Here is a 55,238-nt window from a genome sequence, read left to right as displayed (position 1 = left end):
CGCAGGCCAAGGAGGCCCAGGCCACCGTGCAGGCGAAGGTCACCGAGGTGTTCGGCTCGTTCGACGCCGCCGACCTGAAGAAGCTGGGCGAGAACGCCCAGGACCTGGCGCTCCGCAGCGTGGGCGTGGCCGCCGAGTACGCGATCAAGGCCCGGGAGACGTACGAGAAGGTCGCCGAGCGCGGCGAGCAGACCGTACGGACGTGGCGCGGGGAGACGGCCGAGGAGATCATCGAGATCGCCACCGTCGTCGAGGCCGAGCCCAAGCCCAAGCCCAAGGCGGCACCCGCCGCCAAGCCCGCGGCGAAGCCCGCCGCAGCCAAGCCCGCCGCGACGAAGGCCGCGCCCGCCGAGGCCAAGCCCGCCGCGACGAAGGCCGCGCCCGCCGAGGCCAAGCCCGCCGCTCCGGCCAAGCCCGCCGCTCCGGTGAAGTCCGCCGAGGCCAAGGCCGCGCCCGCCAAGAAGACGCCGGCGCCGCGCAAGCCCGCGGCCAGGAAGACCCCGCCGCCCGCCGGCAAGTGACCCGCACGGGTCTTCCGGTACGTCGGAAGGGGTACGCGTGACCGGGGCGCGGGGCGGGCACCTTTACGGGTGGCCGGCTCGTTGTCCCGGTACCTTGGCCCTTCCGGCCGCAGGGCGATCATCCACTCACTAGGCGGTACACACCATGTTGCTCTCAGCGTTCGGCTCGCTCCTCCAGCTGCTGTATCTGGCGATGCTGGTGCTGGCCGTGGTCGCGTTCGTCTTCGCGGCGACCGCCCGTGAGGACGCTTACCGCGCCGCCGACAAGAAGAAGAAGTCCTTCTGGCTGATCATTCTCGGCATCGCCGTCGCCGTGAACCTGCTCATCCCGATGCTGTTCCTGCAGCTCGCGGGCGTGGTCGCGTCGATCGTGTTCATGGTCGACGTGCGCCCCGCGCTCAAGGCGGTCTCGGGCGGCGGCGGTGGCCGTAGCGGCGGCTCCAGCAGCGACGGCCCGTACGGTCCCTACAACGGCGGGCGCTGAGCCCCCGCCGCTCTCGCGGGCGGGGACGGCGGCCGGTCGACGGACGCGGGGTGGGAGCGCGGTGCGCTGCCGCCCCATCGTCGTATCCGCTCCGGATCGCGGCCCAGCAGCAGGACCGCCACGTCGTCGGTCAGCTCGCCGCCGTTCAGCTCCCGTACCTCGGCGACCGCCGCCTCCAGCAGCTCCTCGCCCGCCAGTCCCTGTTCCAGCCGGCTGTTGACCATCGCGACCATGCCGTCCTGGCCCAGCCGCTCGCTGCCGCCGGTGCCCACGCGCCCCTCGATGAGCCCGTCCGTGTACATCATCAGGCTCCAGGCGCCGCCCAGCTCGACCTGGCGGCGCGGCCACCGGGCCCTCGGCAGCAGCCCCAGGGCCGGGCCGCCGTCCTGGTACGGGAGCAGCCGGGCGGGCATACCGTGGCGGGCGAGCAGCGGCGCGGGGTGTCCGGCCAGGCAGAGTCCGGCCCGTCGCCCGTCGGGCGCGATGTCCACGGTGCAGAGCGTCGCGAAGATCTCCTCGCTCTGCCGCTCGTGCTCCAGCACCTGCTGGAGCGTGGAGAGCAGCTCGTCCCCGCACAGCCCGGCCAGGGTCAGCGCCCGCCAGGCGATCCGCAGCTCGACGCCGAGCGCCGCCTCGTCCGGGCCGTGTCCGCAGACGTCGCCGATCATCGCGTGCACCGTGCCGTCCGGGGTGCGGACGACGTCGTAGAAGTCGCCGCCGAGGAGGGCGCGGCTGCGGCCGGGGCGGTAGCGGGCGGCGAAGCTCAGGCCGGAGCCGTCCAGCAGCGGGGTGGGGAGCAGGCCGCGTTCCAGGCGGGCGTTCTCCTGGGCGCGCAGCCGGGACTCGGTCAGCTGGTGCTGGGCGGTGTCGGCGCGTTTGCGCTCCACGGCGTACCGGATGGCGCGGCTCAGGACGCGCGCGTCCAGCTCGCCCCGGAAGAGGTAGTCCTGCGCCCCGACCCGGACCGCCTCGGCCGCCAGCTCGGTGTCGTCCTGCGCGGTCAGCGCGAGGACCGCGTGCTGGGGCGCGATGCCGAGTACGTGGGTGAGGGCCGCCAGCTCGCCGGCCCGCTCGGAGACGGGCTCGGGCAGGGATCCGCTGTCGGCCGTGCCGGTGCCGGTGCCGGTGCCGGACGTCCCGGCGTCGGCGGTGGGCGTGCCGGGGCCGGCCCCGCCGCCCGTGAGGGGCAGCGCCAGGTCCAGCAGGATGCAGTCGACGTCGTCGGTGAGCAGCCGCGCGGCCTCGGTGAGGTTGCGGGCGGTGCGGATACGGACCCGGGTCCCGGCCGCCGCCGAGAGCTCGGGGACGGTGATGGTGGTGCCCGCCGGGTCGTCCTCGATCACCAGCAGGGTGAGGTCGCCGTGCGAGGTCTCCGCAGCGGGAACGGATCGCTGCTGCGGTACGGGTACGGGCATCGGTTCGAGTTTCCTTCCCTCCCCCCGAGGGCGCGGCGGGTCGACGATCGACGATCCGCCAGTCGGGGACGATAGCGGTCCGCGGTGGGGGAACGGAATGGCGCACGGGGACCGGCCCCCGTCATATGCGCCGTCATAAGCCGCGTCCCGACACGGATCCGGCGCGATGGGCCGCCATGACGGCGGGGAAGCGCGCATGACAAACATCACGCGCCGACGGGCGGCGGCGTGGCCCCGCTCACGTGGCCCCGCTCACAGGGTCCCGCTCATGGGCGCGGGAGGGCCGCGCCCATGCCCGCGCCGGTCCTACTTGTCCGGGCGGACCACGCCGAGGATCTTCATCGAGCCCGCGCCCGCCAGCGTGACGTTGCGGCCGGGGCGCGGCGAGTGGACGATCGTGCCGTCGCCGACGTACATCCCGACATGGCTGGCGTCGGCGTGGTAGATGATCAGGTCGCCGGGGCGCATGTCCTGGATGTCGATACGCGGCAGCAGCCGCCACTGTTCCTGCGAGGTGCGCGGGATCGGGCGCTTCGCCGCCAGCCACGCCTGCGAGGTCAGCCCCGAGCAGTCGTACGAACCGGGGCCCTCGGCTCCCCAGACGTACGGCTTGCCTATCTGCGCCGTCGCGAAGGCCACCGCCGCCGCTCCGCCCTCGCTCGCCTCGCCGCTGACGTCCTTGATGGCCCCGGAGGAGAGCCAGGCGGTCTGCGCCCTGTCCGCGGCGTCCCGCTCCAGCCGGCGGAGCCGGTCGCGCTCCTTCTCCTCCAACTGCGATTCGAGCTTCTCCGCCGCCTTGATCCGGGCGTTGATCTTCTTCTTGGCCTTGGCCTGCTTGACCCGGTTCGTCTCCAGCTTCTCCCAGTTCGCGCTGGCGTCCTGGGTGTACGTCTCCAGGTCCTCCTGCGTCTGGTTCAGATCGGCCAGGAGCGACTTGGAGGCGTGCTGGCTCTGGCGGACCTTGTTGAGCCCGTCCAGGAACAGCTTCGGGTCGTTGCTCAGGGCCAGCTGCGCGCCGGGCGGCAGGCCGCCGTTGCGGTACTGCTCGCGGGCCTGGGCCCCGGCCCGGTCCTTCAGGGCGGCGATGCGCGCCTGGCCGTCCACGATCGCCTTGGCCAGCTTCACGATCTCGCCGGACTGCTTCTTCGTCTGCTCCTCGGCGAGGTTGTACGCGTCCGTCGCCGCGCCCGCCTTCCGGTACAGCGTGTCGATCTGCTCGCGGACCTTCTCGAGGTCCGCGTTGGAGTAGCGGGGCGGCGAGCCGGCGGGGGAGGAGGACGGGGAGGGCGAGGGCTCCGGAACCGGGGCGGCCGTGGCCTGGCCCGTGGACGTCAGCAGGGCCAGCGCACAGACCAGCGTGATGGCGGCAGTGGCGCAGTGGCGTCGGTTCACGAGCTCCCCCTCCGGGTTGTTACTCCGGGCCCGCCTCCGGGAGGAGGCGACAAAGATGATGAAGGTGACGAAGGCGATGATGGCGATGAAGATGAAGGTGACGAATACAGCGAACGGGGCGAATACGGCGAATGCGAGAAAAGCAACAGAAGCCGGGTAGTGCACATCTGACTTACTGTCAGTAACTTTTCGGCAACGTCGCGATCGTGCCATGTCGTCCCGTAAAGCAACAGAGGCCGACGGCACCTGGCGCGTCACATACCGCCCCCGCACGGCCACTTCGTCATGATTCCCCCTCGGCTCCCCGGCCCGTACGGCGCTTCGACCTGCGCCATCTCCCCTCACTGGGACGAACGATGCCCCCGCGGCGTTCCCGGAGCGGAGGATTTCTGCCCTTCCGGGCAAGGGTTCAGCGACCGCCGGGCCGCAGCGCGTCCCACGGCACGGTGATCTCGCCCTGCCGCCACCGCCGTACCCCGTCCGTCACCGGCCAGTCGCCCGACACCGCCCGCACCGCCGCGATCCAGCGCTGCCGTGCGCCGAGCGAGGCGTACGGGGAGGCCGTCGCCCAGGCCCGGTCGAAGTCCCGCAGGAACGCGTGGACCGGCTCGCCCGGCACGTTGCGGTGGATCAGCGCCTTCGGCAGGCGTTCCGCGAGATCCGACGGGCGCTCCAGCGAGCCGAGCCGGGTCGCGAAGGTGACCGTGCGCGGACCCTCGGGCCCCAGCGCCACCCAGACGTGCCGGCGCCCGATCTCGTCGCAGGTCCCCTCCACCAGGAGCCCGTCCGGGGCGAGGCGGGAGCACAGCCGCCCCCAGACCTCGGCGACCTGGTCCTCGTCGTACTGGCGCAGCACGTTCGCCGCCCGGATCAGCAGCGGCCGGACGTCCAGCGGGACCTCGAAGCCGCCGTGCACGAAGGTGAGGCCCTCGCGGGCGTACGGCTGCGCGGCGGCGACCCGCTCCGGGTCGATCTCGATGCCCGCCACCACGGTGCGCGGCTCGGCGGTGCGCAGGCGGTCCAGCAGCTCGACCGCGGTCCAGGGGGCCGCCCCGTACCCGAGGTCGACGGCCACCGGCGTCCCGGCGCGGCGCAGGGCGGGGCCGTGCGCGTCGGCGATCCAGCGGTCCATGCGGCGCAGCCGGTTCGGGTTGGTGGTCCCGCGGGTGGCGGTGCCGATGGGGCGCTGGCGCATGGGTCGAGCGTATGCGACGGGAGGGGCCGGGCGGCTGCCCGGACCTTCCGCCGCCGCCGCGCGACGCGCCGCCCGGCAACGTAATGATTTGGCAAAACGGAAATGAAAGGCGGGATTCCACTGTTCTCGCCCTTCGGAGGACCACCGTGCCCTCCGGTCAGCATGTCCCGATCGAGGAGGACCGACGAGGTGAGCCAGTACGTCTCCCGGCTCGGCTCCACCCGCACGGCCGCGCGCCTCAGGTTCCCCGGAGGCTTCTCCGGAGCCTCCCGCAAGCCACGCCGCATCGCGATGCTCTCCGTGCACACGTCCCCGCTCCACCAGCCCGGCACGGGCGACGCGGGCGGGATGAACGTCTACATCGTCGAACTGGCCAAGCGCCTCGCCGCGATCAACATCGAGGTCGAGATCTTCACCAGGGCCACCACCGGCTCGCTGGCCCCCGCGGTCGAGCTGGCGCCCGGCGTCCTGGTCCGGCACGTCGACGCCGGGCCGTACGAAGGCCTCGCCAAGGAGGAGCTGCCCGCCCAGCTCTGCGCCTTCACGCACGGCGTGATGCAGGCCTGGGCCGGTCAGCGCCCCGGCTACTACGACCTCGTGCACTCCCACTACTGGCTCTCCGGCCAGGTCGGCTGGCTCGCCGCCCAGCGCTGGGGCGTCCCGCTCGTGCACGCCATGCACACCATGGCCAAGGTCAAGAACGCCGCGCTCGCCGAGGGCGACACCCCCGAGCCGGCCGCCCGGGTCATCGGCGAGACCCAGATCGTGAACGCCTCCGACCGGCTGATCGCCAACACCGCCGAGGAGGCCGACGAGCTCGTCCGCTTCTACGACGCCGATCCCGCCGCGGTCGCCGTGGTGCACCCCGGCGTCAACCTGGACCGCTTCCGCCCGGCCGACGGCCGGGCCGCCGCGCGGGCCAGGCTCGGTCTGCCGCAGGACGCGCTGATCCCGCTCTTCGCGGGCCGCATCCAGCCGCTGAAGGCCCCGGACGTGCTGCTGCGCGCCGTGGCGGTGCTGCTTGACCGGGACCCGTCCCTGCGGTCCCGGATGGTCGTGCCGGTGGTCGGCGGCCCGAGCGGCAGCGGACTCGCCAAGCCCGAGGGCCTGCAGAAGCTGGCCGCCCGCCTCGGCATCGCCGATGTCGTGCGGTTCCATCCGCCGGTGGGCCAGGACCGGCTCGCCGACTGGTTCCGGGCCGCGTCGGTGCTGGTCATGCCGTCGTACAGCGAGTCCTTCGGGCTGGTCGCCATAGAGGCGCAGGCGACCGGCACCCCGGTGGTCGCCGCGGCCGTGGGCGGACTGCCGGTGGCGGTGCGCGACGGGGTCGGCGGTTTCCTGGTGGAGGGGCACGATCCGGAGGCGTACGCCCGCGCGCTCGGGCGGTTCGCGGATGCGCCGGAGCTGGTCGAGCGGATGGGGGCGGCCGCCGCGGCGCACGCCCAGTCCTTCGGCTGGGACACGGCCGCCTCGGCGACCGCCGACGTGTACACGGCCGCGCTCTGCGACCACCGCCGCCGGGCCCGGGCGCACCACGGCTGAGGCCGCCGCGCGGCGGACGCCGCTGGTCCGTGCCGTGCGCGGCGCGCCCCTGTCGTACGCTCGCTGCATGGCTGACGTACCGGACGAAACTGCAGCGGCCCAGGTCATCGAGGCGACGCTGAACGATGCCGGGCTCGTATGGGAGAGCCCGGGGCGCGGCAACTACGTCGTGACGCTGCCCGGCACCCGCAAGCTGTCGACGACCTGTTCGCTGATCGTCGGCAAGCACTCGCTCTCCCTCAACGCGTTCGTCGTCCGGCACCCCGACGAGAACGACGCCGAGGTGCACCGCTGGCTGCTGGAGCGCAACCTCCGTCTGTTCGGGGTGAGTTACGCGATCGACTCGCTCGGCGACGTCTACCTGGTCGGCAAGCTGCCGCTGTCGGTGGTCACCGCCGACGAGCTGGACCGGCTGCTCGGCTCGGTGCTCGAAGCGGCCGACGGGGCGTTCAACACCCTCCTGGAGCTCGGTTTCGCGAGTTCGATCCGCAAGGAGTACGCGTGGCGGGTGTCGCGCGGCGAGTCCACCCGGAATCTGGACGCGTTCAGCCATCTGACCCGGCGCCCGTCCGACAGCTGACGCCCGTCGTCCCCGGACGCTCCTCGGATTCTCCCGGCGGCACAGGGGTCTTTCCCTGTGCCGCCGAGCCGTGCCATGCTCACCGCCAACGCACATATGAACGTCATTCACATACCTGAAAGGCGGTTCGGGGCATGGCGACGTATCAGGGGAGTGGGCGGGGGAACATCGGCAGACGCGCGATGCTGGGCGGCGCCGTGGCCGTGGCGGCGGGCGCGGTGACCGGCGGCGCCACGACCGCATGGGCCGGAGCGGCCCCGGCCGGAGCCCCCGGCGCGGCCGGAGCGCCGGCCACCGGCCCGGCCGCCGGAACGTCACCCGCCGGGCCCACGGCCGCGAGTGCCGGGACGGCCGGGGCGGCCGGGGCACCGGCGGCCCGCCCGGGCCGCGACGCCGCCCTCTGGAGGGAGTTCACCGCCACGCCCCTCGCCCACCCCCAGATCCCCTTCGTCGGCCGCGCCGGCTACCGCGCGGGATCCGCCCTCCCACGCCGCCCCTCCAGGGGCGAACGCCCCCGCGGCTTCGTCACCGACGTCGTACGCGACCACGGAGCCCGCCCCGACGGCTCGGCCGACGCCGCGCCCGCGATCAACCGCGCCATCGCCGCCGCCGGGGAGCGCGGCGGCGGCACCGTGACCATCCCGGCGGGGACGTACCGCATCGACGACATCATCCGCTTCGGCCACAGCGACGTCGTGGTGCGCGGCGCGGGCAGCGGCGCGACGACGCTGTACGCGACCCGGAGCCTCACCGAGCTGATCGGCGTCTACGGCAGCCGCTACGGCGGCGACAAGTCCAGCTGGTCCTGGGCCGGCGGCCTCATCTGGCTCTGCCCGAACGAGCGTTGGGCCTCGCTGACCGACGCGATCCGCGCCCGGGAGTGGCCCTTCGAGGGCTGGACCGGCAACCGCCGCGACGACTGGCGCACCCTCGCCACCCCGGCCCCCGCCCGCCGGGGCGACCGCACGATCACCGTCCCCGGCGCCGACGCCCGCCGGCTGAAGCGCGGCCGGCTCGTCCTGCTCCGCCTCGCCGACGACCCCGGACACACGCTGCTCCAGCACATGGCGGGCGACGGCAAGGGCGCGCGGGCGTACGCCTGGGCCGACAAGACCAAGCTGACCTCTTACGTCCCCTACGAATGGCCGGTCCGCATCACCGGCGTGCGGGGCCGCCGGATCACCCTGGAACGCCCGCTCCCGCTCGACCTGCGCCCCGAATGGGACCCCCGGCTGACCACGCTCGTCACCCCGCTCACCGGGTGCGGCGTCGAGGGCCTCACCCTGGAGGCGGCCGAGAAGCCGCAGGCCCCGCACCTGCTGGACCAGGGGTACAACGGCGTCGCGTTCCAGTGCGCGTACGACTGCTGGGCCGACGACGTCACCGTCCGGCACGTCGACAACGGCTTCGGCCTGATCGGCGCGTCCGCCTGCACCCTGCGCCGTACGAAGGTGGAGGGGCGTGGCTCGCACCACCCGTACTACTGCCGCGAGGGCTCGCACGACAACCTGATCGAGGACTTCGCCGTCATCGCGCGCACCACCCCCGCGCCCCCCGGCACCCAGCTCCACGGCATCAACGTCGAAGGCCTGTCCAGCTACAACGTCTGGTCGCGCGGCCGGATGGAGATGGGCACGTTCGACTCGCACCGGGGGATGCCGTTCGCATGCGTCCGCACCGACATCACGGTGAACAACAACGGCGTCCACGGCGGCGACGCGAGCGCGGGCCCCCTCTTCGGGGCGCGGTTCACGCACTGGAACATCCGGGTCGTCAACGAACGGGCCGGGCTGATGAGGATCGACGGCCTCGCCCCGTACAGCGCGACCGTCGGCATCAGCGAGGTGCGGGAGTTCGGCCAGATCGACGTCCCCGACTTCACCGGCGACCTGCACACCCGCCTGGAGGCGTACGGGAGCCCGGAGACGGTCCGGCCGGCCAATCTGTACGAGGCGCAGCGGGGCGTGCGCCTGCGCTGAGGTCCGTCAGCCGCCCTTCCGCACCGCGTCCAGGGCATCGACGAGGTGGGGCGCGACCAACTCCCAGGTCTCCCCGGCGGCTTCGGGCCCGACAGCGCGGGGCACGGTCTCGACCAGCATGATGAGGTAGAGGTAGCTCCGGTACAGCGCGTAGCGGGTCCGCAGCGAGTCCGTGAACTCCACCGCCCCGCCGGTGGATCGCGCGTACCCGTCGAGGAAGTCCCCGTCCCGCTCGATGTCCGCGAAGAGCGCGAGGGAGACGAAGTCGGCCACCGGGTCACCCCAGAACATCCGCTCCCCGTCGATGATCCCGCCGATGGTGCGCGCGCCGGGATCTCCCGTGACCAGCAGGTTTCCCGGCCAGAGGTCGAAGTGGACGAGGGCGGGCCGGGTGACGTCGTCCAGCACGTGGGCCGCGCCCGCCAGCACCGTACGGATGTGGCCGACGGGGTACGGCAGCCGGGCCCGATAGGTCTCGGCGTCGGCGAGCACGGCCTCGGTCATCGCGGTGAACGCGGCCCGCCAGGTGGCGGCGAGCGGCCCGAACGGCTCGGCGGGATAGCCGAATCCGGCGGGCCCGGTCACGGAGTGCAGGCGGCCGACGGCTTCGCCGAGTTCGGCGCGCAGCCGGGGCTCGTCGTCCGCGCCCGCCCCGCCGCCGGCCTCGTGCCAGGGGCGGCCGGGGCGGGCGGTCATGACCAGATACGCGCCGGTGGGCGAGGCCGGGTCCGGTTCGCTGCGGACGACGCGGGGCACCGTGACGCTGCCGGTCTGCGCGGCGGCGGTGTAGAAGGCGACCTCGTTGACGAGCAGGTCGCGTTCGTACCGCAGGGCGGCGGTGTGCGGCGGGGGCGTCTTGACCACCCAGTCGCGGCCGTCGGTGAGCGTGACGCGGGTGACGGTGTTGTACGTACCGCCGGTGGGGGTGGCGCGCGAGGCGATGTCGCGTTCGGCGACCCCGAGGGCGTCGAGGACACGGGTGAGAGGCGGGACGGGAACGTGGCCGGACATACGGGGTGACGCCTTTCGTACGGCAGGGGCAGAGGCAGGGGCAGAGGCAGGGGCAGGGGCTGAGGCAGGGGCTGAGGCAGGTGTGGGGGCAGGGGCAAGGGCTGAGGCGGGAGCGGGAGCGGGAGTGCGCGGCAGGGGGTTGTACGGCGGCACCGCACAGTGCGCACACAGGACGATCACAGCAGAATCACGATCACCGGAGGGCGCCGCTGGACCGGTCATCGCTCACAGGTTCGATCGTAAAGTGTGGATCACTGCGACGGCCCGTCCCAGACGGCGTCGAAGTGCCGTACGGGGGAGGGGTGGTTGCCCCCGATCCGGAGATTGCAGGAAGTAGAACCATGCGCGCCACTGCCGTACGCCGTACCGCCCTCGCCGCCTCCGCGGCCGCCCTCGCCCTGCTGGCCACCGCCTGCGGCGGCACCTCGGACGCCGACAAGAAGGACGACAAGGACGCGGCGGGCGGCGGCAGTTCGGCTCCCAAGACGCCGGCCAAGACGCTCACCGCCGCCGAGCTGGAGAAGGCCACCCTCGCCCAGGGCGACGTGAAGGGCCGCAAGGTCACCAAGGCCGGCCCGGCCGACGAGGTCCCGGCGGACGGGGTCACGGTCGACAAGGAGGCCTGCCTGCCGGTCGCCCACGCCATGTACGGCGTGGCGCAGAAGGGTTCGGTGGCCACCACGAAGCGCAAGGTGATCGACGAGCCGAAGGCCGGCAACAAGAAGTCGCTGGAGGACCTCGCGGACGGCGAGGCCGAGGACGCGTTCAAGGACGCCTTCGACCTGACGTCCACGTTCGTCGCGCTGAACTCCTACGAGGGGACGGCGGGCCCGGACGCCTTCGCCGCGCTGAAGAAGGCCGCCGCGGACTGCGCGGGCGGCTTCACCGCCACGGTCGCGGGCACGCCGACGAAGGTCGCCTCGATCGCCGAGGAGAAGGTCACCGGCGGCGACGAGGCCGCGGCCTGGACGGTCACCTCCGAGGACGACGGCGACAAGGCCCCGTTCAAGCTGGTGGCGCTGCGCAAGGAGGGCGCCGTGGCGACGTTCTTCTCCTTCAACCTGGCGGCGGCGGGCGGCGACGTGACGTTCGAGGTGCCGGCGGAGGTCGTGGCGGCGCAGGACGAGAAGCTCGCCTGACGTGGACCGATGCCGCACCGCGCCCCTGCCCTTGCCGCCCCTCGGGTGTGGTCAGGGCAGGGGTACGAGGCGGACGACGGTGACGGTCAGGACGGACCGGGAGACGTAGTAGAGGACGATGGCCCCGGCGACGGTCGCCTCACGCCGGTCCCGTTCGCTCTTGACGGCGGAGGAGGCGTGGCCGTACGGCTCCTCGCCGAGGGTGCGGGCCATCTCGTCCCGGAAGGACTCGCCCCCGCGCATCTTGGCCAGGGTGTCGTCGGCGGGCGGTGCGTAGGAGATGCGGAAGCTCAAGCGACGCTCCGCCTCTCGGCCTCGTCCTGCGCCAGCCGGTCCAGGATCTTCTCGGCCTCGGGATCGGGGACGGCCTCCAGCATCCAGTGCCGCATGACGGCCTGGATCTCGTGCACCCCGGCCTCGTTGATCGCGAGATCGAACTCCTCGCGTCTCTCGTCGGGCAGCGCGGCCCGGATGTCCGGGATGCTGTTGGGCACCTCGACCTCGGCACCGCCGACGAAGGTCTTCAGAGACTCACCCATGATCGCTCTCCTCGATCTCCTTGCCCTGGAAGCACACGGACGGCATGGGGCCACCGTAGTGCGTACGAGGGGCACTTCGGCCGGTCCGGCGGGGTCACGGAACGGGCACGGATCGAGGCGCGCCGCAGGTACGCCGCGGCCTGTCCGGGTGCGCCGGGGCACGCCGCGGCCCACCGGGACGCGCCGCGGTCATGGGCGGCGGGCTCGGCCCGCGCGGTCCGACGACAGCGCGGCACGGACCGCCACCGGGACCTCAGCCCCGCCCGAGCCTCTCCGCGACCCGGTCGCGCAGGATCGCGTACTCCTCCTGGAGCCGCCGCCACTCGCTGACGGGCGGCCTGACTATGACGTCACCGCCCACGACGACCTCCTCCGGCCCGAACTGCTCCCGGGTCAGGTCGATCTCGACGCCCGTGCCCAGGCGGTTCCACCAGTGGAAGTCGGTCCGCACCCCGTCGACATGGACCTCGCCCCGGATCAGCTCCCCGCCGAGCAGGTCGTTGAGCACCATGGCGGTCACCCCGCACTGGTCCCGAGCCGGATTGTCCGGAGTCCAGCGGTCCCGGTACTCCGGGGTGCAGGTCTCGGCGCTCCAACTGTCGCGGAGGGCCTGTTCGATGTCGGTGAGCAGGTAGGTCGCCATGATGACCATGGTGGCAGCCGGCACTGACAACGGGTCCTGGCCGACCGCGTACGTCAGCGGTCAGCGGTCAGCGGGCGGCAGCGGCCGAGCGGCGGTCGCGACGCCGCCTGAACAGCAGAAGGCCGAGGTGCAGCGCGGCAGCGGCGGCGGAGATCCCGGCCAACACCCGGACATAGGGCTCGTTTCCGGAACTCGCCGCCGCCCAGAACGCCACGACCCCGAGGAACGCCGTGTACCCGGCGGTGCCCCTGTACGACTGCTTCTCGGCCGCCACCCCGTGCTCCCGTCCTGTCGTCGAACTCCAGTGTCCCACTCGGGGGTCCGTGGCCCCCGGGGAGGCGGCCCGAGCACGCGGGCAGCGGGCCGGGCCGCACGAAATTGCGTCGACACAGCTCCCGGGCGCCCGGCAGAGTGGTCGCCCGTGACGAGCAGCGAACTGTGGAGCCGAGAGACCGCCGACCGCTACGACGCCGAGGAGGCCGAGAACTCCTCGGCCGCCGCCCTCGAACCGACCCTCGCCTTCCTCTCCCGACTCGCCGGTTCCGGAAGGGCGCTGGAGTTCGCCATCGGGACCGGGCGCGTGGGCGTGCCGCTCAGGGAGCGCGGCGTGCCGGTGGCGGGTATCGAACTGTCCGAACCGATGGCGGCGGTACTCCGCCGCAAGGTCGACGCGAACACCCTCCCGGTGACCATCGGGGACATGGCCACCACGGTCGTCCCCGGCGAGTTCACCCTGGTCTACCTCGTCTACAACACCATCTCGAACCTGCTCACCCAGGACGAGCAGGTCGAGTGCTTCCGCAACGCGGCCCGCCATCTGGCGCCCGGCGGCCGGTTCGTCATCGAACTGGGCGTGCCACCGCTGCGGTTCCTGCCGCCCGGTCAGGTCGCGGTGCCGTTCGACGTGTCCGACCGGCATCTCGGCTTCGACACCTTCGACCTGGTCGAACAGATCCTCGTCTCGCACCACTTCACCCGCGAAGGCGACGACGGCCGCTACCGCCGCGCCGACTCCCGGCACCGGTACGCCTGGCCGGCGGAGCTGGACCTGATGGCCCGCCTCGCCGGACTGGAACCGGAGAGCCGCGTCGCGGACTGGGACGGGTCACCCTTCACCGATGACTCCGCCAAGCACATCTCGGTGTGGCGCAAGCCGACGACCTGAGGCAGCGGGGCCGGGGCCTCTCGTCTAGCATGATGCGATTCAGACCTGGGGGTCTTGTGCGAAAGATATCGACCGCCGGAACAGCGGTCCTGGCGTCCTTGGTCATGGTCGCCCTGACCGGTTGCGCGGGCGGGGGCACATCGGAGGAACCCTCCGCCAATCAGCTGCTCGACGACGCGAACGCCGCGATGAGCGATCTGAGGTCGGTGACCATCGAGACGGCCACCAAGGTGACCGGGGGCGAGGACCGGTCCAGCCACCTGGTGACCGACCTCAAGGCCACCTGCGCGTACAGGACGACCACGGCCTCCGGCGCCCGGCTCGACCAGATCCGGATCGACGGGGCCGACTACATCCGCCCCAATCGGACCCATATGGAGGAGTCGGGCCGGAAGGTCGCGGGCAAGGGCGAGCAGAGGCTGTGGATCAAGGAGCTTTCCAGCGAGTCGAAGCCGGGCGGCGAACTTTCTGACTGCACCCACGAGTTCACCTCGTTCGGCAAAGCCACCAAGGGCGGGTCCTCCGAGATCGACGGAGTGCCTGCGGTCGTGCTGAAGGTGCCCGACAAGGAGAACAAGGGCGAGTTCGGCTTCCACGTGGCCACCGAGGGCAAGCCGTACATCCTCGAAGTCGTCTACAAGGACGCCACGTGGCACAACACGACGTCATTCAGCGCCTTCGACGAGCCGTTGGACGTCCGTCCCCCGGACAAGGGCGACGTCGTGGACGCGAGCGGCATCGGCTGACCGCCGGCACGAACGAGCCCCCCACTCGCGGACGAACCGCGAGCAGGGGGCCCGGTGAGCCGGGGGGCTACTTCTTCTTGCCCTGGTTCTTCACGGCCTCGATGGCGGCCTTCGCCGCGTCCGGGTCGAGGTACGTGCCGCCCGGCTTCAGCGGCTTGAAGTCGGCGTCGAGCTCGTAGGAGAGCGGGATGCCGGTCGGGATGTTGAGGCCCGAGATCTCCTCGTCCGAGATGCCGTCCAGGTGCTTCACCAGACCGCGGAGGCTGTTGCCGTGGGCGGCGACCAGGACCGTGCGGCCCGTGAGGAGGTCCGGGACGATGCTGTCGAACCAGTACGGGAGCATGCGGACGACGACGTCCTTCAGGCACTCCGTGTCCGGGCGCAGCTCCGGGGGGAGGGTCGCGTAGCGCGGGTCGTCGAACTGGCTGTACTCGGCGTCGCGGGCCAGCGGCGGCGGCGGGGTGTCGTACGAGCGGCGCCACAGCATGAACTGCTCCTCGCCGAACTCGGCGAGCGTCTGCGCCTTGTCCTTGCCCTGGAGCGCGCCGTAGTGGCGCTCGTTCAGGCGCCAGGAGCGGCGGACCGGGATCCAGAGGCGGTCGGCGGACTCCAGGGCCAGCTGGGCGGTCCGGATCGCGCGGCGCTGGAGGGAGGTGTGCAGGACGTCGGGGAGCAGACCGGCGTCCTTGAGCAGCTCACCGCCGCGGACTGCTTCCTTCTCGCCCTTTTCGGTGAGGTTGACGTCCACCCAACCGGTGAACAGGTTCTTCGCGTTCCATTCGCTCTCGCCGTGGCGGAGGAGGATCAGCTTGTACGGTGCGTCGGCCATGAGTCCGAGCGTAATCGAACCCGTGCGGGCTCCGCGCGCCCGCCCGTAACGCGGACAGGGCTCCGGCCAGGAGCGCCCGAAGGGCGGACGATTGACGGGGGGCGTCAATCCAGTGGCGGGTGGGGAGACGGGCTTCGTAATGTCTGGGACGTTGTCGGGGGTGTTACCCGAGGCCTCGTTCCGTACGTCCCGTGGGGGGAATCCATATGTCCGTCGCCGGTCTGCGCACAGCCGCCCGCGAGACCGTCTCCGGGATGCCCCGCGAGTTCTGGTGGTTGTGGACCAGCACGCTGGTCAACCGCCTCGGGGCGTTCGTCGCGACCTTCATGGCCCTGTATCTGACCCTGGACCGGGGCTACTCCGCCTCGTACGCCGGGCTCGTCGCCGCCCTCCACGGGCTCGGCGGGGTCATCTCGTCGCTCGGCGCCGGTGTGATGACCGACCGGCTCGGGCGGCGGCCCACCATGCTGATCGCCCAGGTCTCCACCGCGGTGTCGGTGGCGGTGCTCGGGTTCATGGTGCACCCTTTCGCCATCGCCGCCGTGGCGTTCTTCGTCGGCATGTCGAGCAACGCCTCCCGCCCCGCCGTCCAGGCGATGATGGCGGACATCGTGCCCCCGAAGGACCGGGTCCGGGCCTTCTCGCTCAACTACTGGGCCATCAACCTGGGCTTCGCGATCTCCTCCGCCGGGGCCGGGTTCATCGCCGAGTACAGCTACCGCGCCGGGTTCATCGGCGAGGCCCTGATGACCCTCGTGTGCGCCGTGCTCGTCTTCCTGAAGGTGCCGGAATCGCGGCCCGAGGAAGCGGCCGTGAAGCCCGTCGGCGGCAAGCGGCCCAAGGACGAGGTGCGGCTGACCACCGTCCTGCGCGACGGGCGCTTCATGGGGGTCGTGGGGCTGTCGTTCCTGGTGTCGCTGATCTTCCAGCAGGGGTACGTGGGACTGCCGGTGGCCATGGGTACGGACGGGCTCTCCAGCTCCGACTTCGGTACCGCCATCGCCGTCAACGGCGTGCTGATCGTGGTCCTCCAGATCCCCGTCACCCGCTTCATCCAGCACCGCGACCCGCGCCGGCTGCTGATCATCTCCTCGCTGCTCGCCGGGTACGGCTTCGGGCTCACGGCCTTCGCCGGGTCGGTCGCGGCGTACGCCCTGACGGTGTGCGTCTGGACCCTGGCCGAGATCGTGAACGCGCCCACGCAGACGGGCCTGGTCGTGCAGTTGTCGCCCGCCCGGGGCCGGGGCCGCTACCAGGGCATGTACACGATGTCCTGGTCGGTGGCCGCGCTGGTCGCGCCCCTGATGTCCGGCTTCGTGATCGACAACTACGGCGCCGCCTGGCTCTGGGCCGCCTGCGCCGTGATCGGCACGGTCGCCGGAGCCGGCTACTGGCTGCTGATGCGCAACCTGCCGCGCGAGGAGCACGCGGCGGCGGACGTCCTGCCCGAGCCCGCGCCCGTACCGGCCGAGGCCCGGCCGGACCAGGCCGAGCCGGAGGCCGCACCCGCCGAGGCGGTGGAGCGGGTCTGCTGAACCGGGCGACCGGTTACGCGCACGATGCCCGCCCGGAAGGGAATCCGGGCGGGCACCGTGCGTGCGTACGCGGCGCGGGTCAGCCGGAGCAGCCGCCGCACTGGCACGGGGCGCCGGACTGGCAGCCGCACCCGCAGCCCGAGCCGCAGCCGCAGGCGCCGAGCACGCCTCGGCGCACCACTTCGGTCGGTGTCTCCCGCTGGGGTTCGGTCGTGGGGGAATCGGCCATGGTTCCTCCTCAGGGCATACGGCTGGGCGGCGGACGCCGGTGCGCCGCCGCCGGGGACGTACGGCATGACCCACCGCTCACGGCCATGGCGCCGCCCCCGCCCCATTGCATGCCCATCCCCGCGGGCGCATCAACGGCGCACGCGGGCAGGAACATAAGTGCGACCCGCGTGCGCCGTTGATACTCCGGTACGTCGACGGCCGCCGAAGCGGTCGTTACGCGCCCTCGACCGAGGCCGCCGCCTGGATCTCGTCCGCGTGCTCGCCCGTCACCAGGTAGACCACGCGCTTGGCGACCGACACCGCGTGGTCGGCGAAGCGCTCGTAGTAGCGGCCCAGCAGCGTCACGTCGACGGCCGTCTCGATGCCGTGCTTCCAGCGGTCGTCCATCAGGTGCTGGAACAGCGTGCGGTGCAGCAGGTCCATCTCGTCGTCGTCCTGCTCCAGCTGGAGCGCCAGATCGACGTCCTTGGTGATGATGACCTCGGCCGCCTTGGCCATCAGGCGCTGGGCGAGCTGGCCCATCTCCAGAATGGTGGCGTGCAGGTCGTGCGGGACCGCCGACTGCGGGAAGCGCAGCCGGGCCAGCTTCGCCACGTGCTGGGCGAGGTCGCCCGAGCGCTCCAGGTCGGCGCTCATCCGCAGCGAGGTCACCACGATGCGCAGGTCGGTCGCCACCGGCTGCTGGCGGGCGAGGAGCGCGATGGCGCGGGCCTCCAGGTCGTGCTGGAGGTCGTCTACCTTCTGGTCGCCGGCGATCACGTTCTCCGCCAGCGTCAGGTCGGCGTCGAGCATGGACGTGGTCGCCCGCCCGATCGCCGAGCCGACCAGCCGGGCCATCTCGACCAGGCCCTCTCCGATCGAATCGAGTTCCTCGTGGTAAGCGTCGCGCATGGGAAGTCCCTCTCCAGTTCCAAACTGAGGCCGGGGTCTCGGACCGACCCCCACGGTTACACGGTGGGGCCGGAACGCGTCCGTATCCGTCCCCCTAAGTGAACCGGTACCTACCCCTCGGTGAACTCTGGGCGACGAGTGTTCGAGATGGCACTCGGACGGCTGGGAGGGAGTCGTCGCACCCGCATAACCTTGAAGCATGGACGTGAACGCGGCGGTCGCCGCAGCTGCAGCGATCGCCGGTCTCCTGACCGGTGTGATCGCCATGCTGGCGTTCCGCTGGAGCGAACGCGACCTGAAACGGCCCACGCGTACGTCTCTGCGGCCGGACGGCAACGCGGCCCTGCCCCCCGGAGTGGACACCGTCCTCTCCGTCCTCAGCTCCTCCGCCGTCGTCCTCGACGAGAGCGACAGCGTCGTGAAGGCCAGCTCCGCGGCGTACGCCCTGGGTCTGGTCAGAGGCGGCCGGCTGGCCGTCGAGCCCATGCTCAACATGGCCAGGGACACCCGGCGGGACGGAGAGATACGACAGGGCGAGCTGGATCTGCCCCGGCGCGGCACGGGCCGGGGGGACACCCTCGCGGTCTCCGCCCGGGTCGCCCCGCTGGGCTCGCGGCTGGTGCTGCTGCTGGTCGAGGACCTCACCGAGGCCCGCCGGATAGAAGCGGTACGGCGCGACTTCGTCGCCAACGTCAGCCACGAGCTGAAGACGCCGACCGGAGCGCTCTCCCTGCTCTCCGAGGCGGTCATGGACGCCTCCGACGACCCGGAGGCGGTGGAGCGGTTCGCCGGGCGGATGCAGATCGAGGCGACCCGGCTGACCAACCTCGTCCAGGAGCTCATCGACCTCTCCCGGGTGCAGAACGACGACCCGCTGGAGGACGCCGAGCCGGTCAAGGTGGAGACGCTGGTCGCCGAGGCGATCGACCGCTGCCGCCAGCAGGCCGGCTCGAAACAGATCACCATGGCCTCCGCGGGAGCCGAGGGCCTCACGGTCTGGGGCAACCGCGGTCAGCTCGTCGGCGCGCTCGGCAATCTCGTCGAGAACGCCGTCAACTACAGCCCCGCCCACACCCGCGTCGGCATCGCCGCACGGCGCCTGGCCTCGCCGGGCGGGGACCTCATCGAGATAGCCGTCACCGACCAGGGGATCGGCATCTCCGAGAAGGACCGCGAGCGGGTCTTCGAGCGGTTCTACCGCGTCGACCCGGCCCGCTCACGGGCCACCGGTGGCACCGGTCTCGGCCTCGCCATCGTCAAACACGTGGCCGCCTCGCACGGCGGGGAGGTCACCGTCTGGAGCTCCGAGGGACAGGGCTCCACCTTCACCCTCCGACTGCCCGAATCGGGCGTCGCGAGGGAGCGCACCACCGGCGGACCGCTTATCGTCAACGGCGACGACGAGGGGCCGTACGAGACCGACACCTTTGACCCCTTCCCTGCCCCGGAGGCTCTTCCGTGACCCGAGTGCTTGTCGTCGAGGATGAGGAATCCTTCAGCGACGCCCTGTCCTACATGCTGCGCAAGGAAGGTTTCGAGGTCGCCATCGCGGCGACCGGCCCCGACGGGCTGGACGAGTTCGAGCGCAACGGCGCCGACCTGGTCCTGCTCGACCTGATGCTGCCAGGCCTGCCCGGCACCGAGGTGTGCCGCCAGCTCCGCAGCCGTTCCAACGTCCCGGTGATCATGGTCACCGCCAAGGACAGCGAGATCGACAAGGTCGTCGGGCTGGAAATAGGAGCCGACGACTACGTCACCAAGCCCTTCTCCTCCCGCGAGCTCGTCGCCCGCATCCGTGCCGTCCTGCGTCGCCGCGGGGAGCCGGAGGAGGTCACCCCGGCCGCCCTGGAGGCGGGCCCGGTCCGGATGGACGTGGACCGGCACGTGGTCACCGTCTCCGGCGGCAAGGTCGACCTCCCGCTCAAGGAGTTCGACCTCCTGGAGATGCTCCTGCGCAACGCGGGCCGTGTGCTGACCCGGATGCAGCTCATCGACCGGGTCTGGGGCGCGGACTACGTCGGCGACACCAAGACCCTCGACGTCCACGTGAAGCGCCTGCGCGCCAAGATCGAGCCCGACCCGGGCGCCCCGCGCTATCTCGTCACCGTGCGGGGCCTGGGGTACAAGTTCGAGCCGTAAACCGAAGGACGCCGAGGGCCGACGAACCCGCGGCATGCCGAAGGGGCGCTTCCCGGCCGGGAAGCGCCCCTTCGGCACGTTGTGCGCCCGCGTCTGCGTTACGGGGCGGGGCTCCGCGTCAGTTGGCCGGGGGCACCGAGGCGGCGTCGCCCGTGCCCTGCGTGCCGGTCTCGCCCTGGGCGCCCTCGGTGCTCGCGCCGTTCGCCGGCGCGCCGGACGTCTCGCCCTCGGTCGCGCCGGGGGTCTCTCCGTCGGCGGGCGCGTCGCCGGTCGCGCTGCCCGACGGCGTCGGGCTCGGCTTCGGCGCGGGCGCCTCCGCCTTCGGGCTGGGGCCGAAGTCCTTGAAGAAGCCCTCGGCCGGGAAGACGCTGGCGCCGAGGCCGACGTCGCCGGTCTTGCTGAGCTTGAAGACGACCTGCTGGACGTCGCCGTTGCGCGCCGCCTCGCCGCTGTTCTCGATCACGGCCGCGGCGTTGCCCTTGCCGCCGATGATGACCTGGCCGCCGGCCGGGACCACGATGGGACCGTTGCCCTTGGCGGCCCGGAGCTTCACCTCGACGCCGCTGCCGGGCAGCGTGACGGCCTCCAGCACCTCGCGCTCGGTGCCGTCGTTGAACAGCGTCGCGGCGACGACGGCGGGGCCGTCCGCGCCGCCCTCGGGCTGCGTGAGCACGTTCACGTTCTGGATCTTGATGTCGCCCACCGAGGTGGCCGGGTTGTCCGGCCTGACCTTGAGCGTCTCGGCGTTGTTGCCCGCCGCGCAGGCGGACAGGGCGACGATCGAGAACACGGTGGCGGTGGCGGCGAGGGCGCCGTGTCGAAGGCTGCGGCTCACGGCGGCGGCAACTCCTTGAACGAGTCGGACTGCGGACTTCGGACGTCAGTCGTCGAGCGGCGGTGTAAAGCCGCCCTAAGGGTGTGTCAGCGGCCTTAGGCTACCGAGCCGCCGTGTCCGCCCTGCACCCGACCCGCCCCTACGCGCATCGCCTCTTCCCCGGGGGTGGTGAGGGACGCGTCCCGGGGGTGGGTGAGTGACGGGCCGGGCTGCTTCGGCGGCAAGCCGTCCGAAGGGGCCGCGAGGTGTTCTACCGGCGGGTACGCCATGTGCCGTTCACATAATCCGTGTGATCAATTCTTCTGGCCGTGTCGTGGCTTCTTCGCCATTCCCGGCTTCGCGGCGGAAAGGCGCCGGGCGTCATGTGGCTTGATCAATTTCATTGCGGTCGGACAGTTACGTCCGTACGGGTGAGCGATCACCGAACGGAGTACGGAATGATGGTCATCTCGAAGCCGACAAAACGGGACTTTCGTCCTCTTCTGTAGGGCTTCCGGGTCATGTGACGTGGGTGTTTCGCTCCGGGCGCACAGTGGCTCCGACCTGCGAATACCGTCTTCCGGAAGCCTTCCGCAGCACGTTCGTGTCGCTGTTGTCAAGCCCCGAGATATGCCCTGACCTGCGAAAACGCCATTCAGGAGATGCCGTTCTCGTGTTACTCTGGATAGCCACGGAAGGGGTACCTGTCACATGACGTTCAAGGTTGGCGACACCGTGGTCTATCCCCATCACGGGGCCGCGCTGATCGAGGCTATCGAAACTCGCCAGATCAAAGGCGTGGACAAGACCTACTTGGTGCTCAAGGTCGCCCAGGGCGACTTGACGGTTCGTGTGCCGGCGGACAATGCGGAGTTCGTGGGCGTGCGCGACGTGGTCGGGCAGGACGGGCTGGACCGGGTCTTCGAGGTGCTGCGCGCACCGTATGCCGAAGAGCCGACGAACTGGTCCCGGCGCTACAAGGCAAATCTCGAAAAGCTCGCCTCCGGCGATGTCATCAAGGTCGCCGAAGTAGTGCGTGACCTGTGGCGTCGGGAGCGCGAGCGCGGTCTCTCTGCCGGAGAGAAGCGCATGCTCGCCAAGGCCCGCCAGATCCTGGTGAGCGAGCTCGCTCTCGCGGAGAACACGAACGAGGACAAGGCCGAGGCTCTGCTCGACGAGGTCCTCGCGTCCTGAAAACTGGATTACTCCGGCTCGTACGCCGGAGCGCACCGGTTGTATGAATGTGCCGCGGTGCCCGCTGACCAGTCGTTTTCACGCTGCGTCGTCGGGCGCTGCGGCATGTTCGGACCCGCATCCGGTGCCCGACTGCCGGTAGGCCCCGTGCCCGCGGTGTGATCCGCGTATGCGGCGGCCGTCCGGTGAAGGGCGGCCCCGTGCTGCGTGAGCCCCCGATGCGACCTGCGCTCGACCGGGTGTCACGGAAGGGGCCCGGTGCGAGCCCAGGGCGTCACGCCCGGCTCGCTGGGCCCCTACCCATGTCGGTCGTGGAAACAAACCTGCCGAACCTTCGGACCTTCTCGGACCTTCGGAGTGCAACCGATGTCATCGACGCCATCCCCGACCGACAGGCCCCGCCCTCCCCGTACCGCCGCGGTGATCCCCGCGGCCGGACGGGGCGTGCGGCTCGGGCCGGGCGCGCCCAAGGCCCTTCGGGTGCTCGGCGGGACGCCCATGCTGATCCACGCCATTCGCGCCATGGCCGCGTCCCGGGCCGTCTCCCTCGTCGTGGTCGTCGCCCCGCCGGACGGCGCGCCCGAGGTGAAGCACCTCCTCGACGAGCACGCGCTGCCCGAGCACACCGACTATCTGGTGGTGCCGGGCGGTGAGACCCGCCAGGAGTCCGTGCGGCTGGGCCTCGAAGCGCTGCCCGAGGACGTCGCCGTCGTCCTGGTCCACGACGCCGCCCGCCCCCTGGTGCCGGTCGACACGGTCGACGCGGTCGCCTCGGCCGTACGGGACGGAGCGCCCGCCGTCGTCCCCGCGCTGCCCCTCGCGGACACCGTCAAGGAGGTCGAGCCCGCCGGGACGCCCGGGCAGCCGGAGCCGGTGCTCGCCACCCCCGTACGGGCCAGGCTGCGCGCGGTGCAGACGCCGCAGGGCTTCGACCGGGACACGCTGGTGCGGGCGCATGCCGAGGTCGCCGTCGACGGCGAGGGCGCCACGGACGACGCGGGCATGGTGGAACGGCTCGGCGCGCCGGTGGTCGTCGTCCCCGGCCACGAGGAGGCGTTCAAGGTGACCCGGCCGCTCGACCTGGTGCTGGCCGAGGCGGTACTCGCCCGCAGGAGGGCCAACGATGGCTTCTGAGCAGCACGCGGCGGGAGCCCCCGCCGCACCCGTCATCCCGCTCGTCGGGATCGGCACCGACATCCACGCCTTCGAGGAGGGCCGCGAGCTGTGGTGCGCGGGCCTGAAGTGGGAGGGCGAGGGCCCCGGGCTGGCCGGCCACTCGGACGCCGACGTCGTCGCGCACGCCGCCTGCAACGCGCTCTTCTCCGCCGCCGGCCTCGGCGACCTCGGGCAGCACTTCGGCACCGGCCGCCCCGAGTGGTCCGGGGCCGCGGGCATCACCCTGCTCACCGAAGCCGCCCGGATCGTCCGCGCCGGGGGCTTCGAGATCGGGAACGTCGCCGTCCAGGTCGTCGGCCTGCGCCCGAAGATCGGCAAGCGGCGCGAGGAGGCGCAGCAGGTGCTGTCCGCCGCCGTGGGCGCCCCGGTCTCGCTCTCCGCCGCCACCTCCGACGGGCTCGGCTTCACCGGCCGGGGCGAGGGCATCGCCGGCATCGCGACCGCCCTGGTCTACCGGACCGTCTGACGCCCGGCGCCACGCCTCCTGCACATCACTTGCACGTACGCTGAACGTGCAAGCGATGTGCAGGAGGAGGCGGAAGTGGTACCGGTGACCAGCGCGACCACGGTGATGGCAGGGACGGCGGCCGGCCGGGCCGACGCCGACAGGGGCCACGGGGACGCCGGCTACGTCCTGCGCACCGCCACCGCCGACGACCTCGGCGGAGCGCGGGCCGTGATGCTCGACACCGTCTACCGCGACCTGAAGTCCGGCTACGTACCCCGCTGGCACGCCGACATCATCGACCCCGGGACCGCCTATCTGCGCCCGGAGCGCTGCACCCTGCTCGTCGTCGAGCACCGCGGCGAAATCGTCGCCACCGGTGCCGTGCGCGACCGGGGGCCGCAGGCGCCGCCCAACCCCCCGTGGGTCGCCGAGCGCTTTCCCTCCGGGACCACCGCCCAGCTCTGCCGGATCTATGTGCGCCCCGAGCACCGCAGGCACGGGCTGGCCCGGCAGCTGGTGCGCGAGCTGGGGGAGTTCGCCGTACGGGCCGGGGGCTACGAGGCGCTCTACCTGCACACCGACCCCGCCGTGCCGGGCGCCGAGCCCTTCTGGCGTTCGCTGGCCCGGGAGGTGTGCGACGAGCGGACCCTGCCCGGGGGCGGGCAGGGGATCGTCCACTTCGAGCTGCCGATGCCCGGAGCCGCCACGGTTTCCGGCGGTGCCGTCCGGACCACCCCCGCCAGTTAGATGACAATCGTTTTCATATAAGGTCGTCGCCATGCCCCCCTCCCGCCTCCGCCCCCGCCGCGTCGCACTGCCCCTGGCCGCCGCCGCGCTCCTCGTGCCCGTCGCCACCGCCTGCACCTCGTCCGGAAGCTCCGGCGGCTCCGGCGGGGACCAGCGGCTGAAGGTGGCCATGGCCTTCCCGCCCGCCCAGGCCATGTCCCCGTACGGCGACGACGCCGTCACCCTGAGCCGGCTCGCCGTCGTCGAGGGACTGACCCGGCTCGACCGCAACGGTGAGGCGAAGCCCGCGCTCGCCGCCTCCTGGAAGCGCGACGGCGACCGGGCCTGGGAGTTCACGGTCCGCGAGGACGCCGTCTTCCAGGACGGGACGAAGCTCGACGCCGCAGCCGTGGTCCGCTCGCTGACCGCAGCGCAGAAGGCGTCCCCGAAGCCCCGGGTGCTGTCCGACACCACCCTCACCGCCACGGCCGAGGGCGCGGACACCGTACGGATCACGACGAAGGACGCCGACCCGCTGCTGCCCCAGCGGCTGGCCAATCCGTCGCTGAGCGTGCTGTCCGCCGCCGCGTACAAGGGGCCCAAGGTGAACCCCGCCGGGCACGCCACCGGCCCCTTCACCCTCGCCGAGGTGAACGGCGCGGTCAGCGCCACCCTGGAGCGCAACGACACCTACTGGGGCGGCAAGGCGAAGGCCCCCGGCGTCGACGTGAAGTTCGTCGCCGACGGCACCGCCCGCGCGAACGCGCTGCGGACGAAGGACGTCGACGTCGCCGAGTACGTACCGATCTCGCAGGCCTCGCTGCTCGGCGACGGTCTGGTCCACGAGTTCCCCTCGGCCCGCACCAACGGCCTCTCCCTCAACACCGAACGCGGCGTCTTCGCCGATCCGGCGATGCGCGCCGCCGCCCGCGAGGCCATCGACTCCCGGGCGCTGGTCGACGGCGTCTACGAAGGGCGCGCCGACACCGCGCAGGGGCTGCTCGGCCCCGGCGTCCCGTGGGCCGCCGATCTGCGCACCGCCCCCACCGGCCGCGCGAAGGCCGCCGCCCCGGCCGAGGTGAGGAAGACGTCCGAGATCGTGCTGGCCACCTACACCAACCGGCCCGAGCTGCCCGAGGTCGCCACCGTCGTCCAGCAGCAGCTGGAGAAGCGCGGCTTCACCGTCAAGCAGGTCGTCCGCGACTACGCGCAGATGGAGGCCGACGCGCTGGCCGGGAAGTACGACGCGTTCATCCAGGCCCGCAACACCCTCCTGGACACCGCCGACCCGGTCTCCTACCTCGCCTCCGACTTCACCTGCGACGGCAGCTTCAACATCACCCAGCTCTGCGCGAAGCCCGTCGACACCGCCGTCGACCGGGCCGCCGCCCTCGCCGACACCGAAGCCCGCCACCGGGCCGAGATGACCGCCGAGGCCGCGATCCTCGGCTCCGACGCCCTCGTCCCGCTCGTCCACGAGCGCTTCGTGCAGGGCTACGACGACACCCGCGTCCGGGGCGTCGCCCTCGACCCGATGGAGCGCACCCTCATCACCGCCGACACCCGCGTCGGGTGACCGCGTGAAGTACCTCGCCGGACGGCTCGGCACCCTGCTGGCCGTCGTCGCGGTGATCGGGCTGCTGCCCTGGCTGACCCGGACCGACCCGGCCCGCACGATCCTGCACGCCCGGTACGCCGACCGGGCTCCGACGCCCGAGACCCTCGCCGCGATCCGCGCCGAGACCGGGCTCGACGGCGGGCCCTGGCAGGTCCTGGGCGGCTGGCTCGGCGGGCTGTTCCGGGGCGACCTGGGGGAGTCCTGGGTCTCCGGGCAGCCCGTCGGGCCGGACGTCACGGCCGCCCTCGGCAACTCCCTCACCCTGATGGCCGTCTCGCTCGCGGTCGCCGTGCTCCTCGCCCTCGCGCTGAGCGCCGCCACCCTGCGGCGCGGGGCCGCGCGCCGGATCGTCCGGGTGCGCGCCGGAGCGGGCGCGGCGGTGCTCGCCGCGCTGCCGGAGTTCCTGCTCGCCGCCGTGCTGGCCACGGTCCTCGCCGTGCACCTCGGATGGTTCCCGGCGCTCGGCTGGGGCGCTCCCGACCAGCTCGTGCTGCCCGCGCTCGCCATGGGCGTCCCCGCCGGGGCGCTGCTCGGCCGGCTGCTGGACGACGCCCTGCCCGGCGCGTTCGCCGAACCCTGGGCCCGGGCCGCCGCCGCGAGCGGCCTGCCCGGCCGGATCGTCGCCCGGCACGCCCTGCGCCGGACCCTGCCGGGCCTGCTGCCCCAGCTCGGCCTGGTCGCGGTCGGGCTGACCGGCGGGGCGGTGGCCGTCGAGACGCTGTACGCGATCCCCGGCCTCGGCGGTACGGCCCTGGCCGCCGCCCTCGCCCAGGACCTGCCCGTCCTCCAGGCGGCCGTCCTCGTGCTGCTGCTCCTCGGGGTCGCCGCGGGGCTGGCCTCCCGCCTCGCCGTCCGCGTCCTGCTCGGCCCCGCGCTCACGGACCGCGCGCTGCCCGCCCTCGTCGCGCCCCGGCTGCCCGCCCGGCGCTCGCTCGCCGTCGCCGCCCTCGTGCTCGGCGGCCTCCTGGTCGCCGTCACCGTCGCGGGCCTCCTGCGCGACCCCCTGCACGTCGACACGGCCGCCCGGCTCGCGGGCCCCTCCGCCGCGCACCCCTTCGGCACCGACAACCTCGGCCGCGACGTCCTCGCCCGCCTCGGCCACGGCGCGGCCCGCACCGCGCTGGCCGCCGTCGCGGTGGGGGCGGTCACCCTGGTGCTCGGCCTGCTCCTCGGGGCCGCCCGCGCCGGAGCGCTCACCGAGACGGCGAACGCGCTCCCCGCCGTCCTCGCCGGCCTCGTCGTCGCGGGCATCGCCGGCCCGGGCCCCTGGGGCGCCGCGGCGGCGGTGGCCGCGGTCGCCTGGGCCCCGCTCGCCGCCCACACCGCCGCCCTGTACGCCCAGGAGAAGGCGGCCCCGCACCTCGCCGCCGCCGTCGCCCTCGGCGCGGACCGGGCCCACCTCCTGCGCCGCCACGTCCTGCCCGGGGTCCTCCCGCCCGTCGCCCGGCACGCCCTCCTGCGCATCCCGGCCATCGCGCTCGCCCTCGCCTCCCTCGGCTTCCTCGGCCTCGGCACCCAGGCCCCGGCGCCGGAATGGGGCCGGATGCTGTCGGAGAACATGCCGTACGCGGAACGGGCCCCCTGGGCCGTCCTCGCCCCCGCCGCCGCGCTCGCCGTCCTCGGCGCGCTGGCCGTCCTCACCTCGGCCGCGGTGCGCGGGCGCACCCCGGCGGGCCTGAAGTGAACCGGCCCGGACCCACGCGCGCCGACCCGCCCGAGCCCCACGCGCCCGAGCCCGCGCACGCCGGAGCGCCAGCCGGGACCGCAGGAGCGCCCGCCGGGACCGTCGGAGCGCCCGCCGGAGACGCCGGAGCCCCCGCCGAGGAGAAGCGCCGCAGGCCCCGGCTCGCGAGCGCGCCCACCCCCTACCTCCGGCTCCTCACCGTCACCCAGTTCGCCTTCAACATCGGCTTCTATGCCGTGCTGCCCTACCTGGCCACCCACCTCGGCAGCGGCCTCGGCATGGCGGGCTGGCTCGTCGGGCTCGTCCTCGGGCTGCGCACCTTCAGCCAGCAGGGCCTCTTCGTCGTCGGCGGCGCGCTCACCGACCGGTACGGCCCGCGCCCCGTCGTGCTGGCGGGCTGCGCCCTGCGGATCACCGGCTTCGGCTGGCTCGCCGTCGCCGGATCCACGGCCACCGTCATCGCCGCCGTGCTCCTCATCGGCTTCGCCGCCGCGCTGTTCTCCCCCGCCGTCGAGTCCGAGGCCGCCCGCGAGGCCGTCCGGCACGAACGGGACACCGGCACCCCGCGCGCCCACGTCCTCGCCCTGTTCTCCGCCGCCGGGCAGGCCGGGGCGTTCATCGGGCCGCTGCTCGGCTCACTGCTCCTGCTGCTCGCCGGCGGCTTCCGGGCCGCCTGCCTCGCCGGGGCCGTCGTCTTCGTCGGCGTACTGGCCGGGCACGCCCGCCTGATGCCGCGCGCCGACCCCGTACGGAAACGGGAGCGAGGAGGGGACCGGACACCGGCGTCGGACACCGTCACCCGTACGGCCCAGCGGGGGCGGTCGTCCTGGCGGGCGGTGTTCACCAACCGGCCGTTCCTGCTGCTCTGCCTCGCGTACAGCGGCTACCTCGTCTCCTACAACCAGCTCTATCTCTCGCTGCCCGTCGAGGTCGAGCGGGCCACCGGGTCCGGTGCCGCCCTCGGCTGGCTCTTCGCCCTGTCCTCGCTGCTCGTCGTCGTCGCCCAGGTGCCGCTGACCCGCTTCTCCGCCCACCGGATCGCCCCGCGCACCGCCCTGGTCACCGGCCTCGCGGTCGTCGCCGCCGGATTCGCCGCCGTACCGCTCACCCCCGCCGGCCCCGGCGGTCTGCTGCCCGGCGCGGCGCTCGTCGTCCTGCTGACCCTGGGCCAGATGCTGCTGGTCCCCGCCGCGCGGGGCCTGGTGCCCGACCTGGTCGATGACCGGCAGCTCGGGCTGGCCACCGGGGCGCTGTCCTCCGTGTCCGGGATCGCCGTCCTCCTGGGGAGCGCGGCGACCGGCGCGCTGCTCGACGTGCCCGCGCCCGTGCGGTGGGCGGTGCTCGCGGCGGTCCCGCTGGCCGGGGCGGCACTGGCGTTCACTCTTCCGGTGGGCCGGGGCGGGAAGGATCGGGGAACGCGCGCGGTTGCCGGGTAGGAGCAGCACTGGACCACAGGACCACCCGCGGGACGCGGACCGCGGGACCACCCCGAGGGGCGGTCCCGGACGCGGGCCGGTCCGCGGGACGCCAACCGACGCGCAGCACTCAGGAGGACGTACGCATGACCGCCGCACTCTCCGCCGAGCTCAAGAACCTGCTCGACAGCCCCGTGTTCGTCAACATCGCCACCATCCAGCCCGACGGCAGCCCCCAGGTCTCCCCGGTCTGGGTCAAGCGCGACGGCGACGACGTACTGATCTCCACCACCGTCGGCCGCCGCAAGGAGAAGAACCTCCGCCGCGACCCGCGCGTCACCGTGCTCGTCCAGCCCTTCGACTCCCCGTACACCTACGCCGAGATCCGCGGCGAGGCGACGCTGACGACGGACGGCGGGCAGGAGCTGATCGACGAGCTCTCGGTGAAGTACACCGGCAAGCCGTACGCCGAGTTCAACCCGAACTCCGCCGCGGACGACCCCCGCGTCGTCGTCCGCGTCTCCCCGCGCAAGGTCGTCGGCGGCCTGTAGGGCCCGCCGAGGGCGTGAGAACGCTCTCCGGGCCCTTCCCGGGCCGTTTCGGGGCGTCCCGGTACCAGAAAGTTGTCCCCGCGATCCCCAAGGGTCGCGGGGCACTGGTGCGGGCCTACTACCCTTGAGGCGTGACTATTCGCCTGCACGACACCAACGCCCGGCAGATCCGTGACTTCGTCCCGCTCACAGCGGGCTGCGTCTCGATCTACCTCTGTGGCGCCACTGTCCAGGCAGCACCGCACATCGGCCACATCCGCTCGGGCCTGAACTTCGACATCATGCGCCGCTGGTTCACCTACCGCGGCTACGACGTCACGTTCATCCGGAACGTCACCGACATCGACGACAAGATCATCGCGAAGTCCGCCGAGCAGGGCCGCCCGTGGTGGTCGATCGGCTACGAGAACGAGCGCGCGTTCAACGACGGCTACGACGTGCTCGGCTGCCTGCCGCCCACCTACGAGCCCCGCGCCACCGGCCACGTTCCCGAGATGATCGAGATGATGCGCGGCCTGATCGAGAGCGGTCACGCCTACGAGGCCGACGGCAACGTCTACTTCGACGTGCGCTCGCTGCCCAGCTATCTGGAGCTCTCCAACCAGGAGCTGGACGATCTGCGCCAGCCCTCCGGCGAGGGCGAGACCGGCAAGCGCGACCAGCGTGACTTCGCCATGTGGAAGGCCACCAAGCCGGGCGAGCCCAGCTGGGAGACGCCCTGGGGGCGCGGCCGTCCCGGCTGGCACCTGGAGTGCTCCGCGATGGCCCACAAGTACCTGGGCTCCGCCTTCGACATCCACGGCGGCGGCATCGACCTGATCTTCCCGCACCACGAGAACGAGATCGCCCAGGCCAAGGCCTACGGCGACGAGTTCGCGAAGTACTGGGTGCACAACGGCTGGGTCACCCTGTCCGGCGAGAAGATGTCGAAGTCGCTGGGCAACTCCGTCCTCGTCAGCGAGATGGTCAAGCAGTGGCGTCCGATCGTCCTGCGCTACTACCTCGGCACCCCGCACTACCGGTCGATGATCGAGTACAGCGAGGAGGCCCTGCGCGAGGCCGAGTCCGCGTTCGCGCGGATCGAGGGCTTCGTCCAGCGCGTCACCGAGAAGACCGGGGAGGTCGTCGCCCCCGCCGCCGAGGTGCCGCCCGCCTTCGCCGAGGCGATGGACGAGGACCTGGGCGTGCCGCAGGCGCTGGCGATCATCCACACCACCGTCCGCCAGGGCAACAGCGCACTGGCCGCCGACGACAAGGAAGCCGCGGCCGCCCGCCTCGCCGAGGTCCGGGCCATGCTCGGCGTCCTCGGCCTGGACCCGCTCAACCCGCACTGGGCGGGCGAGAGCGACCGGGGCGAGGATCTGCACGGCGTCGTCGACACCCTCGTGCGTCTCGTCCTGGACCAGCGGCAGTCGGCCCGCGCCCGCAAGGACTGGGCCGCGGCCGACGCCATCCGCGACCAGCTCAACCAGTCCGGACTCGTCATCGAGGACAGCCCCACCGGCCCCCGGTGGACGCTGGGACCGCGCTGAGCGCCCCCGTCGAGCAGTGCAGATGTGCCGCCCGGCGATCCGGGCGGCACACTTTCCCTATACATACGTACGTCTGAAAGCAACGAAACAGGTAGATCATGGCCGGGAACAGCCAGCGCAGGAACCGCCGCACGTCCAACAAGAAGGGCATGCAGGTCGGCAGCGGTGGCCAGCGACGCCGTGGTCTCGAGGGCAAGGGACCGACGCCGCCCGCCTCCGCCCGTAAGGGACACAAGAAGAACCGGATCGCCGGCGCCCAGGCCAAGCAGGCCGCGGCCCGCCGCCCCGCGCCCCGGCGCGGCGGTGTGAAGGGCACCTCGGAGATGGTCGTCGGCCGCAACCCGGTCTACGAGGCCCTGCGGGACGGCGTGCCCGCCGTCACCCTGTACGTCCAGCAGTACATCGACAACGACGAGCGCGTCCGCGACGCCCTCAAGCTCGCGGGCGAGCGCGGCAACATCAACCTGATGGAGGCCCCGCGCCCCGAGCTGGACCGGATGACGAACGGCCTGAACCACCAGGGCCTCGTCCTCCAGGTCCCGCCGTACGAGTACGCGCACCCGGAGGACCTCACCGCCGCCGCGTACGACAACAACGAGGACCCGCTGATCGTCGCCCTCGACGGGGTGACCGACCCGCGCAACCTCGGCGCCATCGTCCGCTCGGTCTCCGCGTTCGGCGGCCACGGCGTGGTCGTCCCCGAGCGCCGCGCGGCCGGCATGACCGCCGGTGCGTGGAAGTCCTCGGCCGGCACGGCGGCCCGCACGCCGGTCTCCCGGGTCACCAACCTCACCCGCGCGCTGGAGGGCTACCAGAAGGCGGGCCTCACGGTCGTCGGCCTGGCCGCCGACGGCGAGCACACGGTGGAGGACCTGGAGCAGCTGGCGGGCCCGGTCGTCATCGTCATCGGCAGCGAGGGCAAGGGCCTGGGCCGTCTCGTCGGCGAGACCTGCGACTACCGGGTGCGGATCTCGATGCCGGGCGGCGCGGAGTCGCTCAACGCCGGTGTCGCGGCGGGCATCGTGCTGTACGAGGTGGCGCGCCGCCGCGGATAGCCGTCCGCCGGCCCTCCGGGGCCGCGGCGTTCGCGCGGCGACGCGCACCGCAACAGGCTCGCCTGCCGGGCGAGTTGACGCGCGAACGCCGAACATGCTTCCAGGTTGCCCGAGTTTGGCCTGATCTTGACGGGTCTCGGACACACCAGGTGCGGTCAAGGCAGTGTCCTAACCACACGTCACTCGGTTAGATGAGTGTGGACACCAGAACGCCTCGGTTCGACGAGCAACCCGCCTCCCTGAGCATGACCAAGGTGGACAGCGACCCCGCGCAGGTCATCGTCAACCACGCCAGCTTCCGGGTGCAGCTCGCCCCGGGCCAGCGCGCACGGCTGCGCGGTGCCCCCGCGGAAACGGCCCGCATCCCCGCCATGAGCGGTGCCGGCGGAGGCCGCAGGCGGGCACCGGTCGTCTGGAGCGGGAAGTCCGCTCCCGGCGACCCCGGCGCGACGGGCCTCCTCCAGGCCGTGCGCAACTCCACCGCCGGACACCTCGACGCCGGACTCGGCGGGGCGTCCGGGGACGGGCACGGAGCGGGCGCGACGCAGGTCATCCCGCTCCTGGAGGAGACGCAGCCCAACCCCGTACTGACCGCCCCCCACCAGCCGGGACGCACCGGTCCGCTGCTGCCGCCCATGCGGCAGGCCGTCGGCGCGTACGACGATCCGGTCGACGGGCCCGACGGCCTCGGCGGGCCCGGCGCCCCCGACGACGACTACGACGAGGCCGCGGAGGCCGCCGAGTCCCGCGCCCGGCGGAGCGGCAACGACCCCGTCCGGCACGCCTATTACCCCGGCCACCGGATGAACCTGGGCGTCGTCCTGCTCCCCATGCGGGTGCTCCTCGGTTTCATCTCCATCTACGCCGGCATGGGCAAGCTCTGCGACCCCGTCTACTTCGACGGCGGCGAGCGCGGCTCGATGGTGAAGTGGCTGACCTCCCTGCACCCGTGGGCGATGGCCGAGCCGCTGCGCGACTTCGCGCTCTCCCACCCGGTCGGCGCCGGACTGACCGTCGCCTTCCTCCAGGTCGTCGTCGGCGTGCTCACCGTCCTCGGCCTCTGGCAGCGGGTCGCCGCCGCGTTCGGCGCGCTGCTCTCCGCCGCGCTGCTGGTGACGGTGAGCTGGCGCACGGTCGCGGTGTACGACGCCCCCGACATCATCCTGCTGGCTGCCTGGAGCCCGCTGATCATCGCGGGCGCGCCGGTCTACTCCGTGGACGGCCGGCTGGCCGGGGAGGCCTGGCGCAAGCTCGGCCCGCGCTCGGAGATCTGGGACCTGCGCCGCCGGGTCCTGCGCCGGGGCACCGTCGTCGGGACGGTCGTCGTCGGTCTCACCCTGCTCATCGGCTCCATCCTCGGCGGCGCGGTCCGCTCCAGCGAGGTCGTCACGGTCCCCGGCCGCAACGACAACCCCACCAACCGCCTTCCCGGCATGCCGCTGCCCCAGGAGTCCACCGGCGAGCGCCAGGCCTCCCGTACGCCGGACCAGCGGCGACAGCCGGAGCCCAGCAGCTCCGGCGCGGCGACCGCTCCCGCCGGCGGCCAGGCCACCCCGGGCGCGACCCGCGACTCCGGCGGCCAGAGCACCGGTTCGGACACCGCTCCCAGCCAGACCCAGGGCACCAACCAGGCGCCTCCGCAGCAGACCACCCCGCAGCAGCCCCCGGCGGCCACCAGCGCCGGACCCACCTCCTCCGGATCCACCGGCGACGCCTCTTCCGGCGGTGGCGGCGAACCGGCGCCCACCGGCGGCTCGACCTCCTCCGGCGGCGAGGGATCGACCACGGGCGGCGGCCGGAACCCGATCGGCGGTCTCCTCGGCTGACCCCGTACGACAGCAGTGAGGGGCGGCCCCCACCCGGACGGAAGAACCGGGTGGGGGCCGCCCCTTGATGTGAGGCGACGGTTGTCAGCCTTCGTGGGAGCCGAGCTCGCGGGCCGCCTCGGTCAGGTCCTTCGCGGTGTCGATGGCCCGCCAGTACGCGCCGTTCGGCAGCGGATACCCGGCCAGCCGACGCTCGCGGGCGAGCCGGGGGAACGTGGTCCGCTCATGGTCGCCGAGGTCCGGCAGAAGCTTCGTGAACGCGGGCGAGAACACGTACACCCCGGCGTTGATCAGATACGGCGAGGGCGGCGACTCGATGAAGTCGGTGATGTGCCCGAACGCGTCCGTCTCCACGGCGCCCCACGGGATCCGGGGCCGGGCGAGGGCCAGGGTGGCCGTGGCGTCGCGCTCCGCGTGGAAGGCGGCCATCTCGCGCAGGGAGAAGCGGGTCCAGATGTCGCCGTTGGTGGCGTACCAGGGCTGGTCCGGATCGGGCAGCCGGCCGGCCGCGTACTTCAGACCGCCGCCTCGGCCCAGCGGCTCGGTCTCCACGACGGTGGTGACCCGGAGCGGCAGCACGGCGGCGTCCAGCCACTCCTGGAGCACCTCGGCGAGGTGCCCGCAGGAGACCACGGCGTCGGTGACTCCCTCGGCGGCCAGCCAGGACAGCTGATGGCCGATGATCGGAGTCCCGGTCCCGGGGATCTCGACCATCGGCTTGGGGCGGTCGTCGGTGTACGGCCGCAGCCGCGACCCCTGGCCACCGGCAAGGATCACGGCCTGCGTCGGATACGTATGCATGGCAGGCACGATATGCGCTGCCCGCCGTCGGAAGGCGACGCTCCGCGCGACCGCCTCCCGGGGTGCGGAGCCCTAGCTGAACTGCGCGACGCCGGAGGCGAACGAGGTGTCGCAGACGGGCCGGGAGAAGCGGTGCGCCCGGGTCGGGCCGTACTGCTCGACGGCCGCCTTGCCCAGGGCCCGCGCGATCGACATGCAGTGGCGGGCGAGCGAGGGGCGCTGCTCGACGGCGCGCTGGAGGCCCGTGAGCGCGGTGCCCGGGTCCTTCTCCTGCAGCTCCACGAGCAGCTTCTCGCGCAGGACGTCCTGCGGGGCGTGCGGCTTCGCGGGCTTGGACACGGTCTCCGAGGAGGCGGCCAGCAGCTGGGAGTCGCTGTCCGACTCCGCCCACTGAACGCTGGTGACCGCGAGGGTCCCGGACAGAACCATGACGACGGGCAGGACGAGAGCGAGGGATCGGCCGATGCGGCGCGCGGTGTGGGTCACGCAGCGAGCGTAGCGGCCAGTGATGACTTGGCGACAATTCGTCACTCCTGCGGGGGATGGTTCGACGCGCCCTTTCGAATACGAGGTTGACGAACCAGGGTGAAATGCCCTGTGTGCCGGGGTATTTGCTGCCGCCCGGCACCGAAACCCGAACCCGCCGGGACCACGCAAACGGCCCCGCACCCCCTTGCGGGGAGTGCGGGGCCGGGCGTACGTCGGGTGGGGCGTCAGTTGGTGAGACGCTCGCCGGTGGAGGTCGCGAAGACGTGCAGCTCGTCCGGGCGCGGGACGACGTGCAGCTCGGTGCCCTTCTCCGGGACGGCGCGGCCGCCGACGCGGACGACCAGGTCCTTGTGCTCGCCACCGACCTGCGCGCCGCCGTAGACGAAGCCGTCGGCGCCGAGCTCCTCGACGACGTTGACGGAGACGGCGAGACCGGCCGGCGCGTCCGAGGAGTCCTTGGTCAGCGACTTCGCGGCGGCACCGCCGTGCTCGACGATGTCGAAGTGCTCGGGGCGGATGCCGACCGTGACGGTGGTGTCACCGCGGTCCGCGGCGGCGGTGAGCGCCTCGCGGGAGACCGGGACGACGCTGTTGCCGAACTTCACGCCGCCGTCGGTGATCGGGACCTCGACGAGGTTCATCGCGGGGGAGCCGATGAAGCCGGCGACGAAGAGGTTCGCGGGGCGGTCGTACATGTTGCGCGGCGAGTCGACCTGCTGGAGCAGCCCGTCCTTCAGCACCGCGACGCGGTCGCCCATGGTGAGGGCCTCGACCTGGTCGTGGGTGACGTACACGGTGGTGATGCCGAGGCGGCGCTGCAGCGAGGCGATCTGCGTACGGGTGGAGACACGGAGCTTGGCGTCGAGGTTCGACAGCGGCTCGTCCATGAGGAAGACCTGCGGCTCACGCACGATGGCCCGGCCCATCGCCACACGCTGACGCTGACCACCGGAGAGCGCCTTCGGCTTGCGGTCCAGGTAGTCGGTGAGGTCCAGCATCTTGGCGGCCTCTTCGACCTTCGCCCGGATCTCGGTCTTGTTGATACCGGCGATCTTCAGCGCGAAGCCCATGTTGTCCGCGACGGACATGTGCGGGTAGAGCGCGTAGTTCTGGAACACCATGGCGATGTCCCGGTCCTTCGGCGGCAGGTGCGTGACGTCGCGGTCACCGATGCGGATCGCGCCGCCGTTGACGTCCTCGAGACCCGCGAGCATGCGCAGGGAGGTCGACTTGCCACAACCGGAGGGACCGACGAGGACGAGGAACTCACCGTCCGCGATGTCGATCTCGAGCTGGTCCACGGCCGGCTTCGTGGAGCCGGGGTAGACGCGGGACGCCTTGTCGAACGTGACACTGGCCATGCTGAATCTTCTCCTCAACCGGCAGGAACGTGCCGGACGATCCGAGTAGGGAGTGGTCTGGTCCACAGACGCGAACCTGCCGCGACGCTACCTGGCGTTTCCCGATCTGTCAGTAGTCCGAGGCACACGGAAATCGCGGACGAGCGGGGCGCGGGGTTGGTTAGACTGCTCCGGCACGCCTCCTTAGCTCAGCTGGCCAGAGCAACGCACTTGTAATGCGTAGGTCGTCGGTTCGAATCCGACAGGGGGCTCAGCGGGAAGCCCGGGTCGGATGTACTTCTGACCCGGGCTTCTTTTGTTCCTTCGCCCTTTCCGTGGCGCCACCTGGTGCCACCTGGTGCCAGGTGGTGTCACGGGTGTGCCAGGTGGTGCCACGTGGCGGTGCCGTGGTGCCATCCTCGGTTGCTTTGTGCGTTCCTGTGGTGCCATCTTCGCCGTTCTGATGGCGATGTTGCAGGTCAGCGGCTTGTTTCTGTGTGATGCGCCAATGTGGCTCGACGTGGTGCCATGTGTGTGCCATGATGGCGTCATGGACCTCACCCCCTACGTCGACAATCTCCGGCGGGAACTCGCCGTCGCCGCGGATGCCAGCGGCGACGAAGCCCGCGCCCTGGCCGAGCGGCTCAGCGCTCCCCTGGAGTCCGCCGTCCGGCTGACCCTGCTCAACGTGCTCTCCGCGGCCATGGGCGACGTCACCCGGGAGCTGGCTCCCGGTTCGGTCGACGTACGGCTGCGCGGGCTCGATCCCGAGTTCGTGGTGACGGCGCCTCCGGCGCCCGAGCCGGTGCGTGAGGAGCGGGAAGCGGTCGTGGCTCCCGTCGTGGCCGCGGCTCCGGCCGGGGAGGCCGACGACGGCACCATGGTGCGGATCAACCTCCGTCTCCCCGCCCACCTCAAGGGCCGCGCCGAGAGCGCGGCCGCTGCGGAGGGGCTGTCGGTCAACGCCTGGCTCGTGCGGGCCGTGTCCGTGTCCCTCGACGGCGGGGGGCGCGCGAGCGCACCGGGCCGGGGCAAGGACTCGGGCGGTCGCGGCTTCACCGGCTGGGTCCGCTGAGCCAGCTGAGCCGCTGAGCCAGCTGAGCCGCTGAGCCAGCTGAACCACTGAGCCAGCTGAGCCCGCTCAGTCTGTAGCCGGCACCACTTCACCGGCGGATCGCCGATCCGGCCGACGTCACTGATCACCGATCACTCATCACTCACCGAGCCAAGAGGACGGGACAGCCATGCCTTCTTTCGATACTCACGAGCCGATCTCCGCCGTCGTCGAGCTGGACGCCGGCACCGCCCGCATCACCGCGGGCAAGCGCACCGACACGGTCGTCGAGGTGCTGCCGGGCAACGGATCCGACGAGGACGACGTACGCGCCGTGCAGCAGACCCAGGTCTCCTGCTCGGGTGGTCGTCTCACCGTCAGGACCCCCAAGAAGCGCTCCCTGTTCGGCAAGCCGGGCACCGTCGTGGTGAGCATCGAACTGCCTGCGGGGTCCGATGTGCGCGGCACCTCCGCGCTGGGCGGCTTCTTCTGCGAAGGGCCGCTCGGCGAGGTGCAGCTCAAGACCTCGCTCGGTGACCTCCAGGTGGACGAGGCGGCCCGCGCCGAGCTCAGGACCGACCACGGCGACATCCGGCTCGGCCGCTCCACCGGGGACGCCGAGGTCGTCGGTTCGGGCCGGGTCGAGGTCGGCGCCGTCGCCGGGGCGGCAGTCGTCAAGAACGGCAACGGCGCGACCGGGATCGACGAGGTCGGCGGTGAGCTGAAGGTCAACGCGGCCAACGGCGACATCTCCGTGGGCGTCGTGCACGGCGGCGTCGTCGCCAAGTCCGCCAACGGGCGGATCGAGATCGGCGTCGCTCACGCCGGGGTCGACGCGACCTCGTCCAACGGCCGCATCCGCGTCGGCGACGTGATCCGCGGCCGCATCGCTCTGCGCACCTCCGTCGGCGACCTCGAAGTGGGCATCCACGAGGGCACCGCCGCCTGGCTCGACCTGAACCCCAAGTTCGGCACCGTACGCAACTCGCTCGGCGCCGCCGCCGGGCCCGAGGACTCCGACGAGACCGTCGAGGTGCACGCCCGGAGCGGGGCCGGCGACATCATCGTCCGCCGCGCCTGACCTCCGTCGTGCCCGCCTCATGTCCCGTCCACGCCCGACTCGCCGCTCGCGAGAGCGGAACCAGCATGAAGGGAACCAGCATGACCGTCACCCGGGTCTCCGCACCGCTTGCCGCCCAGGCCGCGGCGCAGGCGATCACCGCCACCGGACTGCGCAAGTCCTATGGGGACAAGGCCGTCCTGGACGGCATCGACCTGGCCGTCCCGGCCGGCACGGTCTTCGCCCTGCTCGGCCCGAACGGGGCGGGCAAGACCACCGTCGTCAAGATTCTCTCCACCCTCATCTCCCCCGGCGCCGGCTCCGGCGAGATCCGCGTCGGCGGCCACGACCTCGCCACCGACCCGCAGGCGATCCGCGCCGCGATCGGTGTCACCGGACAGTTCTCCGCCGTCGACGGCCTGATCACCGGAGAGGAGAACATGCTGTTGATGGCGGACCTCCACCACCTGTCCAGGCGCGAGGGGCGGCGGGTCGCCGCCGAACTCCTGGAGCGGTTCGACCTGGTGGACGCCGCGAAGAAGCCCGCGTCGACCTACTCCGGCGGCATGAAGCGGCGTCTCGACATCGCGATGACGCTGGTCGGCTCCCCGCGGATCATCTTCCTCGACGAACCGACCACCGGACTCGACCCCCGCTCCCGCCACACCATGTGGGGCATCATCCGCAACCTGGTCTCCGACGGCGTCACCGTCTTCCTCACCACGCAGTACCTGGAAGAGGCCGACGAACTCGCCGACCGCATCGCCGTCCTCAACGACGGGAAGATCGCCGCGGAGGGCAGTGCCGAGGAGCTCAAGCGGATCGTCCCCGGCGGGCACGTCAAGCTCCGCTTCACCGACCCCGACGCCTACCGGTCCGCCGCCTCGGCACTGCGGGAAGTCACCCGCGACGACGAGACCCTGTCGCTCCAGATTCCCAGCGACGGAAGCCAGCGCGAACTGCGCTCCATTCTCGACTGGCTGGACTCGGCCGAGATCGAGGCCGACGAGCTGACCGTGCACACCCCCGACCTCGACGACGTGTTCTTCGCCCTGACCGGATCCGGCGTGCCCGCCCGGAACAACCAGCCGAAGGAGGCTGTCCGATGAGTTCCCTCTCCCTCGCCGTACGCGACTCGAACACCATGCTGCGCCGCAACCTCCTGCACGCCCGGCGCTACCCCTCGCTCACCCTGAACCTGCTCCTCACGCCTGTCATGCTCCTGCTGCTTTTCGTCTACATCTTCGGCGACGTGATGAGCGCGGGCATCGGTGGCGGAGGGGGCGGCCGTTCCGCGTACATCGCCTACATCGTCCCGGGCATCCTGCTGCTGACCGTCGGATCCACCGTGGTCGGTACCGCGGTGTCCGTCTCCACGGACATGTCCGAGGGCATCATCGCCCGCTTCCGCACGATGGCGATCCACCGCGGCTCCGTGATCATCGGGCACGTCGTCGGCAGCGTCCTGCAGAGCGTGCTGAGCGTGGTCCTGGTCGGCGCGGTCGCCGTGGCCATCGGCTTCCGTTCCACGGACGCCACGCTCGTGGAGTGGCTGGCCGCGTTCGGGCTGCTCGTGCTCTTCTCCGCCGCCCTGACCTGGGTCGCCGTGGGCATGGGCCTCATCAGCCCGAACGCCGAGGCGGCCAGCAACAACGCCCTGCCGATGGTGCTGCTCCCGATGCTGTCCAGCGCCTTCATCCCGGTGGAGACGATGCCGGGCTGGTTCCGGCCGATCGCCGAGTACCAGCCCTTCACCCCGGCCATCGAGACCCTGCGCGGACTGCTGCTCGGCAGCGAGATCGGCCACAACGGCTGGCTCGCCGTCGGCTGGAGCATCGGGCTCGTGCTGCTCGGCTACTTCTGGGCGACCTCGAAGTTCGGTCAGGACCCCCGGTGAGTTCCCGCCCGGCGAGTTAGCCCCCGGTGACTTCGTCTCCGGTGCCTCGATCCCACGACCTGGGGAGAATCTGATGACGTACGACCCGGCCATCGACTCCGAGACCATCGACTCCGAGACCGCCGACTCCGAGACCGCCGACTCCGCGACCACCGACGAGTTACCGGTCCTGCCCACCGGCCGGCACACCGGCTGCCCCTTCGATCCGCCCGCCGCACTCACCGCGCTGAGCGACCGGCCCGTCCGCCGCCTGCGCTACGCCGACGGGCACGTGGGCCGGCTGGTCACCGGGCACGCGGCGGCCCGCGCGGTGCTGGCCGATCCGCGCTTCAGCTCCCGCTACGAACTCCTGCACCTGCCGATGCCGATGGAAGGCGCGCCGGGGGAGCTGCCGCCGGCGCCCGTCGGGGACATCCTCGGCCTCGACGCCCCGGAGCACACCCGCTACCGCCGGCTGCTCGCCGGTCGCTTCACCGTGCGCCGGATGCGTCAACTAACCGGTCGTATAGAGCGGTTCACCGCCGACTGCCTGGACGCCATGGAGCAGGCCGGAACCACGGCCGACCTGGTCGAGGCCTTCGCGCGGCCCGTGCCCACGCTGGTGATCTGCGAGCTGCTCGGCGTGCCCTATGCCGACCGGGGGCGCTTTCTGGGTCTGGTCGAGGTCATCTTCGACCAGGCGGCCGACGCCGGGGCCAGGGACGAGGCCTACGCGGGGCTGCTCCGGTACGTCGGTGATCTCGTCCTCGCCAAGCGGGCCGAGCCCACCGACGACCTGCTCAGCGACCTCGCCGCGCCCGGCCCCGCACCCGGCGCCGGGTCCGGCGACCTCGCCGCCCCCGGACCCGCCGCCTCCGGCCTCAGCGACGAGGAGCTGGCCGGGATCGGCGGGCTGCTCCTCGCCGCCGGGCTCGACACCACCGCGAACATGCTCGGCCTCGGCGTCTTCGCCCTGCTGGCCGACCCCGTTCAGCTGGAGGCCCTGCGCGCCGACCCGGATCTCGCCGGACCGGCCTCGGAGGAGTTGCTGCGCTATCTCAGCGTGGCCGACCCGCTGCTGCGGTCCGCGCTGGAGGACGTCGAGGTGGAGGGCGAGCTGATCAGGGCGGGGGAGACGGTGACCGTCTCCGTACAGGCCGCCAACCGTGACCCGCGCAGGTTCCCCGACCCCGACCGGCTCGACATCCGCCGCCGGGCCACCGGGCATCTCTCCTTCGGCCACGGCCCCCACCAGTGCCTGGGCCAGCAGCTCGCCCGGGTCGAGATGACCGTCGCGCTCCCGGCGCTCTTCGCCCGCTTTCCCGCCCTGCGCCTCGCGGTCCCGCCGGGGGAAGTGCCGCTGCGCGAGCGCTCCAGCATCTACGGGGTGGTCTCCCTGCCGGTCGCCTGGGGGGAGGAATAGCGCCGGACTTCCCTCCGGGCGGGGAGATGCGGTGAGCGTCCGTACCGATTTCTACCGGGGGGTAGGCGGCCCGGAATCCTTGTTATACCTTGCGTCTAACAAGGATCCCGGGCCGGCCGGTGTCCGGTCCTGCGCGGGCCGTCGCCCCCGGCCCCGGTGATCCCGTACAGCACGACCCGACCCCGCTCGGCGCGAGCCGATTCCGTACGGCGCGCGTCGAATCCGTACGCGGAGGTCGGCCGACGTACGCACCTCACCACGATCGAGGATCACCGCACTCGACCCAAGGAGCCGCAGCATGGCCGGCAGCACCGTTCCGTCGAAGGTCCAGGAAAGCCCCGAGGGCGACGACGTCGCGCGGCGGCTGCTCGACTCGGCCGCGCAGCTCGCGTACGACCCGGCCGTGGAGGTGGACTGGGAGACGCCGCTGGACAAGGAGTTCCACGGCGCGAGCCCGGAGTGGAGCAGTCTCTACGGGACCGCCTACTGGGGCGAGTTGACCGAGGGGCAGCGCAAGGAGCTCACCCGGCAGGAGGCGGCCTCGGTCGCCAGCACCGGGATCTGGTTCGAGATGATCCTGCAGCAGATGCTGCTGCGCGACATCTACATGAAGAACCCGGCGGGCGCGGAGTTCCAGTGGGCGCTCACCGAGATAGCCGAGGAGTGCCGCCACTCGATCATGTTCGCGCGCGGCGCGCAGAAGCTCGGCGCGCCCCACTACCGGCCCCGCCGCGCGGTGATGGAGCTGGGCAGGGCCTTCAAGACGCTGGCGTTCGGCGAGGCGGCGTACGCGGCGATCCTGGTCGCCGAGGAAGTGCTCGACGTGATGCAGCGGGACTGGATGCGCGACGAGCGGGTCGTGCCGTTCGTCCGCACCATCAACAACATCCATGTGGTGGAGGAGTCCCGGCACATGAAGTTCGCCCGGGACGAGACCCTCAAGCGCCTGGAGGGCGCCGGGTGGGCGCGGCGGCAGATCAACGCGTTCGTCGTCGCCGTCGCCTCGTACGTCATCGTGACCAGCATGGTGAACCCGGAGGTCTACCGGAAGGCCGGGCTGGACAAGAAGCGGGCGCTGGCCGCCGCCCGGCGCAACGAGCACCACAAGTCGATGATGCGGTCCAGCTGTTCGGGGCTGATGGACTTCCTGGCCTCCGCCCGTCTGCTCACCAAGCCCGCCCTCGCGTTCTACAAGCGCGCGAACCTGATCTGAGCCGGGGCCATGACCTACGCCATCACCCAGACCTGCTGCAACGACGCCACCTGCGTGGCCGTCTGCCCGGTCAACTGCATCCACCCGACGCCGGAGGAACGCGCCTTCGGCTCCACGGAGATGCTCCACATCGACCCCCGGGCGTGCATCGACTGCGGGGCCTGCGCGGACGCCTGCCCGGTGGACGCGATCTTCCCGGTGGACTCGCTGTCCGCCGGGCAGCGGGAGTACGCCGACATCAACGCCGCCTACTACGAGGGCGGGGAGCCGGCCCCCGGGACGACGGAGGGGCCGAACTTCCACGCGTGGGGCGAGCCGGTCTTCGGGCGCAGCCTGCCGTCCGACTTCGGGCCCCTGCGGGTGGCCGTCGTCGGCACCGGGCCCGCCGGGATGTACGCGGCGCAGGATCTTCTGCTGCACACCGCCGCCGAGGTGACGCTGATCGACCGGCTGCCGGTGGCCGGCGGGCTCGTCCGGTACGGCGTGGCGCCCGACCACCCCGCGACGAAGAAGGTCGGCGACACCTTCTCCCGCTTCCACTCGCACCCCCGGGTCCGGATGCACCTGGGCATCGAGGTGGGCCGGGACGTCACCGCCGAGGAGCTGGCCGCCCACCACGACGCGGTGATCTACGCGGTCGGCGCCTCCACGGACCGGCGGCTCGGCATCCCCGGCGAGGACGGTCCCGGGTGTCTGTCGGCGACCTCGTTCGTCGCCTGGTACAACGCCCACCCGGAGGCCGTCGCGCAGGGCGTCGACCTGTCCGCCGAGCGGGTCGTCGTGGTGGGCAACGGCAACGTGGCGCTCGACGTCGCCCGGATCCTGGTCGCCGACCCGGAGGCGCTCGCGGGCACCGACATCGCCGCGCACGCGCTGGAGGCCCTGCGGGCGAGCCGGGTCCGCGAGGTGGTGGTGCTGGGGCGGCGGGGGCCCGAGGACGCCGCGTACACCCGGTCCGAACTCCTCGCGCTGAAGCATCTGCCGGACGTGGAGCTGGTCGTGGACGACCACGATCCGCGTACGGGGGCGGCGATCGACGCGGCCGGGGCGGGCGACCGGGCCGGACTGCTCCGGGGGCTCGCCCGGGTGCGTACGGACGCCGCGGCCCCCACGACTCCCACCGGGGCCGCCCGGCGCATCGTGCTCCGTTTCCACTCCGGGCCGGTGGAGATCCTGGGCGACGGGGACGTGCGCACCGTACGGGTCACCGACGGCGGCGGGGGCGCCGCGGATCTGGCCGCCGGAATGCTGCTGCGGGCCATCGGCTACCGGGGGCTGCCCGTCCCCGGGCTGCCGTTCGACGAGGCGTCGGGCACCGTTCCGCACGAGGGCGGCCGGGTCGCCGGGCTGCCCGGCGGCTATGTGGTCGGCTGGATCAAGCGGGGGCCCTCCGGCGGGATCGGCGCCAACCGTACCTGCGCGGCCGAGACGGTCGGCACGCTCCTGGCCGACGCGGTCGCCGGGACGCTGCCCGCCCCGACGGGTGACGCCAGGGCGTTCCGGCGCCTGGCCCGGCGGCGCAACCGCCGGGTCGTGGACGCCCGGGGCCTGGCCGCGATCGACCGTGCCGAACGGGACCGGGGGCGGCGCGACGGGCGGCCCCGGGTGAAGCTCGCCACCGTCGAGGAGCTGGTCGCGACGGCGAGAGCGGGGCGGCTGCCACGGCTGTCGCGCTGACGGTTCGCCGCGATCGTCGCTCGTACGAAGTCCGGCCCGGGGCGCGGCGGTTCAACCGCCGCGCCCCGGGCCGCGCTCCCGTTCGGGCGACGATCAGGCCTTGGACTCCGAGGCCTCCGGCACCCCTGCGGGGGCGTTCGAAGCGGCCGGCCGAAGCTGCGCCGTCGCCGGGCGTACGGGGATGAGAGCGGCGACGACCGCCGCCGCGAGGCCCACCCCGCAGCCGATGAGCATCGCGACGCGGAAGCCGTTCTGGGAGGCCAGCGGGAAGCCGCCGAAGTCCGTGGTCATCCTGGCCAGGACCACGCCGATCACCGCTGCCGCGAAGGACGTGCCGATCGAGCGCATCAGGGCGTTGAAGCTGTTCGCCGACGCGGTCTCGGACTGGGGCACCGCACTCATGATGAGCGCGGGCATCGCCCCGTACGCGAAGCCGACGCCCGAGTTGCAGACGAGGGTGACGATCAGCAGGCTCCACGGGGAGTCCGCGCCGATCAGCGGGACGGACAGGCCGTAGCCGGCGGCGATGAGGAGGCTGCCGACGGCCAGGGTGACCTTCGGGCCCTTGGCGGCGGACAGCTTCGCGCCGACCGGGGACATCGCCATCATCATCAGGCCCGCCGGGGCCATCCACAGGCCCATCGCGAGCATCGACTGCCCCAGGCCGTACCCGGTGGCCTCGGGCAGCTGGAGCAGCTGGGGCACGACGAGGGACTGCGCGTACATCGCGAAGCCGACCAGGATCGAGGCCGTGTTCGTCATCAGGACCTGGGGGCGGACGGTGACGCGCAGGTCGACCAGCGGTTCGCTGAGGCGCAGTTCCCACCAGCCCCAGGCGGGCAGTAGCACCAGCACGGCGGCGAAGAGGGCGAGCGTGGTGGCGCTGCCCCAGCCCCAGTCGGCGCCCTTGGAGACGGCGAGCAGCAGACAGATCAGGGCGGCGCCCAGGCCGACGGCCCCGAGCAGGTCGAAGCTGGCGGACCGGGTGGCCGGGCGGTCCCCGGGGACCAGGGCCAGGATCAGCGCGCCGACCGCGACGGCCAGCACGGCGACCACCCAGAACAGCACGCGCCAGCTGGTGTTCTCCGCGATGGCGGCGGCGAACGGCAGGCCCAGCGCGCCGCCCACGCCCATCGAGGCGCTCATGATCGCGATGGACGGGCCGAGCTTCTCGGCCGGCACCACATCACGCAGCAGGCTGATGCCGAGCGGGACCACGCCCATGCCCAGGCCCTGGAGCCCGCGTCCGGCGATCATCGGGACCACCGACGAGGACAGGGCGCAGACCACCGAGCCGAGGACCAGCGGGACGAGCGAGACGAGCAGCATGCGCCGCTTGCCGTACATGTCGCCGAGCCGGCCGGCGACGGGCGTGGCCACGGCTGCGGCCAGCAGGGTGGCGGTGATCACCCAGGAGGCGTTCGAGGCGGAGGTGTCGAACAGCTTCGGCAGCTCCGCGATCAGCGGCACCACCAGGGTCTGGGTGAGCGCCGCCACGATGCCGGCGAAGGCCAGGATGCCGACCACGCCTCCCGGGCGGGCTGCGGGGGGTGAACTCTCCACGGGTGCTGCTCCCTCTTGCCCTTCCGGGCCTGTTGTTTCGTGCCGGCGGTCCGCGCCAGTCGTTTCGTGCCGGTCGTTCGTGCCGGTCGTTTCGTGTTGGCCGTTTCGTTTTGGCCGCTCGTGCCGGTCGTTCGTGTCCGCGTTCTCGGCGTTCGACTATGCAAGATACATGGATTGTGCATGATACATAGCATGTGCATCATGCACATCTATCGTGATAGACCTGGTCAACGAAGGAAGCAGCGCGTGGACAAGCCCATCGACCGGATCGAACGCGAGACGATGCTGCTCGGCCGGTACATGCACATGGTGACCCCGCGCGTGGACTGGCAGCTCGACCGCTCCGCCTACATCCTGCTCAGCCGGATCCAGGTGGAGGGGCCCATGTCCATCGGCCAGCTGGGCGACGCCTTCCGTCTGGACGCCTCCACGCTCAACCGGCAGACCGCCGCGATGCTGCGGGCCGGGGTCGTCGAGCGCATCCCGGACCCCGACGGCGGCATCGCCCGCAAGTTCGCCATCACCGAGGAGGGCGAACGCCGCCTCGACAACGACCGGACCAGGAATCTGGCGGGCCTCGCGAAGGTCCTCACGGACTGGACCCCCGAGGAGGCCGAGCAGCTCGCCGACTCCCTCAGCCGTCTCAACCTCTCCATCGAGCGTCTCGACGGACGGCCCTGGCCGCGCGACTGAAGCGCGGCCAGGGGCGCGGCCCTGCCCGGCCCCGGTGGCTCAGTGGCGGCCCGCGATGCGGTCCGCCACCCTGGCGACGGGGTCCGTGCCGGGGCGGGGCGAGGTGCTCTCGCGTCGGTCGGCGGCGCGGTAGGCCGCGTACATGCCGTGGACGCCGAGCCAGCGGAAGGGTTCCGGCTCCCAGCGGCGGACCTTGTGGTTGACCCAGGGCAGGGCGGTGAGATCCGTCGGGCCGGCCTGGCCGGAGTCCTGCTGGATCAGGTCGCGCAGGGTGCGGGCGGCGAGGTTGGCGGTGGCGACGCCGGAGCCGACGTAACCGCCCGCCCAGCCCAGGCCCGTGGAGCGGTCCAGGGTGACCGTGGCGCACCAGTCGCGCGGGACGCCGAGGACGCCGGACCAGGCGTGGTCGACGTGGACGCCCGCCGTGGTGGGGAAGAGCCGGACCATCAGGTCGCGCAGGGCCGCGACCGTCTCGGGCCGGGTGCGGCCGTCGTTGTCGGTGGCCGAGCCGAAGCGGTACGGGTAGCCGCGGCCGCCGAGCGCGATGCGGTCGTCCGCGGTGCGCTGGGCGTAGAAGTAGGCGTGGGCCATGTCGCCGAGGGTCTCGCGGCCCTCCCACCCGATCGTGTCCCAGACCCGTTCGGGCAGCGGCTCGGTGACGATCATGGAGGAGTTCATCGGGAGCCAGGTGCGCTTCTGCCCCTTGAGGCTCGCGGTGAAGCCCTCGGTGCAGCGCAGGATGTACGGGGCGCGGACCGTGCCGTACGGCGTCACGGCGTGCTTCGGCTTGATCTCGGTGACCGGCGTCGACTCGTGGACGGTCACGCCGAGCGCCTCCACCACGTCCGCGAGGCCCTTGACCAGCTTGGCCGGGTGCAGCCGGGCGCCGTGCGGGGTCCAGGTCGAGCCGACGGCCCCGGTCACATGGACGCGCTCGGCGGTCTCGCGGGCGCCGCGCAGGACCCGGTCGGTCTCCCCGAAGGCGATCTCGACGCTGTGGAAGTCCTTGAGACGGGCGAGCTGGGAGGGTGTGTGGGCCACTTCCAGGACGCCGCCCCGGTGGATGTCGGCGTCGATCTTCTCCTCGGCGGCGGTCCTCACGACCTCGCCGACGGTCTCGTTCATCGCCTTCTGGAGCCGTACGGCGGCGTCGTGGCCGTGCAGCTTGGCGTACCGGTCGCGGCCCGCGATGCCGTTGTACAGCCAGCCGCCGTTACGGCCGGAGGCCCCGTAGCCGCAGAACTTGGCTTCCAGGACGGTGATGTTGAGGAAGGGGACGGCCTTCTTCAGGTAGTACGCCGTCCAGAGCCCGGTGTAGCCGCCGCCGACGATGCAGACGTCGACGCTCGTGTCGCCGGGGAGGGGTTCACGCGGCGCGGGGGTGCCCTCCTGCGCGTACCAGAACGATATGCCGCCGACGACGGTACTGACGGTGCTCATGATGCCCCTGGTGTCCCTGTCCGGTGAGATGCCGAGCGTACGTGTGGCGGGACGTTACTGCGCGCGGGGCTGTTCCGTCATGGTCCGGGGTGTCACGTCCCTAGGATCGACGAGTGATCGACATCCATGTTCCCGACGAACTGATCGCCTCTCAGACCCGGTACAACGGAGCGGCCGGCCGGGCCTTCGTCGCCGCCCTGCCCGCCCTCGCCGAGCGGTGCCTGGAACGGTGGGGGCTGCGGCCGGACGGTCCGTCGATGTACGGGATGTGCGCGCTGGTCCTGCCGGTGGTGCGGGAGGCGGACGGGCGGCCCGCCGCGCTGAAGCTCCAGTCGGTGGACGAGGAGACGGCGGGCGAACCGGTCGCGTTGCGGGCGTGGACCGTCGCGGGGGCCGGGGCGGTGGAGCTGCTCGGCCATGCCCCGGAGAGCGGGGCCATGCTGCTGGAACGGCTCGACGAGCGGCGGCCGTTGTCCGGCGAGGCCGATGTGCGGGAGGCGGTGACGGTTCTCGGCGCGGTGCTGGCCCGGCTGGTGGCGGTGCCCGCGCCGGAGGGGCTGCGCACGCTGGGCGATGCGGTGGAGCGGATGCTCGCGGCTCTGCCGGAGAAGGCGGGCCTGCTGGCCGACGCCGCGGACCGGCGGCTGCTCGCGGACTGCGCGGCGGCGGTGCGGGAGGTCGCGGGGGAGCCGGGGGACCGGCTGCTGCACTGGGACCTGCACTACGACAACATCCTGGCCGGGCGCGCGGACGCGGGGCGGGCCGGGGAATGGGTGGCGCTCGACCCGAAGCCGCTCGCGGGGGACCCGGGGTTCGAGCTGTTCCCGGCGCTGGACAACCTCTTCGACGCCGACGAGGTGCTGTGGCGGTTCGACGCGTTGACGGAGGCGCTGGGCATGGAGCGGGACCGGGAGCGGGCGCGGGCCTGGACGCTGGGGCGGGTGCTCCAGAACGGGCTGTGGGCGGCCGAGGACGGGGAGGGCCGGATCTCCCCCGACCACGCGGAGATCGCCCGGCGGCTGCTGGGCCGGTGAGGGCGGGCGGGGCCGGAGTCGGGGGTTGGACCCGAGTCGGGGGGTTGGGGCCGGAATCGGGAGGCGGGACCCGAGCCGGGAGTCGGGACCCGAGCCGGGGTCGGGGAGAACCGTGCTGTGGCCCGGGGCGTCGCTGACCTAGCCGGCGCGGATCCGCGTGGAGTGCGGCTGTCGGCTGCCGGCGGCCGGGGTGATCCGTGCTCGACTACGGCTCCAGGACCACCTTGCCCATCGTGCCCCGGGTCTCCAGCGCGCGGTGCGCGGCGGCGGCCTCGGCGAGCGGGAACCGCTGTACGGCGGGCCGCAGCCGGCCGGACGCCGCCTCGGCCAGGGCGCGGGTCTCCAGTGCGCGCAGACCGCCGCCCTTCTCGATCATCCGCGGTCCGAGGACGGACCCGGACGTGATGGCGCGTTCGGCCAGCTCCTCGTCGGTGAAGGTGAGCGGCCCCCCGTCGTGGAGCCCCTCGCCCGACCAGCCGTAGACCACGTGCTGCCCGCCGGGGCCGAGGAGGTCCACGGCGGCGCGGGCGGTGGTCCCGCCGACGGAGTCGTAGACGACGGTGGCCCGCAGGCCCGCCGCTTCGAGGTGTTCGCGGGCCGCGCGCGGCCAGTCGGGGCGGGTGTAGTCGAGGGCGAGGTCCGCGCCGCCGGCCCTCGCCCGCGCCACCTTGGCCGGGCCCCCGGCCAGCGCGATCACGGTGGCCCCCGCGTTCTTCGCGTACTGGACGACGAGGGTGCCGATCCCGCCCGCCGCCGCGGTGACGACGACCACGGAGTCCGGGCCGAGCGGGGTGAACCCGAGGATGCCGAGGGCGGTGCGGCCGGTGCCGATCATGGCGACGGCCGAGGCGGCGTCGAGCCCCTCGGGGATCTCGTGGAGCCGGTCGGCCTCGGTGACGGTGAGTTCGGCGTACCCGCCCGGCGCCATGCCGATGTGGGCGACGACGCGCTTGCCGAGCCAGGCCGCGTCCGTGCCCCCGCCCACCGACTCGACGGTTCCGGCGACCTCGCGGCCGGGCACGGTGGGGAGGCCGACGGGCTCCGGGTAGGGGCCGCGCTCACCTTCCCGCAGAACGGTGTCCAGAAGGTGCACCCCGGCCGCGGCCACGGCGATACGGACCTGGCCGGGGCCGGGAACGGGGTCCTCGGTCCGCTCGTACACGAGGTTCTCGGCGGGGCCGAAGGCGTGAAGGCGTACGGCGTGCATGACGGGCTCCCTGGGGGTCGCGCTGCGGGCTGTGCCCCCACCCTCGTACCTGAAGTCCGCTTGAGGTCAACCCCGGTCCCGGGCCCCGGTCCGGGACCGCCGCCCGGCGGCCTTCACGGCGAGCACGGCGGCTTCGAGGCCGCTGGTGAAGGAGACCTCGCTGAGGAGCCCCGGGGCGGCGACCTGGTCGCCCGCCAGGAAGATCCCGTCGCCCCGGACGACGGAGGGCCGGTCCCGCCAGGTGGTGCCGGGGCGGTCGACGGCTCCGGTGCGGCCGTCGGCGAGGGCCTCGACGCGCCAGGTGGTGCGCTCCCGCCAGCCGGGGAAGCCGAGGTCGAGGAGTTCCTCGGCCCGCGCGGTCCCTTCCGCCCTGCGGGCGTCGGGGCCGATCGGGAACTGGCCCTGGAGCAGCTGTTCGCCGGCCGGGGCGAGGCCGGGATCCTGGGCGGTGAACCGCTCCAGCCAGCCGGGCGCGTCCAGGTCCGACACGACGAACGCGTCGCCGCGCCGGGTGCGCACCGCCAGGTCCAGCAGGACGGTGCGGCCGCTCTCCCAGGTGAGGGACGCGTCGTCGAGGAGAGCGCGGGCGGAGCCGAGGGAGGTGGCGACGACGACCGGTCCGGTACGGGCCAGCTCGCCGAGCGTCCGGGTGTCGACGCGGGCGGCGGTCTCGATGCCGACCCCGAGACCCCGGGCGTGGCCGGCCATCCGCTCGACGAGCGGCGCCCAGCCGCCGACCGGGTAGTGGGCCTCGGGCGGGAACGAGGCCAGGCGGTGCAGGCGCTCCTGGACGAACCGGGCGGAGAGCGCCCCGGGATCGTGGTGGAACAGCGCGGTGGCGGCGAAGTTCGCGGCGGCCCGGGCGCCCTCCTCGCCGACCTGCCCGGCGGCCCACTCCAGGAAGGCGCCGTCCACCGGGGCGGTGCGGGGGGCCCTACGGGCGAGCCGCAGCAGGGCCACGGGCGGGGTCCGGCGGGCGGCTCCCGCGCGGCGGAAACGGAAGCGGAGGCCTTCGCGGGGCGGTACGGAGGCGACGGCGCCGAGAAGGCCGCGCCGGGCCAGCCAGGTCCAGTGCGGCCCGCGCCGGTACAGGGCGTGCGGGCCCTCGTTGGCCCGGTACGGCCCGTCCGCGGTCCTGGCCCGGCCGCCGAGCGTCCGGTGGCCCTCGTGCAGGGTGACGCGCGCACCGGACTCGGCTGCGGTGATCGCGGCGGTGAGGCCGGCGAGGCCGCCGCCGATGACGTGGATGTGGTCCATGGCTGGATCTCCTTCGCATCTTTGATGATGCGACGGATCGGGGGAGGCGGCTCGTGACACGGTCGCCGGGGCGTTGTCAGTGGGGTGCGTCACGATGGGGGCATGGCAGCGAGCGCGGGCAGGACGACCAGGAAGACCGGGGCGACCGGGGCGAACAAGGGCAAGAAGGAGACCGTCGCGGCGGCGCGGCGTCCGGAGGTGCGGCTGCCGCCGCTCGTTCCCTACGACGGCGAAGGCCTGGAGCCGGACGGGGACTACGACGGGGTGCGGTTCGACGGGGTGGACCTGACGGACGCGTCGGGCCGGGGGGCCCGGTTCATGGACTGCGCCCTGGACGGCTGCGCCCTGGACCGCGCGGAGCTGGCACGGGCCCGCTTCATCGACGCGGTGCTGACGGGCGTACGGGGCGTGGGCACCGATCTCGCGGAGGCGTCGCTGCGGGACGTGGAGGTGGTGGACGCCCGCCTGGGCGGGGTGCAGCTGCACGGTGCGGTGCTGGAGCGGGTGGTGGTGCGGGGCGGCAAGATCGACTACCTGAATCTGCGCAAGGCCCGGCTCAAGGACGTCGTCTTCGAGGGCTGTGTGCTCTCCGAGCCGGACTTCGGGGACGCACATCTGGTCCGCGTCGAGTTCCGGGACTGCGTGCTGAAGCGGGCGGACTTCAGCGGGGCCCGGATGGAGTCGGTGGACCTGCGCGCGGTGGCCGAGCTGGACATCGCACGGGGTGTGGACCGGCTGGCGGGCGCGGTGATCAGCCCGTTGCAGCTGATGGAGCTGGCCCCGGCGTTCGCGGCGCAGATCGGGGTGCGGGTGGAGGCGTGAGACCCCCGGGCGGCCCCGGGGGTCTCACAGACGGGGGAAGCGGGCCTGGAGGTCCCAGATCACGGGGTTGTCGGCGAGACCCTCGTGCATGTCGGCCAGGTCGGCGATCAGGTCGTGCAGGAAGTCGCGGGCCTCGCGGCGCAGGAGGGAGTGGCTGAAGGTGAGCGGGGGCTCGTCGCCGGGCATCCAGTCCGCCTCGACGTCGACCCAGCCGAAGCGCCGCTCGAACAGCATCCGGTCCGAGGACTCGGTGAAGTCCAGCTCCGCGTACTGCTGCCGGTGCGAGCGGTTGCCGCGCGGGTCCTGGTCGATCTGCTCGACGATGTCGCACAGCGCCCACGCGAAGTCGAGCACCGGCACCCATCCCCAGGCTGTGGACACCTCGCGGTCCGCCTTGGTGTCCGCGAGGTAGACGTCGCCGGAGAACAGATCGTGCCGCAGCGCGCGGACGTCCGCGCGGCGGTAGTCGGTCTGCGGGGGGTCGGGGAAGCGACGGGAGAGGGAGTAGCCGATGTCGAGCACGGATCGATGGTGTCATGCCCGTCCGGAGCGGCCCGCCACGATCGGGTGAAGCGGTGCGGGCAGCCCGGCCCGGAGCGCGGGGGCCGCTCGGTGCGGGTCAGCCGGCCACGGCCTCGATGACGGCGAACGGTGTGGCCTCCGCGAGCGGGGTGACTGCCGTCAGCGTCAGGCCCGCGCGGCGGCACACCTCCGCGAAGTCCTCGCGGGTGCGCTCCCGGCCGCCCACGTTCACCAGCATGTTGAGGTCGCTCAGGTAGGTGACCCCGCCGTCGGTGACGTCGGCCCGGAGGTCGACCGCATCGGGAAGCACGGGCTCCACGATCAGGACGAGGCCACCGGGCGGCAGCACCTCGCGGCAGTGGCTCAGGATCGTGACCACCTGGTCGTCCGACCAGTCGTGCAGGACGCTCTTCATCAGGTAGAGATCCGAGCCCCCGGGGACCGAGTGGAAGAAGTCCCCGGCGACGAGGGAGCACCGGTCCTCCAGCCCGTGCCGCGCCATCGTGTCCGGCGTCGCGGCCAAGCCCTCCGCCGTGTCGAGGACGACACCGGAGAGACCGGGATGCGCGGCGAGCACACCGGCCAGGAGGGTCCCGTCACCCCCGCCGACGTCCGTGACCGTGGTGAACCGGCCGAAGTCGAAGGCGTGCGGCAGGGCGGCGGCGGTCTCCGAGGCGGCCTGGCTCATCGCCGCGTTGAACTCCGCGGACAGCTCGGGGTGCCGGGCGAGATGGCTGAAGAAGTCGGTGCCGAATATGCCGTCGAACGCGACCTCGCCGGTGCGGACGCTGTCGTCGAGGTGCTCCCAGGCGCGCACGATCGTCGGCTCGGTGAACATCCTGACGAACGAGGCGAGGGAGTCGGGGCGGCCGGGGTGCAGCAGTGCGCCCGCGGGGGTCACCGCGAAGGATCCGGGGACGGGCTCCCGCAGCAGGCCGAGCCCGGTCAGGGCACGCAGCAGCCGCTCTATGGGCTGGGGTTCGGCACCGGCGTCGGCGGCCACCTCGCCGGCCCGGCGCGGTGTGTCGCCCACCAGTTCCACCACCCTCAACCGGGCTGCCGCGCGCAGGGTCTGTGCTGCCATGCTCCCGAACGCGAGCCGGGCGATCAGATCGCGGTCGGCCGGCTCCGCGGCCGTGACAACGGTGTTCGTCATGGATGTTTCCTCTCGACTGTGTGCGGTGAGACGCGCGGTCTGATCCGCGGTCTGATCCGCGGTGTGATCCGCGGTGTGATCCGCGGTGTGATCCGCGGTGTGATCCGCGGTGGGTACGTGCGTGGAGGTCAGCCGGCGGACGTGGACCTGTCGGCCAGCGCGCGCGGCGTGCAGCCGGCCAGGGCCGTGACGTCGCGGTGGAGGTGGGACTGGTCGGCGTATCCGCACGCGAGGGCGACGGCGTCGGCGCTCTCGCCCGCGCAGAGGGCCCGTGCGGCGTGGTCGAAGCGGACCAGCATGGCGGCGCGCTTGGGGGTGAGGCCGATCTGGTCGGTGAACCGGGACCACAGCCGCTTGCGGCTCCACCCGAAGGACGCGGCGAGGCCGTCGACCCGGACCCGGCCCCGGCGGGCCACGATGGTGTCCCAGGCGGCCGCGACCTCGGGCGACACCGACGGTGTGCCGGCGGCCCGCCTCGCGAGGAACGCGTCCGTCAGCGCCAGGCGTTCCTGCCACGTCGTGGCGTCGGTCAGCTGCTCGCGGAGGTAGCGGGCGGGACGCCCCCACAGGTCTTCCAGTCCGTTGACCGACCCGTC

General features: G+C 72.6%; 54 protein-coding genes and 1 tRNA gene (2 of these 55 running past the window's edge). 33 read left to right on the top strand and 22 right to left on the bottom strand.

Going from position 1 to position 55,238, the window contains the following annotated elements; genetic code table 11:
• Both IE272_RS25655 and IE272_RS25650 read left to right on the top strand, forming a co-directional pair.
• Positions 1-521, top strand: the 3' portion of a protein-coding gene (locus IE272_RS25655; RefSeq protein ID WP_190008172.1) for a hypothetical protein. It extends 196 nt beyond the left edge of the window; the window shows 521 of its 717 coding nt (coding positions 197-717); its start codon lies off the left edge, out of view; it ends in the stop codon at positions 519-521.
• Between the two features lie 145 nt (positions 522-666).
• On the top strand, positions 667-1,005 hold the full coding sequence (locus tag IE272_RS25650; RefSeq protein ID WP_050356815.1) for a DUF2516 family protein: 339 nt from the start codon (positions 667-669) through the stop codon (positions 1,003-1,005).
• Here IE272_RS25650 and IE272_RS25645 read toward each other — a convergent pair.
• The 3 genes from IE272_RS25645 to IE272_RS25635 form a co-directional block, all read right to left on the bottom strand.
• Entirely contained in the window at positions 987-2,420 is a 1,434-nt protein-coding gene (locus IE272_RS25645; protein ID WP_190008170.1) for a PP2C family protein-serine/threonine phosphatase, read from the bottom strand. The two genes, IE272_RS25650 and IE272_RS25645, sit on opposite strands and share 19 nt — an antisense overlap.
• Positions 2,421-2,726: 306 nt before the next feature.
• A complete protein-coding gene (locus IE272_RS25640) occupies positions 2,727-3,812 on the bottom strand; it encodes a C40 family peptidase (RefSeq protein WP_098891988.1) in 1,086 nt (361 codons plus the stop codon).
• Positions 3,813-4,221: 409 nt separating this feature from the next.
• The gene (locus IE272_RS25635; protein ID WP_050356813.1) at positions 4,222-5,007 is read right to left on the bottom strand and encodes a class I SAM-dependent methyltransferase; all 786 of its coding nucleotides are present in this window, start codon (positions 5,005-5,007) and stop codon (positions 4,222-4,224) included.
• A gap of 189 nt (positions 5,008-5,196) precedes the next feature.
• Here IE272_RS25635 and mshA point away from each other — a divergent pair, with 189 nt between their 5' ends.
• The 3 genes from mshA (at position 5,197) to IE272_RS25620 (ending at position 9,108) form a co-directional block, all read left to right on the top strand.
• Positions 5,197-6,549 carry a D-inositol-3-phosphate glycosyltransferase gene (gene mshA, locus IE272_RS25630; RefSeq protein WP_050356812.1) on the top strand — a complete coding sequence of 451 codons (1,353 nt, stop codon included), beginning with the start codon at positions 5,197-5,199 and terminating at the stop codon, positions 6,547-6,549.
• Positions 6,550-6,616: 67 nt separating this feature from the next.
• Positions 6,617-7,129 (top strand): type III secretion system chaperone family protein, encoded by a 513-nt coding sequence (locus IE272_RS25625; RefSeq protein WP_032789932.1) that lies wholly within the window; start codon positions 6,617-6,619, stop codon positions 7,127-7,129.
• A gap of 134 nt (positions 7,130-7,263) precedes the next feature.
• Complete coding sequence (locus tag IE272_RS25620) at positions 7,264-9,108, top strand: glycosyl hydrolase family 28-related protein (protein ID WP_190008168.1); 1,845 nt, start codon at positions 7,264-7,266, stop codon at positions 9,106-9,108.
• Positions 9,109-9,114: 6 nt separating this feature from the next.
• Here IE272_RS25620 and IE272_RS25615 read toward each other — a convergent pair whose 3' ends face one another.
• The gene (locus IE272_RS25615; protein ID WP_190008166.1) at positions 9,115-10,119 is read right to left on the bottom strand and encodes a phosphotransferase family protein; all 1,005 of its coding nucleotides are present in this window, start codon (positions 10,117-10,119) and stop codon (positions 9,115-9,117) included.
• Between the two features lie 341 nt (positions 10,120-10,460).
• On the opposite strand from IE272_RS25615, the gene IE272_RS25610 reads away from it, so the two are divergent.
• Positions 10,461-11,258 carry a hypothetical protein gene (locus IE272_RS25610; protein WP_056699899.1) on the top strand — a complete coding sequence of 266 codons (798 nt, stop codon included), beginning with the start codon at positions 10,461-10,463 and terminating at the stop codon, positions 11,256-11,258.
• 51 nt (positions 11,259-11,309) lie between these two features.
• On the opposite strand, the gene IE272_RS25605 is transcribed toward IE272_RS25610, so the two are convergent.
• The 4 genes from IE272_RS25605 to IE272_RS25590 form a co-directional block, all read right to left on the bottom strand.
• On the bottom strand, positions 11,310-11,552 hold the full coding sequence (locus IE272_RS25605) for a hypothetical protein (RefSeq protein ID WP_050356808.1): 243 nt from the start codon (positions 11,550-11,552) through the stop codon (positions 11,310-11,312).
• Complete coding sequence (locus IE272_RS25600) at positions 11,549-11,797, bottom strand: hypothetical protein (protein WP_003968171.1); 249 nt, start codon at positions 11,795-11,797, stop codon at positions 11,549-11,551. Before IE272_RS25600 ends, IE272_RS25605 begins: the two co-directional genes overlap by 4 nt.
• Before the next feature lie 253 nt (positions 11,798-12,050).
• Entirely contained in the window at positions 12,051-12,440 is a 390-nt protein-coding gene (locus IE272_RS25595) for a YunG family protein (RefSeq protein ID WP_190008164.1), read from the bottom strand.
• A 67-nt stretch (positions 12,441-12,507) separates the two neighbouring features.
• Positions 12,508-12,714, bottom strand: coding sequence for a hypothetical protein (locus IE272_RS25590; protein WP_190008162.1), 207 nt, complete (start codon positions 12,712-12,714; stop codon positions 12,508-12,510).
• Between the two features lie 147 nt (positions 12,715-12,861).
• Here IE272_RS25590 and IE272_RS25585 point away from each other — a divergent pair, with 147 nt between their 5' ends.
• The gene (locus IE272_RS25585) at positions 12,862-13,605 is read left to right on the top strand and encodes a class I SAM-dependent DNA methyltransferase (protein WP_190008161.1); all 744 of its coding nucleotides are present in this window, start codon (positions 12,862-12,864) and stop codon (positions 13,603-13,605) included.
• 56 nt (positions 13,606-13,661) lie between these two features.
• Positions 13,662-14,351 carry a hypothetical protein gene (locus IE272_RS25580; protein ID WP_229897620.1) on the top strand — a complete coding sequence of 230 codons (690 nt, stop codon included), beginning with the start codon at positions 13,662-13,664 and terminating at the stop codon, positions 14,349-14,351.
• A 67-nt stretch (positions 14,352-14,418) separates the two neighbouring features.
• Here IE272_RS25580 and IE272_RS25575 read toward each other — a convergent pair whose 3' ends face one another.
• Complete coding sequence (locus tag IE272_RS25575; RefSeq protein ID WP_050356805.1) at positions 14,419-15,180, bottom strand: phosphoglyceromutase; 762 nt, start codon at positions 15,178-15,180, stop codon at positions 14,419-14,421.
• Positions 15,181-15,386: 206 nt separating this feature from the next.
• On the opposite strand from IE272_RS25575, the gene IE272_RS25570 reads away from it, so the two are divergent.
• Positions 15,387-16,715 carry an MDR family MFS transporter gene (locus IE272_RS25570; RefSeq protein WP_190008159.1) on the top strand — a complete coding sequence of 443 codons (1,329 nt, stop codon included), beginning with the start codon at positions 15,387-15,389 and terminating at the stop codon, positions 16,713-16,715.
• Positions 16,716-16,794: 79 nt separating this feature from the next.
• Here the strand turns inward: IE272_RS25570 and IE272_RS25565 are convergent, their stop codons facing one another.
• Positions 16,795-16,944 (bottom strand): hypothetical protein, encoded by a 150-nt coding sequence (locus IE272_RS25565; protein WP_169808539.1) that lies wholly within the window; start codon positions 16,942-16,944, stop codon positions 16,795-16,797.
• Positions 16,945-17,159: 215 nt separating this feature from the next.
• Positions 17,160-17,837 carry a phosphate signaling complex protein PhoU gene (gene phoU, locus IE272_RS25560; protein WP_007446451.1) on the bottom strand — a complete coding sequence of 226 codons (678 nt, stop codon included), beginning with the start codon at positions 17,835-17,837 and terminating at the stop codon, positions 17,160-17,162.
• A 199-nt stretch (positions 17,838-18,036) separates the two neighbouring features.
• Here phoU and phoR point away from each other — a divergent pair, with 199 nt between their 5' ends.
• Positions 18,037-19,299: a two-component system sensor histidine kinase PhoR gene (gene phoR / locus IE272_RS25555; RefSeq protein ID WP_050356803.1), complete on the top strand. Its 1,263-nt coding sequence runs from the start codon at positions 18,037-18,039 to the stop codon at positions 19,297-19,299.
• 5 nt (positions 19,300-19,304) lie between these two features.
• Positions 19,305-19,976 carry a two-component system response regulator PhoP gene (gene phoP / locus IE272_RS25550; RefSeq protein WP_007446453.1) on the top strand — a complete coding sequence of 224 codons (672 nt, stop codon included), beginning with the start codon at positions 19,305-19,307 and terminating at the stop codon, positions 19,974-19,976.
• A 118-nt stretch (positions 19,977-20,094) separates the two neighbouring features.
• On the opposite strand, the gene IE272_RS25545 is transcribed toward phoP, so the two are convergent.
• Positions 20,095-20,811, bottom strand: coding sequence for a DUF461 domain-containing protein (locus IE272_RS25545; RefSeq protein WP_190008157.1), 717 nt, complete (start codon positions 20,809-20,811; stop codon positions 20,095-20,097).
• A gap of 690 nt (positions 20,812-21,501) precedes the next feature.
• On the opposite strand from IE272_RS25545, the gene IE272_RS25540 reads away from it, so the two are divergent.
• The 11 genes from IE272_RS25540 to IE272_RS25490 all read left to right on the top strand — a co-directional run bounded on the left by IE272_RS25540 (position 21,502) and on the right by IE272_RS25490 (position 34,015).
• Entirely contained in the window at positions 21,502-21,984 is a 483-nt protein-coding gene (locus tag IE272_RS25540; RefSeq protein WP_003953493.1) for a CarD family transcriptional regulator, read from the top strand.
• 366 nt (positions 21,985-22,350) lie between these two features.
• Entirely contained in the window at positions 22,351-23,118 is a 768-nt protein-coding gene (gene ispD / locus IE272_RS25535; protein WP_057663872.1) for a 2-C-methyl-D-erythritol 4-phosphate cytidylyltransferase, read from the top strand.
• Positions 23,108-23,626 (top strand): 2-C-methyl-D-erythritol 2,4-cyclodiphosphate synthase, encoded by a 519-nt coding sequence (gene ispF / locus IE272_RS25530; protein ID WP_057663869.1) that lies wholly within the window; start codon positions 23,108-23,110, stop codon positions 23,624-23,626. Before ispD ends, ispF begins: the two co-directional genes overlap by 11 nt.
• Before the next feature lie 105 nt (positions 23,627-23,731).
• Positions 23,732-24,355: a GNAT family N-acetyltransferase gene (locus tag IE272_RS25525; RefSeq protein ID WP_190008231.1), complete on the top strand. Its 624-nt coding sequence runs from the start codon at positions 23,732-23,734 to the stop codon at positions 24,353-24,355.
• A gap of 31 nt (positions 24,356-24,386) precedes the next feature.
• Complete coding sequence (locus tag IE272_RS25520; protein ID WP_190008156.1) at positions 24,387-25,910, top strand: ABC transporter substrate-binding protein; 1,524 nt, start codon at positions 24,387-24,389, stop codon at positions 25,908-25,910.
• 4 nt (positions 25,911-25,914) lie between these two features.
• Positions 25,915-27,636, top strand: a complete 1,722-nt coding sequence (locus tag IE272_RS25515) for an ABC transporter permease subunit (RefSeq protein ID WP_056699872.1) — start codon at positions 25,915-25,917, stop codon at positions 27,634-27,636.
• Positions 27,633-29,072 (top strand): MDR family MFS transporter, encoded by a 1,440-nt coding sequence (locus IE272_RS25510; protein ID WP_190008154.1) that lies wholly within the window; start codon positions 27,633-27,635, stop codon positions 29,070-29,072. The genes IE272_RS25515 and IE272_RS25510 overlap by 4 nt, the downstream gene beginning before the upstream one ends.
• Positions 29,073-29,197: 125 nt before the next feature.
• The gene (locus IE272_RS25505; protein ID WP_050358844.1) at positions 29,198-29,602 is read left to right on the top strand and encodes a PPOX class F420-dependent oxidoreductase; all 405 of its coding nucleotides are present in this window, start codon (positions 29,198-29,200) and stop codon (positions 29,600-29,602) included.
• A 131-nt stretch (positions 29,603-29,733) separates the two neighbouring features.
• The gene (gene cysS / locus IE272_RS25500; RefSeq protein ID WP_190008152.1) at positions 29,734-31,134 is read left to right on the top strand and encodes a cysteine--tRNA ligase; all 1,401 of its coding nucleotides are present in this window, start codon (positions 29,734-29,736) and stop codon (positions 31,132-31,134) included.
• Between the two features lie 98 nt (positions 31,135-31,232).
• Positions 31,233-32,189 carry a 23S rRNA (guanosine(2251)-2'-O)-methyltransferase RlmB gene (rlmB, locus tag IE272_RS25495; RefSeq protein ID WP_007446476.1) on the top strand — a complete coding sequence of 319 codons (957 nt, stop codon included), beginning with the start codon at positions 31,233-31,235 and terminating at the stop codon, positions 32,187-32,189.
• Between the two features lie 191 nt (positions 32,190-32,380).
• On the top strand, positions 32,381-34,015 hold the full coding sequence (locus IE272_RS25490) for a DoxX family membrane protein (protein WP_229897618.1): 1,635 nt from the start codon (positions 32,381-32,383) through the stop codon (positions 34,013-34,015).
• A gap of 84 nt (positions 34,016-34,099) precedes the next feature.
• On the opposite strand, the gene IE272_RS25485 is transcribed toward IE272_RS25490, so the two are convergent.
• The 3 genes from IE272_RS25485 to IE272_RS25475 form a co-directional block, all read right to left on the bottom strand.
• Positions 34,100-34,816 (bottom strand): nucleotidyltransferase family protein, encoded by a 717-nt coding sequence (locus tag IE272_RS25485; RefSeq protein WP_050358841.1) that lies wholly within the window; start codon positions 34,814-34,816, stop codon positions 34,100-34,102.
• A gap of 72 nt (positions 34,817-34,888) precedes the next feature.
• The gene (locus tag IE272_RS25480) at positions 34,889-35,302 is read right to left on the bottom strand and encodes a hypothetical protein (RefSeq protein WP_047177346.1); all 414 of its coding nucleotides are present in this window, start codon (positions 35,300-35,302) and stop codon (positions 34,889-34,891) included.
• A 227-nt stretch (positions 35,303-35,529) separates the two neighbouring features.
• On the bottom strand, positions 35,530-36,666 hold the full coding sequence (locus IE272_RS25475; RefSeq protein ID WP_007446487.1) for an ABC transporter ATP-binding protein: 1,137 nt from the start codon (positions 36,664-36,666) through the stop codon (positions 35,530-35,532).
• A gap of 177 nt (positions 36,667-36,843) precedes the next feature.
• Between IE272_RS25475 and IE272_RS25470 the strand changes: the two genes are divergently transcribed.
• The 8 genes from IE272_RS25470 (at position 36,844) to IE272_RS25435 (ending at position 44,948) form a co-directional block, all read left to right on the top strand.
• Positions 36,844-36,917 (top strand) — tRNA-Thr (locus IE272_RS25470).
• A 278-nt stretch (positions 36,918-37,195) separates the two neighbouring features.
• On the top strand, positions 37,196-37,720 hold the full coding sequence (locus IE272_RS25465) for a toxin-antitoxin system HicB family antitoxin (protein ID WP_047177344.1): 525 nt from the start codon (positions 37,196-37,198) through the stop codon (positions 37,718-37,720).
• Between the two features lie 169 nt (positions 37,721-37,889).
• The gene (locus IE272_RS25460) at positions 37,890-38,780 is read left to right on the top strand and encodes a DUF4097 family beta strand repeat-containing protein (RefSeq protein WP_190008150.1); all 891 of its coding nucleotides are present in this window, start codon (positions 37,890-37,892) and stop codon (positions 38,778-38,780) included.
• An 80-nt stretch (positions 38,781-38,860) separates the two neighbouring features.
• Positions 38,861-39,868, top strand: coding sequence for an ATP-binding cassette domain-containing protein (locus IE272_RS25455; RefSeq protein WP_057668286.1), 1,008 nt, complete (start codon positions 38,861-38,863; stop codon positions 39,866-39,868).
• Entirely contained in the window at positions 39,865-40,656 is a 792-nt protein-coding gene (locus IE272_RS25450) for an ABC transporter permease (RefSeq protein WP_057663858.1), read from the top strand. The genes IE272_RS25455 and IE272_RS25450 overlap by 4 nt, the downstream gene beginning before the upstream one ends.
• Positions 40,657-40,729: 73 nt before the next feature.
• Positions 40,730-42,058: a cytochrome P450 gene (locus IE272_RS25445; protein ID WP_229897616.1), complete on the top strand. Its 1,329-nt coding sequence runs from the start codon at positions 40,730-40,732 to the stop codon at positions 42,056-42,058.
• 298 nt (positions 42,059-42,356) lie between these two features.
• A complete protein-coding gene (locus IE272_RS25440) occupies positions 42,357-43,271 on the top strand; it encodes an AurF N-oxygenase family protein (RefSeq protein ID WP_050362004.1) in 915 nt (304 codons plus the stop codon).
• A 9-nt stretch (positions 43,272-43,280) separates the two neighbouring features.
• Positions 43,281-44,948, top strand: a complete 1,668-nt coding sequence (locus tag IE272_RS25435) for an FAD-dependent oxidoreductase (RefSeq protein WP_073960859.1) — start codon at positions 43,281-43,283, stop codon at positions 44,946-44,948.
• Positions 44,949-45,041: 93 nt separating this feature from the next.
• Here the strand turns inward: IE272_RS25435 and IE272_RS25430 are convergent, their stop codons facing one another.
• The gene (locus IE272_RS25430) at positions 45,042-46,511 is read right to left on the bottom strand and encodes an MFS transporter (protein WP_190008148.1); all 1,470 of its coding nucleotides are present in this window, start codon (positions 46,509-46,511) and stop codon (positions 45,042-45,044) included.
• 246 nt (positions 46,512-46,757) lie between these two features.
• Between IE272_RS25430 and IE272_RS25425 the strand changes: the two genes are divergently transcribed.
• On the top strand, positions 46,758-47,204 hold the full coding sequence (locus tag IE272_RS25425) for a MarR family winged helix-turn-helix transcriptional regulator (protein WP_050362002.1): 447 nt from the start codon (positions 46,758-46,760) through the stop codon (positions 47,202-47,204).
• 39 nt (positions 47,205-47,243) lie between these two features.
• Here IE272_RS25425 and IE272_RS25420 read toward each other — a convergent pair whose 3' ends face one another.
• On the bottom strand, positions 47,244-48,644 hold the full coding sequence (locus tag IE272_RS25420; protein WP_098891540.1) for an NAD(P)/FAD-dependent oxidoreductase: 1,401 nt from the start codon (positions 48,642-48,644) through the stop codon (positions 47,244-47,246).
• 113 nt (positions 48,645-48,757) lie between these two features.
• Between IE272_RS25420 and IE272_RS25415 the strand changes: the two genes are divergently transcribed.
• Positions 48,758-49,678: an aminoglycoside phosphotransferase family protein gene (locus IE272_RS25415; RefSeq protein ID WP_190008146.1), complete on the top strand. Its 921-nt coding sequence runs from the start codon at positions 48,758-48,760 to the stop codon at positions 49,676-49,678.
• Positions 49,679-49,883: 205 nt separating this feature from the next.
• Here the strand turns inward: IE272_RS25415 and IE272_RS25410 are convergent, their stop codons facing one another.
• Both IE272_RS25410 and IE272_RS25405 read right to left on the bottom strand, forming a co-directional pair.
• Positions 49,884-50,885 (bottom strand): zinc-binding dehydrogenase, encoded by a 1,002-nt coding sequence (locus IE272_RS25410; protein ID WP_050361999.1) that lies wholly within the window; start codon positions 50,883-50,885, stop codon positions 49,884-49,886.
• Positions 50,886-50,951: 66 nt separating this feature from the next.
• The gene (locus IE272_RS25405; protein WP_190008144.1) at positions 50,952-52,142 is read right to left on the bottom strand and encodes an NAD(P)-binding protein; all 1,191 of its coding nucleotides are present in this window, start codon (positions 52,140-52,142) and stop codon (positions 50,952-50,954) included.
• Between the two features lie 102 nt (positions 52,143-52,244).
• Between IE272_RS25405 and IE272_RS25400 the strand changes: the two genes are divergently transcribed.
• Positions 52,245-52,964: a pentapeptide repeat-containing protein gene (locus tag IE272_RS25400; RefSeq protein WP_190008143.1), complete on the top strand. Its 720-nt coding sequence runs from the start codon at positions 52,245-52,247 to the stop codon at positions 52,962-52,964.
• Positions 52,965-52,988: 24 nt separating this feature from the next.
• On the opposite strand, the gene IE272_RS25395 is transcribed toward IE272_RS25400, so the two are convergent.
• The 3 genes from IE272_RS25395 to IE272_RS25385 all read right to left on the bottom strand — a co-directional run.
• Positions 52,989-53,486: a hypothetical protein gene (locus IE272_RS25395; protein ID WP_030590408.1), complete on the bottom strand. Its 498-nt coding sequence runs from the start codon at positions 53,484-53,486 to the stop codon at positions 52,989-52,991.
• Between the two features lie 97 nt (positions 53,487-53,583).
• On the bottom strand, positions 53,584-54,642 hold the full coding sequence (locus IE272_RS25390; RefSeq protein WP_190008140.1) for a methyltransferase: 1,059 nt from the start codon (positions 54,640-54,642) through the stop codon (positions 53,584-53,586).
• A 128-nt stretch (positions 54,643-54,770) separates the two neighbouring features.
• On the bottom strand, positions 54,771-55,238 hold the 3' portion of the coding sequence (locus IE272_RS25385; RefSeq protein WP_097935309.1) for an AraC family transcriptional regulator. 360 nt of this gene lie beyond the right edge of the window; the window shows 468 of its 828 coding nt (coding positions 361-828); the start codon falls outside the window, past its right edge; the stop codon is at positions 54,771-54,773.

The organism is Streptomyces anulatus, assembly GCF_014650675.1.
GTDB lineage: Bacteria > Actinomycetota > Actinomycetes > Streptomycetales > Streptomycetaceae > Streptomyces > Streptomyces anulatus.
The sequence above is the reverse complement of the archived record's forward strand: the minus strand, read 5'-3'. Positions and strand labels throughout refer to the sequence as shown.

Excerpts from the sequence above, each read along its gene's own strand:
- IE272_RS25650 (WP_050356815.1), top strand. The coding sequence starts at position 667 with ATGTTGCTCTCAGCGTTCGGCTCGCTCCTCCAGCTGCTGTATCTGGCG.
- IE272_RS25645 (WP_190008170.1), bottom strand. The coding sequence starts at position 2,420 with ATGCCCGTACCCGTACCGCAGCAGCGATCCGTTCCCGCTGCGGAGACC.
- IE272_RS25635 (WP_050356813.1), bottom strand. The coding sequence starts at position 5,007 with ATGCGCCAGCGCCCCATCGGCACCGCCACCCGCGGGACCACCAACCCG.
- IE272_RS25625 (WP_032789932.1), top strand. The coding sequence starts at position 6,617 with ATGGCTGACGTACCGGACGAAACTGCAGCGGCCCAGGTCATCGAGGCG.
- IE272_RS25620 (WP_190008168.1), top strand. The coding sequence starts at position 7,264 with ATGGCGACGTATCAGGGGAGTGGGCGGGGGAACATCGGCAGACGCGCG.
- IE272_RS25615 (WP_190008166.1), bottom strand. The coding sequence starts at position 10,119 with ATGTCCGGCCACGTTCCCGTCCCGCCTCTCACCCGTGTCCTCGACGCC.
- IE272_RS25610 (WP_056699899.1), top strand. The coding sequence starts at position 10,461 with ATGCGCGCCACTGCCGTACGCCGTACCGCCCTCGCCGCCTCCGCGGCC.
- IE272_RS25600 (WP_003968171.1), bottom strand. The coding sequence starts at position 11,797 with ATGGGTGAGTCTCTGAAGACCTTCGTCGGCGGTGCCGAGGTCGAGGTG.
- IE272_RS25595 (WP_190008164.1), bottom strand. The coding sequence starts at position 12,440 with ATGGCGACCTACCTGCTCACCGACATCGAACAGGCCCTCCGCGACAGT.
- IE272_RS25575 (WP_050356805.1), bottom strand. The coding sequence starts at position 15,180 with ATGGCCGACGCACCGTACAAGCTGATCCTCCTCCGCCACGGCGAGAGC.
- IE272_RS25570 (WP_190008159.1), top strand. The coding sequence starts at position 15,387 with ATGTCCGTCGCCGGTCTGCGCACAGCCGCCCGCGAGACCGTCTCCGGG.
- IE272_RS25565 (WP_169808539.1), bottom strand. The coding sequence starts at position 16,944 with ATGGCCGATTCCCCCACGACCGAACCCCAGCGGGAGACACCGACCGAA.
- phoU (WP_007446451.1), bottom strand. The coding sequence starts at position 17,837 with ATGCGCGACGCTTACCACGAGGAACTCGATTCGATCGGAGAGGGCCTG.
- phoR (WP_050356803.1), top strand. The coding sequence starts at position 18,037 with ATGGACGTGAACGCGGCGGTCGCCGCAGCTGCAGCGATCGCCGGTCTC.
- IE272_RS25540 (WP_003953493.1), top strand. The coding sequence starts at position 21,502 with ATGACGTTCAAGGTTGGCGACACCGTGGTCTATCCCCATCACGGGGCC.
- ispD (WP_057663872.1), top strand. The coding sequence starts at position 22,351 with ATGTCATCGACGCCATCCCCGACCGACAGGCCCCGCCCTCCCCGTACC.
- ispF (WP_057663869.1), top strand. The coding sequence starts at position 23,108 with ATGGCTTCTGAGCAGCACGCGGCGGGAGCCCCCGCCGCACCCGTCATC.
- IE272_RS25525 (WP_190008231.1), top strand. The coding sequence starts at position 23,732 with ATGGCAGGGACGGCGGCCGGCCGGGCCGACGCCGACAGGGGCCACGGG.
- IE272_RS25520 (WP_190008156.1), top strand. The coding sequence starts at position 24,387 with ATGCCCCCCTCCCGCCTCCGCCCCCGCCGCGTCGCACTGCCCCTGGCC.
- IE272_RS25505 (WP_050358844.1), top strand. The coding sequence starts at position 29,198 with ATGACCGCCGCACTCTCCGCCGAGCTCAAGAACCTGCTCGACAGCCCC.
- rlmB (WP_007446476.1), top strand. The coding sequence starts at position 31,233 with ATGGCCGGGAACAGCCAGCGCAGGAACCGCCGCACGTCCAACAAGAAG.
- IE272_RS25490 (WP_229897618.1), top strand. The coding sequence starts at position 32,381 with ATGAGTGTGGACACCAGAACGCCTCGGTTCGACGAGCAACCCGCCTCC.
- IE272_RS25485 (WP_050358841.1), bottom strand. The coding sequence starts at position 34,816 with ATGCATACGTATCCGACGCAGGCCGTGATCCTTGCCGGTGGCCAGGGG.
- IE272_RS25475 (WP_007446487.1), bottom strand. The coding sequence starts at position 36,666 with ATGGCCAGTGTCACGTTCGACAAGGCGTCCCGCGTCTACCCCGGCTCC.
- IE272_RS25465 (WP_047177344.1), top strand. The coding sequence starts at position 37,196 with ATGGACCTCACCCCCTACGTCGACAATCTCCGGCGGGAACTCGCCGTC.
- IE272_RS25460 (WP_190008150.1), top strand. The coding sequence starts at position 37,890 with ATGCCTTCTTTCGATACTCACGAGCCGATCTCCGCCGTCGTCGAGCTG.
- IE272_RS25455 (WP_057668286.1), top strand. The coding sequence starts at position 38,861 with ATGACCGTCACCCGGGTCTCCGCACCGCTTGCCGCCCAGGCCGCGGCG.
- IE272_RS25450 (WP_057663858.1), top strand. The coding sequence starts at position 39,865 with ATGAGTTCCCTCTCCCTCGCCGTACGCGACTCGAACACCATGCTGCGC.
- IE272_RS25445 (WP_229897616.1), top strand. The coding sequence starts at position 40,730 with ATGACGTACGACCCGGCCATCGACTCCGAGACCATCGACTCCGAGACC.
- IE272_RS25440 (WP_050362004.1), top strand. The coding sequence starts at position 42,357 with ATGGCCGGCAGCACCGTTCCGTCGAAGGTCCAGGAAAGCCCCGAGGGC.
- IE272_RS25435 (WP_073960859.1), top strand. The coding sequence starts at position 43,281 with ATGACCTACGCCATCACCCAGACCTGCTGCAACGACGCCACCTGCGTG.
- IE272_RS25420 (WP_098891540.1), bottom strand. The coding sequence starts at position 48,644 with ATGAGCACCGTCAGTACCGTCGTCGGCGGCATATCGTTCTGGTACGCG.
- IE272_RS25410 (WP_050361999.1), bottom strand. The coding sequence starts at position 50,885 with ATGCACGCCGTACGCCTTCACGCCTTCGGCCCCGCCGAGAACCTCGTG.
- IE272_RS25405 (WP_190008144.1), bottom strand. The coding sequence starts at position 52,142 with ATGGACCACATCCACGTCATCGGCGGCGGCCTCGCCGGCCTCACCGCC.
- IE272_RS25400 (WP_190008143.1), top strand. The coding sequence starts at position 52,245 with ATGGCAGCGAGCGCGGGCAGGACGACCAGGAAGACCGGGGCGACCGGG.
- IE272_RS25390 (WP_190008140.1), bottom strand. The coding sequence starts at position 54,642 with ATGACGAACACCGTTGTCACGGCCGCGGAGCCGGCCGACCGCGATCTG.